The following is a 55,204-nucleotide window of genomic DNA, read 5'->3' on the forward strand; positions in this document are numbered from 1 at the left end:
CGCGCCTTCCTGGACCGCGCCCGCGATCTCCTTCATCGAGTCCGTGCCCTCACCGGCCGCGAGTACCTGGCGCACCAGGACTCCGGCGACGGCGAGCGCCGCGAGCGCGACGACGGCGATGACGACGACGATCAATCTGTTGTCGTCGGTCAGAACTGCGGCTGCGAACGTAGCAGGGGTAGAGGGCTCCGCCATTCGTCCTCCTTGACGCTTGGACTGAGCTCAAGATGTGGACGGATTGTAGGGAGCGGACCCTGATCAAAACAGGGCGCGGCAAACGGAATTGTTTCCTACCCAGCAAATGTTCGGTGAACCTCGCCCGGCAGGCCGAGGCGGAATTACTAACCCCCTGAAGGCATTAGCGAAGATCCTTTATTGGCCGATGGGTTGATCGACCTCAGGAAATACCGAAGAGGCCCGGTTCACCGACTGGTGAACCGGGCCTCTTCGAAAGATCTCCGGGCAGCGCGCGAAGCGCTCGGCGCGCTACGGAAGCGTCGCCGGCAGGGTCGGCCAACTCATCCGAATGAGTCCGCCGTCCGTCTCCGCGGTGACCTCGACATCGTCCACGAGGCCGCTGATGACGGCGAGACCCATCTCGTCCTCACCCTCGGCCTCCAGATCGTCCGCGGAGCCCGCCGTGTTCGACTGGTGGTGCGTGCGCGGCGCCTCGTCACCGACCTCGATGGAGAACTGCTTCTCCTCCTCGATCAGGGCCACCCGCACCGGCGCCGAGATGCCGCTGCTCTGGTGCAGCCCGACCGCTCGGCTGCAGGCCTCACCGACGGCGAGCCTGACCTCGTCGAGCACGGCCTCGTCCACGCCCGACCTGCGCGCCACGGCGGCCGCCACCAGACGGGCCGTCCTGACGTGCTCGGGCAGAGGGCTGAAGCGGAGTTCGACAGTGGCCATGCATCCCCCTCGGACAGACGGGCCCACGGTTGTACGAGCGTGCTCCCGGGGACCGGCCGGCCTGGGCCGCCCGATCCCCTTGTCTCCACCGGTGTCGCCACCGGCATCAACCGGATCAGTCGGTCGCCGCGACGGCTTCCTCGACCGAGGTGTGGATCGGGAACACCTTGGTCAGTCCGGTGATACGGAAGATCTTGAGAATGCGCTCCTGGTTGCACACCAGGCGCAGCGAGCCCTCGTGGGCACGCACGCGCTTCAGGCCGCCGACCAGCACGCCGAGCCCGGTGGAGTCGAGGAAGTCCACGCCCTCCATGTCGACGACAAGGTGGAAACTGCCGTCGTTCACCAGCTCAACCAGCTGTTCGCGCAGCTTGGGCGCGGTATATACATCGATTTCGCCACCGACCTCGACGACCGTACGATCGCCGACGGTACGGGTCGACAGGGACAGGTCCACGGATCCTCCAGCACCTTGCTATCGAGCGGTCGCCCCTCGGGGACACCTCGGCATGATCCCCCGGGACGGTTCGCCAGCCGCGATGGCATTCAATCACTTACCGGCAGGCGTGCACGACGCCTTGAGAGCATTGTCCGTCACGCCAGTGACACACTCGGTGCCGATGGCCAAGAATCTCCGATCCGATCGACCCTCGGCATCCGCCCCAGACCGCCCCTCTCCCGGTGCGGTCCTGGACCGGCTCGCCTCGGGTCCGAGCAGGGCTGCGCGTGTCACCCATACGGAGCACTTGCCCCCTCGCCCCGGCCGTCATGCCGTCTGGCCCGATCGGATCCGGGCCGAGGTCATCGCGGCCGTACAGACCGCCGGAATCGCGCACCCCTGGGCCCACCAGGCACTCGCGGCGGAGCACGCACTGGACGGCGATTCGGTGGTCGTCGCCACCGGCACGGCCTCCGGAAAATCGCTCGCCTATCTGGTCCCGGTCCTGTCGACCCTGCTCGACGGATCCGAGGCGCCGAACGGGCGCGGCGCGACCACGCTCTACCTCTCCCCGACGAAGGCGCTCGCGGCGGACCAGTGCCGATCGGTGAAGGAACTTTCACAACCGCTCGGTACGGCGATTCGTCCCGCGGTCTACGACGGCGACACCCCGTTCGAGGAGCGCGAGTGGGTACGCCAGTTCGGAAACTACGTCCTCACCAACCCGGACATGCTGCACCGGGGCATCCTGCCCTCGCACCCGCGCTGGTCCTCCTTCCTCAAGGCGCTCAAGTACGTCGTGATCGACGAGTGCCACACCTATCGCGGCGTCTTCGGCTCGCACGTGGCGCAGGTTCTGCGAAGACTGCGCCGCATATGTGCCCGCTACGGATCCGACCCGGTCTTCCTGCTGGCCTCGGCCACCTCGGCCGAACCGGCCGCCTCCGCCCAGCGGTTGACGGGTCTCCCGGTCCTCGAGGTCGCGGACGACGCGTCGCCGCGCGGCGAACTGGTCTTCGCGCTCTGGGAACCCCCGTTGACGGAGATGCAGGGCGAGAAGGGCGCGCCGGTGCGGCGCACGGCGACGGCCGAGACGGCGGACCTCCTGACCGACCTCGCGGTCCAGGGCGTGCGCTCGGTCGCCTTCGTACGCTCCCGGCGTGGCGCCGAGCTGATCTCGGTGATCGCGCAGGAGCGGCTCGCCGAGGTCGACCGCTCGCTCGCCCGGCGGGTCGCGGCCTACCGCGGCGGCTATCTCTCCGAGGAACGCCGCGCCCTCGAAGCGGCTCTGCACTCCGGCGAGCTGCTCGGCCTCGCCGCCACCACCGCCCTCGAACTCGGCATCGACGTCTCGGGGTTGGACGCGGTGCTGATCTCCGGCTACCCCGGTACGCGCGCGTCGCTGTGGCAGCAGGCAGGCCGGGCCGGGCGCTCGGGCCAGGGAGCGCTGGCGGTCCTGGTGGCCCGTGACGACCCCCTGGACACCTACCTGGTCCATCACCCCGAGGCCCTCTTCGACCAGCCGGTCGAGTCGACGGTCCTCGACCCGGACAACCCGTACGTCCTGGCTCCGCACCTGTGCGCGGCCGCGGCGGAAATCCCGCTGACGGAGCCCGACTTGGAGCTGTTCGGCCCGGCGACCGGGGAACTCCTCCCTCAACTGGAGGCGGCGAAGCTGCTGCGGCGCCGCTCCGCCACGAAGGCCTGGCACTGGACGCGCCGCGAGTCCGCCGCGGACCTGGCGGACATCCGCGGCGAGGGCGGCCCTCCCGTGCAGGTCGTCGAGGCCGGCACGGGCCGGCTGCTCGGCACGGTCGACGCGGGCTCCGCCCACACCTCGGTCCACGACGGAGCGGTCCACCTCCACCAGGGCCGCACCTACGTGGTGAAGAAGCTGGACCTCGACGACAACGTCGCTCTCGTCGAGACCGCGAACCCCACCTACTCGACCACCGCCCGCGACACCACGGCCATCTCCATCCTGGAGACCGACGTCGAAGTCCCTTGGGGCGACGGCAGGTTGTGCTACGGCTCGGTCGAGGTCACGAACCAGGTCGTCGGCTACCTCCGCCGCCGGCTGATCACCGGCGAGGTCCTCGGCGAGACCAAGCTCGACCTCCCTCCTCGTACGCTGCGCACCCGCGCGGTGTGGTGGACGGTCACGGAGGACCAGCTGGACGCGGCCCGCGTGAACCCCGAGATCCTCGGCGGCGCCCTGCACGCCGCCGAACACGCCTCCATCGGCCTGCTCCCCCTCTTCGCCACGTGCGACCGCTGGGACATCGGTGGCGTCTCGATGCCGCTCCACCCGGACACGCTCCTCCCCACGGTCTTCGTCTACGACGGTCATCCCGGCGGCGCGGGCTTCGCCGAACGTGCCTTCCACACCGCCCGCGAGTGGCTGACCGCCACCCGTGAGGCCATCGCCTCCTGCGACTGCGATGCCGGCTGCCCGTCCTGTATCCAGTCCCCCAAGTGCGGCAACGGCAACGAGCCGTTGCACAAGCGGGGGGCGGTGCGGCTCCTGTCGGTGCTGCTGAAGGGGGCGGCGGGGTAGGTGGGCCACCCCACCCGTTCCGTTGCGGTCGACCGCCCTTACGCCACGGGGCTCCGCCCCGGACCCCGCGGGCTCTCGTCCAAGAACGGGGCTTGAAAGATCGGGGCTCCGCCCCGGACCCCGCGAGTCTCGTCCCAAAGCGGGGCTTGAATTGCCCACCCGCCGCAGGGGCTTGATGCGCCCACCCGCCGCCTGGGGCATCGGGTGGCCGCCACCCGCCTTGGGCAATCTGCCGCCTTGGGCGGCAGGGTGGGCAAGGCGGCGCCCCGGTGCCGCGCGCGCCTCACGACGGCGCCAGCCCCGGTGGGCCCGGTGGGCCCGCCCGCGCCCGTACCTCCGACCGGAACGCCCCGTGACCCGCCGCCGCGGTCACGTTCGACACCTCCCCGCGTACCGCGCACCGCACCACATCCGCCCCCTGCGCCCGCGCCACCCGCACGGCCAGCGCGCACGCCTTCGCCCTCCCGTCCATCCAGCGGTCCGCCGCGGCAAGCGCCGCCAAGTCCGCCGCCGAGCCCGCACGGTGCCGCGCCTCCACCGCCTGCCCCATGGCCAGCACCGCCCCGAACACCACCCCCACCGCGGCCATCGCCATCGCGACCCACACGGTCGCCGACCCACGGTCACCCCGCCCCGTCACGTCGCTTCCTCCGCCGCCGCCACGGCCTGCGCGCTCAGTTCCACCCCGAGCGCTCCCGGCCCCACGGACCTCGCCCGCACCGTCACCCGCACCAGATCGCCCTCCCGGCCCACCGCGACCCGTGCCCCCGGCGGCGCGGCCTCCCGCGCCGCCGCCACCGCGGCGCCCCTGGGCTCCTGCCGGGCCACCGCCCTGGCCCCGGCCCGCGCGGCGTCCACGCACCTGATCTGCGCCGACGCCGCGAGCACCACCCAGACCAGGGCCATCGTGAACGCCACAAGCACCGGCAGCACCACGGCCGCCTCCGCCGTCACAAACCCCCGGTCGCGACGGGGCTCAGAACGAGCCATGGAGCGCCTTCGCCACCAAGGACTGCAGCGCCGACTGCACGACGTCGCTCGTCACCACCTGGTACAGCACCCCGGCGAAGCCCACCGCCGCGATCAGGCCCACCGCGTACTCGGCACTGACCATCCCGGCGTCCCGCCGCCCGGACCGCACCGTCCGCGCCCATCGACGAGCACCTCCGCGCAGCCACTCGCACCAGGCCCGCCCCACACGCATTCCACTCATGCCAACTCCCTTGAACCACAGCGTTATTCACTCGAACAGCCATCAGCAGGGACTCCCCGCCTCACCTCCCTCCAAAGACCCCACCTCCCAGCCCGATCACCACCGGCACCACCCCCACCACCAGGAACGCGGGCAGGAAGCACAGGCCCACGGGCGCCGTGATCGCCACCGCGGCCCGGCGTGCCACCGTCGTCGCCCGACGCCCCCTCTCGGCCCGGCACTCCGTGGCGAACCGCGCCACCGGCGCCGCCGCCGGAGCCCCAGACTCACCCGCCCGCTCCAACAGCCGGACCAGCCCATCGGCGCCCGGCACGGCCGCCAACTCACGCCACGCCACACCCAGTTCGCCCCCGAGTCGCACCTGCGCCGCGCCCCGCTCGAACCCCCGCCCGACGGGCCCACCCAGCGCCTCACCGACCGCCCGCGCCGCCTCCACGGGCCCGGCACCCGCCGCAAGGCACGACGCCAAGAGGTCGCACGCCAAGGGCAGTTGACGTACCGCAGCGCCCCTCGCGCCCGCCCCCACCCCTGCTCTCACGCCCTCCTCCCGGCCGCGCCACCAACGCCACACCCCCACCCCGCAGACCACCCCGACCACGACCCCGGCCACCCCGCCCACCAGCACGAACCCGGCACACACGGCCCCCGCGACCGGCACCCACCGCCGCACCCCGGCCGGCAGCCCCACGGCCCGCCGCGCCGACTCCGCCGCGGCCACCTCGAACACGAGCCGCACCCGCCGCCGCAACGCCCGCTCGGCCCGCCGCGCCGCGACCTCCCGCACCAGCCACATCACCATCACCGCGATGCACAGCACCGCCCCCAGCCTGTGGACAACGTCCATCGCCCCTCACCCCTCCGCCCCTCGCACGATCCGCATCGCCCACCACAACCCGGCGGCTTCCAACGCCCCGCCCACCACCAGACAGCCGACCCCGGGCCACGTGTGCAGCAGCACCCGCAGGGGCCGCGCCCCCATGCCCGCCCCGAGCAACAGCGCGAACACGGGCAGCCCGGCGAGCATCACCGTGGTCGACGAGGGGCCCGCCAACTGGGCTCTGAAGTCGGCCCGTTGATCCCGCTCCGCACGCAGCGCGTCCGCGAGCCGTTCGAGGCCGGACGCGAGCCCCGCGCCCCGGTCCACCGCCACCCGCCAGCACGCCGCCAGCCCGTTCAACCCCTCGGCCCCCGGCTCCCGCGCCGCCGCCCTCAGGGCCCCGGGCACATCCCCGCCGAACCGGGCCGCCGCCACCACGGCCGCGCTCCCCGCGCCGGTCAACGCCCCCGATCCCCGTACCGCCACCACCAGCGCGTCCCCCGGCTGCCGCCCGGCCCGCACCTCACCCGCCAACAGCCCGCACAGCCGGATCACCGCCTCCCCGCGCCGCTCCTTCCCCCGCCGCGCCGCCCTGGTCGCGCGCAGCCGCCCCACTCCGGGCACCGCACACACGCCGAGCACAACCGGCAGCACCGAGGCACCGGCGATCCCGACCACCAACCCACCGACCGCGCACCACCATTCGGGCCGCGCCCGCACCCACGCCCACCACCGCTCGCCCACACCCAGCCACCCGGACCACACCCCGAAGTCCGCCCCAGCCCCCAACACCCTCCGGGCCCGCCGCACCTCCAACTCCCGTACCTGCACCGCCCTCATCACGACCACCGCCCCCAACGCGGCCATCACCACACCGGAACCAGCACCCAAGACCCCACCACTCACACCCACGCACCCCTCTCCACTCTCCACCAACCCCGCCGACTCCACCGACCTACGCACCCCGTGACGGCCACCCCACGGCCACACGCCCGCCCCACAGGCGACCACCACCCACGCCCCTCATCCGACGCCCACACACCAAGCTCCACAGCCCATGCCCTCACCCCAGACCCACAGACAGCCACCACCCCAAGCCCTTCATCCGCCACCCCGCACACCAGAACCCCACGGCCACGCGCCCTCACTCCAGACACACAGACAGCCACCGCCCAAACCCCCCGTCCGACACCCACACCCCCGCACACCCGCCCCACAACCGCCCGCCTCACCCCAACCGCACCCCCAACAACCCGCCCAGCCGCGCCCACCCCGCCCGCTCCACGAACCCCCGCTCGCCCCACTCCAGCGCCGGCACGGCCCGCACCCAGCCCTCCGCGTCCCGCTCCAGCACCTGGACCTGGGCGATGCGCCGCCGTCCGCCACGGTCCCGTACGAGGTGCAGCACTACGGAGACCGCCGCGGCCAATTGGCTGTGCAGCGCCGCCCGGTCGAGTCCGGCCGCCGTCCCCAGCGCCTCGAGACGCACCGGGACATCGCTCGCAGCGTTGGCGTGAACGGTGCAGGAACCGCCTTCGTGGCCCGTGTTGAGAGCTGCCAGGAGCGAGACCACCTCGGCTCCGCGCACCTCGCCCACGACGAGCCGGTCGGGCCGCATCCGCAGCGCCTGCCGGACCAGGTCGTCGAGGCCAACGGCCCCCGCGCCCTCCTGGTTGGCGGGGCGCGATTCGAGGCGGACGACATGAGGGTGGTCCGGCCTCAGCTCGGCGGAGTCCTCGGCCAGGACGATCCGCTCCCCCGGCCCCACCAGACCGAGCAGCGCGCTCAGCAGCGTCGTCTTGCCCGTGCCCGTACCGCCGCTGATCAGGAAGGACAGGCGCGCGTCGAGCAGCGCCCGCAGCACCCGGTCGCCGCCCGGCGGCACCGTCCCCGCCGCCGTCAGCTCCTCCAGGGTGAAGGCCCGGGGCCGCACGACCCGCAGGGACAGGCAGGTGCAGCCCGCCGCGATCGGTGGCAGCACCGCGTGCAGCCGGGTCCCGTCGGGCAGCCGGGCGTCCACCCACGGCCGCGCGTCGTCCAGGCGGCGCCCCACGACGGCCGCGAGCCGCTGCGCCAACCGCCGTACGTCGGCGGCGCTTTCGAAGGACACGTCGGCCGGCTCCAGGCCGCCTCCCCGGTCGACCCACACCTTGTCCGGCGCCGACACCAGGACGTCCGTCACCGAAGGGTCGGCGAGCAGCGGCTCCAACGGCCCCGCGCCCACCAGCTCGGACCTCAATCTGCCCGCCGCGCCCAGCACTTCGGCGTCGCCCAGGATCCGGCCCTGCGCCCGCAGCGCCTCGGCCACGCGCGCGGGCGTCGCCTCCGACCCGTTCTCGGCGAGCCACTGCCGTACGCCGTCCAGCATGCGCGCCCCGACCACCGCACTCATGACACCCCTCCTCGCACCCACTGCTCGACCGTCCGCACGCCGACCGCTCCGGCCGCCACCGCGCTCTCCACTGGCCGCCCGTCCACGGCCGGCTCCCCGCCCTCCCGATTCACGCCGCGTCCCCCTCCACCGCCGCCACCGGCATCCGCTCCCAGAAGGCCCCGCAGAACCGCCCGAGCGGCCCGCCCTTCAACACCTCGACGTCCGCGGGCAGTTCGCCGGCCAGCGGCAGGCCGACGAGCCGCGCCACCTCGTCCGCCGCGAGCCCTCCCGCGCCGCCCGCGGGCGCCGTCACCACCCGCAGGTCCCGCAGCACCATCCCCGCCGCCCCCGCCATCCGGCGCGCCGCCGCCACGGCCCGCAGCTCCGGTGGCACCACGAGCAGCCCCAGGTCGAGCTGGGCCAGGGCCTCGACGGATCCGGCGTCGACCCGGCGCGGCAGGTCCACCACGACGACGCCGCCCCTGCGCCGACCGGCCGCGAGCACCGCCCGCACCGCCTCCGAGGGCACCGCCGCGAGATCGCCGCGGTCCCAGCTGAGCACCCGCAGATCGTGCAGCCGGGGCAGCGACTCCTCCAGGGCCGTGCTGCCGACCCGGCCCCGCGACTCGGCGAAGGCGGGCCAGCGCAGCCCGTCCACCGCCTCGCCGCCGAGCAGCACATCGAGCCCGCCGCCGAGCGGGTCCGCGTCGACCAGGAGGGTGCGCCGCCCCGACCGCGCGGACGCCACGGCCAGCGCGCAGGCCAGCGTGGAGGCCCCGGCCCCGCCGCGTCCGCCGAGCACCCCGACGGTCAGGGCGGGCCGCCCCACCCCCTCGGCGACATCGGCGATCCGGTCCATCAGCCACTGCTCGCCGTCGGGCAGGACGAGCACATGGTCGGCGCCGATCTCCACGGCCCGCCGCCACACCCCGGAATCGTCCTGATCACGCCCAACCAAGATCACGCCACGCCGTCGGGACACCCCGCGCAGCCGCCCCGCGGCATCGTCCCCGACCAGCACGAGCGGCGCCGATTCCCAGCCGCCCCAGCCCTCTCTGCCCGCCGGCGCCCCGTGCCCGACCTCCGGCCGCACACCCGCCGCCGCGCACAGCCGCAGCAGGTCGTCCAGCAGTTCCACGTCCTCCGTCACGATCAACGGGGCGCGTCGCACGTCCCGCGCGTCGCACTCGATGACTTCCGCCATGGTCCGGTCCCCCTCTCGCCGCGCTCGCCCGCCCATGCGGACGATCCGTTCCGCACGTGAAGTCGGCGGTGTCCAAGGCGCGGAATACCGCCCATCCGCCACGGCTCGGCCATAACAAACCGGCCATGAACACGGATCCGAACTTCGCGTGCGGAATCACCGTGCAGCGATCCCGGAAAACGTGGGGATCTTGGTCAATAACTGTGGACACGAGAAGGCTTGTGAATATCCCAGTCACTCATACCGGTGACACCTTGAACGGGGCATGGAACTCTCCGCAGAGCAGCCTGACGGTCACGCAGCGTGACGGGAACCGGGCGTGCCCTCCGAGGCGCGCGAGCCTTCGAAAACCCCTGTGCGGGCATAAAAAAAGGACCCGAAAACGGGTCCGGACATGCGACGACCCCCGCCGGGGGGGAGAGCGGGGGTCGTCCCCACGGTCCGACTCGGGGGGGGAGGAGCCAGACCGGGTTAGCACGGTCGCGAACGATCCGTGACTTCCATGGTGTACCCGAGAGCCTTCTCAAGCAAACCCACGCGCCACAGCTTACGCCGAATGGTTGGCGCCTATGCTCGACCTCGTGGAAAACCACTCCTTGCCTCACTCCACGCCCCGTACAGCGGCGTTCTTTGACCTGGACAAGACGGTCATCGCTAAGTCGAGCACACTCACGTTCAGCAAGTCGTTCTACCAAGGCGGGCTGATCAACCGGAGGGCCGTACTGCGCACCGCGTACGCCCAGTTCGTGTTCCTCTCCGGCGGCGCCGACCACGACCAGATGGAGCGGATGCGCGAGTATCTCTCGGCGCTCTGCCGCGGCTGGAACGTGCAGCAGGTGAAGGAGATCGTCGCCGAGACCCTGCACGATCTGATCGACCCGATCATCTACGACGAGGCGGCGTCCCTCATCGAGGAGCACCACACCGCCGGACGCGATGTGGTCATCGTCTCCACATCCGGCGCTGAAGTGGTCGAGCCGGTCGGTGAGCTGCTCGGTGCGGACCGGGTGATCGCCACCCGCATGGTCGTGGGCGACGACGGCTGCTTCACGGGCGAGGTGGAGTACTACGCGTACGGGCCCACGAAGGCGGAGGCCATCAAGGAACTGGCGCGCTCCGAGGGGTACGACCTCGCGCGCTGCCACGCGTACAGCGACTCGGCGACGGATCTGCCGATGCTCAGCTCGGTCGGGCATCCCCATGCCGTCAATCCGGACCGGGCGCTGCGCCGCGAGGCACTCGCGCGCGGGTGGCCGATCCTCGACTTCCACAAGCCGGTCCGGCTCAAGCAGCGCCTGCCGCATCTGTCCGCGCCCTCACGGCCCGCGCTGCTCGCGGCGGCCGGGGTCGGCGCGGCCGCGGTCACGGCCGGCCTGGTCTGGTACGCGAGCCGGCGTCGCGCGACGCCAGGCGCCCATTGAGGCCACCGGTTCGCCCTATTTGAACCTAAAAGTAAAGAAGTGCGGCCAGGGCTTCCGCTTCCCCCAGGGGAGGAGTACAAAGGATTCAACGGCCCGCGAGACCAAGGACATCCGAGAGGACACCTTCAACCGCAAAAGGCCCCACGGACCGATGCATGAACACCGAGCACCCACGCGACGTCGACCCGTCGATTACGGGCCAGCCGCACCAGGCAACGGGCAAAGAACCCGACCTGATGGGCAACACTTCGAGGACGCTTGGTAACCCGGTGAACATGCCAGCGGCGGTACGAGTATTCGTACCGCCGCAACCCTTTTGTCGGGCCTCTTTGTCGGGCCTCTTCCGCTACGCGGCACCCCGCTGCAGCGCCTCACAGACGGCCGTCGACTCCCTGACACCCAGCTCGATCGCCTTGCCGCAGTGGGTGATCCAGGCCGCCATCCCCTCCGGCGTACCGGAGACATAGCCGTCGAGTGCGGCCGCGTAGGACGCCCGGCCGAGTTCGGCATGGCCCAGCTCCGCCGGACAGACGGACTTCGGGTCGAGACCGCTGCCCACCAGAACGATGCGCTCGGCGGCGCGCGCGACCAGACCGTTGTGCGAGCCGAAGGGGCGCAGGGCGAGCAGCTCGCCGTGCACGATGGCGGCGTTCACCAGGGCCGGCGCCGCGCTCTCGGCGATGATCAGCTGCGAGAGCCCCTCCAGGCGGCCCGCCACCTCCTCGGCGTCCGGCACCGGGAGTTCGACGAGCGGCTCGTCGACCGACTCGTCCCCGAGCCGCGGCCGACCCACCGCGTCGCTCTTGTCGGCCGCCGCGACCAGGTGGAGGCGCGCGAGCACCCGCAGGGGCGACTGCCGCCAGATGGAGAGAAGTTGACCGGCCTCGGCGGTCAGCCGCAGGGCCGCGCCGACCGTGGGGGCCTCCTTGTCGCCGTCGCCGCCACTGAAGTCGGTGCGCCTGCGCACCTCTTCGAGCGGCCAGTCGGCACCGGAGAGCGCCGCGCTGCCGCGCGCCCCGCGCAGTGCCGCCTCGGACGTGATCTCGTTGCTACGGCGCCGCATGACCCGGTGTCCGTAGACCCGGTCCACAGCCTTGCGCACGGCGTCCACGGAATCGGCCACACCCGGCAGGTCGGCCAGGGCGGCGAGGGGGTCGGCTGTCGTACTCATGAGTACGACCCTACGGGCCACGCGGCGCCGCCCCACGAAGGAGTGGTCTTCTTCACGCCACATCGACACGGACAGCGACCGTACGGATACCCTTCGTGAACATGAAGATCGCTTTCGTTGGGAAGGGCGGCAGTGGCAAGACCACGCTGTCCTCACTGTTCATCCGCCACCTCGCCGGCACCGGCTCCCCGGTCATCGCCGTCGACGCCGACATCAATCAGCACCTCGGGGCCGCGCTCGGGCTCGACGAGGGCGTCGCGGGCGAGCTGCCCGCGCTGGGGGCCCGGCTGCCCCTGATCAAGGACTATCTGCGCGGCTCGAACCCGCGGATCGCCTCGGCCGACACGATGATCAAGACCACGCCGCCCGGCGAGGGCTCGCGACTGCTCCGGGTGCGCGAGAACAATCCGGTGTACGACGCCTGCGCCCGCGACGTGGAACTCGACGGCCAGGCCGTGCGTTTGATGGTCACCGGGCCTTTCACCGAGGCCGACCTCGGTGTCGCCTGCTACCACTCCAAGACCGGAGCGGTGGAGCTGTGCCTGAACCACCTCGTCGACGGCCGGGGCGAGTACGTGGTGGTCGACATGACCGCGGGCTCCGACTCCTTCGCTTCGGGCATGTTCACCCGCTTCGACATGACCTTCCTGGTGGCCGAGCCGACCCGCAAGGGTGTCTCGGTCTACCGCCAGTACAAGGAGTACGCCCGGGACTTCGGGATCGACCTGAAGGTGGTGGGCAACAAGGTGCGGGACGCGGACGACCTGGAGTTCCTGCGCTCCGAGGTCGGCGAGGACCTGCTCGTCACCGTCGGACACTCGGACTGGGTGCGCGCCATGGAGAAGGGCCGCCCGCCGCGCTTCGAGCTCCTGGAGGAGCCCAACAAGGCTTCCCTGCGAGCACTTCAGGACGCGGCCGACGCCACGTACGAGGTGCGTGACTGGGAGCACTACACGCGCCAGATGGTCCACTTCCACCTGAAGAACGCCCAGAGCTGGGGCAACGAGAAAACGGGGGCCGACCTGGCGTCCCAGGTCGACCCCGACTTCGTCCTGCGGGAGAGCGTCGCGGCGACCGCGTGACGCCGACACCACTGTCTGCGGGAGAGCGTCGCGGCTACTGCCTGAGCAAGTGCCGGACGGTACCTACGACTTGGCGGCCGGGGCTCCCGGTACCCCCTTCGGGGCCGGGGCCCGCTTGCCGCCGAGGTAGGACTCCCAGCCCTTCTTCGGGCCCTCGCCCACGCCGAGACCGCCGAGCTTCTTCAGGGTCTTCGGGTCCTGGGCGTCGAGCCAGTCGGTGAGCTGCCGGAAGGAGACGCAGCGGACGTCGGGCTTCTTGCAGACCTTCTCGACCGTCTCCTCGACGGCGCGCATATAGGTGCCGCCGTTCCAGGACTCGAAGTGGTTGCCGATGACGAGCGGCGCGCGGTTGCCCTTGTAGGCGCGGTCGAAGCCCGCGAGCAGGCTGTCGCGCATCTGGTCACCCCAGTACTCGTGCTTCGCGGGATCGCCCTGGGTCGCCGTGCCGGACTGGTTGACCATGAAGTTGTAGTCCATGGTCAGCTGCTCGTAGGAGTGGCCCTTGAACGGGACGAGCTGCATCGACAGGTCCCACAGGCCGTTCTTCTTCTTGGGCCAGACCTGGTTGTTGACGCCGCTGGTGTCGTAGCGGAAGCCGAGCTCGCTCGCGGCGCGCGTGAAGTTGTCCTTGCCCTCGAGGCAGGGGGTGCGGGCGCCGATGAGCTCCTTGTCGTAGTCGAAGGGCAGCGGCGCGGACCGGTTCAGGCCCGAATTGGACTTCCAGCCCTTCACGAACGACTTGGCCTGCTTGATCTCGCTCTTCCACTCGGCCACCGACCACTGGCCCACTCCGCCGTTCTTGCCGCAGAAGTGGCCGTTGAAGTGGGTGCCGATCTCGTTGCCCTCGAGCCAGGCGCCGCGCAGTTGCTCGACGGTGTCCTTGATTCCCTCGGCGTCGTTGAAGCCGATGTCCGAGCGGCCGGCCGAGTGCTGCGGCGCGTGGTACTTGCCCGCCTTGCCCTCCGGGAGCAGGTACACGCCGCTCAGGAAGTACGTCATGGTCGCGTTGTTCTCCTTCGCGACCTTACGGAAGTGCGAGAAGAGCCTCTGGCTGTCCTCGCCCGCGCCGTCCCAGGAGAAGACCACGAACTGCGGCGGCTTCTGCCCCGGTCTGAGGCGCTCGGCCCGTGGCAGGTTCGGCTGCCGCCCCGTGTACGCGGTCGAGCCGTCGCCGATCAGCTTGATCGCGCTGCCCGGCTTGGCCTTCTTCGGGCCGGGGGCACCCTGCTGGGGCTTGGTCTTCACGGTGCGGTGCTCACTGGATCCGCCGGTTTTCCCGGTGGCGCATCCGGCGAGTGCCGCGGCGCACGCCGCGGCGGCGGTGATGCCCGCGGCGAGCCGCTTGGCGGCAATCCTGTGGGTGGCGGCCATCTTCCGCCCACCTTCTTCCTGGAGTCGGCTTGTGTGGCGGTGAAAAGAGATGAATGCCCGTTATGTACGGACAACGCCGTCACGGTGACACGAGGGCCGGACCGAATTAGTCCGACAAGCCGACAAGCCTTCTTATTCACTACTGAGCGTGAACTAGTAACCCATTTGCACCTTTTATCCGGCCACAATCTTTACTCTGCATTACGATTCATTTACCGACCGCTACTGAGCGTTGATTTCATCCCGCCGCTGCACGCCGTGAACCACGGCCGCGATCGACCCCGCCCACCGCAAGGGGTCACCCCACATTCCGCGACCGCGCTGCACCCCGGAGGAGACGGGAAACCATGTCAGCCTGCGTATCCACCCACACCAGTGACTCCGGCCGGACGGGCGAGCCCTCGGATGCCGCCCGCACCGCACACAGTCCACCGCCCACGCCCCGCCGCTTCCGCATCGCGGGAGCCGACTTCTCCGCGTCCATCGCGGTCTTCCTCATCGCCCTGCCGCTGTCCCTGGGCATCGCCCTCGCGACCGGCGCGCCCCTGGAGTCGGGGCTCGTCGCCGCCGCCGTCGGCGGCATCGTCGCCGGCTGCGTCGGCGGAGCGCCGCTCCAGGTCAGCGGGCCCGCCGCGGGCCTCACCGTCGTCACCGCCGAGCTGATCCAGCGCTACGGATGGCGGACCACCTGCGCCGTCACCGTCCTCGCCGGCCTCGCCCAACTCGGCCTCGGCTGCCTACGGGTGGCCCGCACCGCCCTCGCCGTCAGCCCCGCCGTCGTCCACGGCATGCTCGCCGGCATCGGTGTCACCATCGCCGTCGCCCAGCTGCACATCATGCTCGGCGGCAACCCCGAGAGCTCCGTGCTCGCCAACGTGGCTTCCCTGCCGCAGCAGTTGGCGGATGCCCAGCCCGCCGCCCTGGGCGTCAGCGCGCTCACGCTCACGGTGCTGCTCGCCTGGCCACGCATCCCGGGGCGGATCGGCCGCTTCGCGCGCAAGGTGCCGGCCGCGCTCATCGCCGTGACGGCCGCGAGCGTGACCGCCGCGCTGCTCGGGCTCAGCCTGCCCGAGGTCGATCTGCCCTCCTGGAGCAGCCATGCGCTCGCCGGGCTTCCGGACGGGCCCGTGCTCGGCCTTGTCGCCGCCGTCCTGACGACCACGCTCGTGTGCAGCGTGCAGTCGCTGCTCGGGGCGGTCGCCGTGGACAAGATGACCGCCAAGCGCTCGGACCTGCCGCCCGCGATGCGCCGCTCGAACCTGGACCGGGAGCTGCTCGCGCAGGGCGCGTCGAACATCGTCTCCGGATCGCTCGGCGGGCTGCCCGTCGCCGGGGTCGCGGTGCGCAGTTCGGCGAACGTGAACGCGGGCGCCGTGAGCGGGAACTCCTCGATGCTGCACGGCGTTTGGGTAGTAGCCGCCACGCTGCTCCTGGTCCCCGTCCTGGAGTTGATCCCGCTCGCCGCGCTCGCCGCCCTGGTGATGGCGGTCGGCATCCAGATGGTGTCCCTGAACCACATCCGCACGGTCACCCGCCACCGTGAGGTCCTGGTGTACGTGGTCACCACCCTCGGCGTCGTCGTCTTCGGCGTGCTCGAAGGCGTCGGGCTCGGCGTCGCGGTCGCCGTCGGCGTCGCCCTGCACCGCCTCGCGCGCACCCGCATCACGCACGAGGTGGATTCCCGCGGCGTCCACCACGTGCGCGTACGGGGGCAGTTGACGTTCCTCGCGGTGCCCCGGCTCAGCCGGACCCTGCACCAGGTGCCGCACACGGCGGACTGCGTCGTGGAGCTGGACGGGTCCTTCATGGACCACGCCGCGTTCGAGGCGCTGCAGGACTGGCAGAAGTCGCACACCACGCAGGGCGGCAAGGTCGAGGTGGCCGGGCGGGGAGGGGCCAGGATCGCCGAACCCGCGCGCGCGAGTCACACCTGCTGCCGCCCCTGGACGCCGTGGCGCAACCACCACTGCGACCGGCCCTCGCACGACCCGGCGGCGGCGCTCCAGGCCATCGAGCCGCGGCGGGCCGGCGGGCATCAACTGGCCACCGGGATCAGCGCGTTCCAGCGCAATACGGCGCCGCTGGTGCGCGAGGAGCTGGCGCGGCTCGCGCGCGAGGGGCAGAAGCCCACGCAGCTGTTCCTGACGTGCGCCGACTCCCGGCTCGTCACGTCGATGATCACGTCGAGCGGTCCTGGTGATCTGTTCGTCGTGAGGAATGTGGGCAACCTCGTGCCCCTGCCCGGCGCCGAGAGCGCGGACGACTCGGTGGCCGCCGCCATCGAGTACGCCGTGGACGTGCTCGAGGTCCAGTCGATCACCGTGTGCGGGCACTCCGGATGCGGGGCGATGCAGGCGCTGTTGAGCAGTCCCCCGAGCGGCCACGGGGCGCTCACGCCGCTCAAGCGCTGGCTGCGGCACGGGATGCCGAGCCTGGAGCGGATGTCCGACGCAGGGCTGCCGTGGGCGCGGCTCGCGGGGCGGGCGCCCGCCGACACGGTCGAGCAGCTCTGCCTGACCAATGTCGTCCAGCAGTTGGAGCACTTGCGCGAGCACGAGTGCGTGGCGCGCGCCCTGGAGCGGGGCGCGCTCGAACTGCACGGCATGTACTTCCATGTCGGGGAGGCGCAGGCGTACTTGCTCGACGAGGCCGACCCGGTCTTCGGACAGGTCGGGGCCACCGCCCTCGACGGCAGCCTCGACGGAGGCAGCGCCACGCGGGCCTGAACCGACCCGTCCCCGCCTCCGTGCAATCAGATGAGACCGTAGGGCTCCCGACCAGGTCGGGAGCCCTACGCGTACAGGTCTAAACCAATTCGCGGACCCCCCTTGTCACCAGGGGTCGCGGTCTGATGAGCTGTGGCCTGGGACACAACGGTCGCCTCCGACACAAACACTGCATGGGAGAAGCGTCGTGAGCAACGAAAGCCTGGCCAACCTCTTGAAGGAGGAGCGACGCTTCGCGCCGCCCGCTGACCTGGCCGCGAACGCCAACGTCACGGCCGAGGCGTACGAGCAGGCCAAGGCTGACCGGCTCGGTTTCTGGGCCGAGCAGGCCCGCCGCCTCACCTGGGACACCGAGCCGACCGAGACGCTCGACTGGTCGAACCCGCCGTTCGCCAAGTGGTTCAAGGACGGCAAGCTCAACGTCGCGTACAACTGCGTCGACCGCCACGTAGAGGCAGGAAACGGCGACCGCGTCGCGATCCACTTCGAGGGCGAGCCCGGCGACAGCCGCGCGATCACCTACGCCGAGCTCAAGGACGAGGTCAGCCGGGCCGCAAATGCCCTGACCGAGCTGGGCGTTCAGACCGGCGACCGGGTCGCCGTCTACCTGCCGATGATCCCGGAAGCGGTCATCTCGATGCTCGCCTGCGCGCGCATCGGCGCCGCGCACTCGGTGGTCTTCGGCGGCTTCTCGGCCGACGCGATCGCCAAGCGCATCGAGGACGCCGACGCCAAGGTCGTCATCACCTCCGACGGCGGCTACCGACGCGGCAAGCCGTCCGCGCTCAAGCCCGCGGTCGACGAGGCGCTGACCCGCGTATCGGTCGAGCACGTCCTGGTCGTGCGGCGCACCGAGCAGGACGTGGCCTGGACCGAGGGCCGCGACCTGTGGTGGCACGAGACCGTCGGCCGCCAGTCCACCGAGCACACGCCGCAGGCCTTCGACGCCGAGCAGCCGCTGTTCATCCTGTACACGTCGGGCACGACGGGTAAGCCGAAGGGCATCCTGCACACGTCGGGCGGCTACCTGACGCAGGCGTCGTACACGCACCACGCGGTCTTCGACCTGAAGCCGGAGACGGACGTCTACTGGTGCACCGCCGACATCGGCTGGGTCACCGGACACTCGTACATCACGTACGGCCCGCTCTCGAACGGCGCGACGCAGGTCATCTACGAGGGCACCCCGGACACCCCGCACCAGGGCCGCATCTCCGAGATCGTGCAGAAGTACGGCGTCACGATCCTCTACACGGCGCCCACCCTGATCCGTACGTTCATGAAGTGGGGCGACGAGATCCCCGCGAAGTTCGACCTGAGCAGCCTGCGCGTGCTCGGGTCCGTGGGCGAGCCGATCAACCCCGAGGCCTGGGTCTGGTACCGGAAGAACTTCGGCGCCGACAAGTGCCCCGTCGTGGACACCTGGTGGCAGACCGAGACCGGCGCGATCATGATCTCGCCGCTGCCGGGCGTCACCGAGACCAAGCCGGGCTCCGCCCAGCGCGCGCTGCCGGGTATCTCCGCGACCGTCCTCGACGACGAGGCCAACGAGGTGCCGAACGGCGGGGGTGGCTATCTCGCCCTCACCGAGCCGTGGCCGTCGATGCTGCGCACCATCTGGGGCGACGACCAGCGGTTCATCGACACGTACTGGTCGCGCTTCGAGGGCAAGTACTTCGCCGGTGACGGTGCCAAGAAGGACGAGGACGGCGACATCTGGCTGCTCGGCCGGGTCGACGACGTCATGCTCGTCTCCGGGCACAACATCTCGACGACCGAGGTCGAATCCGCGCTCGTCTCGCACCCGTCCGTCGCCGAGGCCGCCGTGGTCGGCGCCGCCGACGAGACGACCGGACAGTCCATCGTCGCCTTCGTGATCCTGCGCGGCAGCGCGAACGCGGACGACGAGTCGCTGGTGGCGGACCTCCGCAACCACGTGGGCACGTCCCTCGGCCCGATCGCCAAGCCCAAGCGGATCCTGCCGGTCGCCGAGCTGCCCAAGACGCGCTCCGGCAAGATCATGCGCCGCCTCCTGCGCGACGTCGCGGAGAACCGGGCGGTGGGCGACGTCACGACGCTCGCCGACTCCTCCGTGATGGACCTGATCCAGGCGGAGCTGCCGTCGGCGTCCAGCGAGGACTGATCCGCGTACGAACCCACGGGAACGGGCATCCGGCGAGCGCGCCGGGTGCCCGTTTCGTGCGTATGGTGATGATCACCAAGCAGGCCCGCGCACCCGGTAGGGTGAGGATCGCGTCAAGAACGCGACAGGGATCCAAAAGGTGCGCCGGGAAGTCTGGTCGGCAACGTAGTCAGCCGTACCCGACCGGAGGTCTCACCCGTGAGCGCGCCCAAGAACAAGCAGGACCGTAAGGCACTCGGCCGGCTCTCGCTGCCCGAGCGGACCTTCGTGGCCGACGCGCTGCGCACCGAGACCGTCGGCGGCGTCCTGCTCCTGGTGGCGGCGATCGCCGCGCTCGTCTGGTCCAACATCCCGGCCCTGCACCACAGCTACGAGGCCGTCAGCGATTTCCATCTGGGGCCCGGCGCGCTCGGCCTCGACCTCTCCATCGAGCACTGGGCCGCCGACGGGCTGCTCGCGATCTTCTTCTTCGTCGCCGGCATCGAACTCAAGCGCGAGCTCGTCGCCGGTGATCTGCGCGACCCCAAGGCCGCCGCGCTGCCCGTCGTCGCCGCCCTCTGCGGCATGGCGACACCCGCGATCGTGTACGTGATCGTCAACGCGGTCGGCGGCGGCTCGATGAGCGGCTGGGCCGTGCCGACCGCCACCGACATCGCCTTCGCGCTCGCCGTCCTCGCCGTCATCGGTACCTCGCTGCCGAGCGCCATGCGCGCGTTCCTGCTCACTCTCGCCGTCGTCGACGACCTCTTCGCGATCCTGATCATCGCGGTCTTCTTCACGGACGACCTGAACTTCGCCGCGCTCGGCGGCGCGTTCCTCGGCCTCGCCGTCTTCTGGCTGCTGCTCAAGAAGCGGGTGCGCGGCTGGTACATCTACGTACCGCTGGCCCTGGTCATCTGGGGGCTGATGTACAACAGCGGCGTCCACGCCACCATCGCCGGTGTCGCCATGGGCCTGATGCTGCGCTGCCACCGCGAGGAGGGCGAGGAGCAGTCGCCCGGCGAGCACATCGAGCACCTGGTGCGGCCGCTCTCGGCGGGGCTCGCGGTGCCGCTGTTCGCGCTGTTCAGCGCCGGTGTCGCGGTGTCGGGCGGGGCCCTGGGCGACGTGTTCACCAAGCCGGAGACGCTGGGCGTGGTGCTGGGTCTCGTCGTCGGCAAGGCCGTCGGGATCTTCGGCGGTACGTGGCTGACCGCCCGGTTCACCAAGGCCTCGCTCTCCGACGAGCTGGCCTGGCCCGACGTGTTCGCGGTGGCCTCGCTCGCCGGCATCGGCTTCACGGTCTCGCTGCTCATCGGGGAACTCGCCTTCACCGACGATCCGTTGCTGACGGACGAGATCAAGGCGTCCGTGCTGATGGGCTCGCTGATCGCGGCGGTGATCGCGAGCGTGCTGCTGAAGATCCGGAACGCCAAGTACCGGGCCCTGTGGGAGGACGAGGAGCGCGACGAGGACCTCTCCGGGGTCCCGGACATCTACGAGGTGGGCAAACCGGAGTACCACCTTCGGATGGCCGAGATCTACGAGCGGAAAGCCGCGGAACACCGAAGGCTTGCGCAAGTGGCGGCCGGGGCAGGCGGCGAGGACGAGCGTCCGGCATGATCTGACGGAGAATCCGCGCAGTACGCGCATACGAAGCAGCCACAGAAGAACAGGGGAGTACGCGATGAGCGCACCCGACGACAACCCGGTCGGCGCCGAACGCAGCGTCGGCCAGCTGTTCGCATCGGCGACGGCCGAGATGTCCGCGCTGGTGCACGACGAGATCGCCCTCGCGAAGGCGCAGCTCAAAAAGGACGTGAAGCGCGGCGCGACCAGTGGTGGCGCGTTCATGGCGGGAGTGGTCGTCCTGACCTTCTCGCTGCCGATGCTGAGCTTCGCGCTCGCGTACGGGATCAACGCGTGGACCGGCGGGTTCAACGGCGACGGCGGCTGGAACATGGCCTGGTGCTTCCTGCTGTCCTTCGCCGCGAGCGTGGTCATCTTCCTGCTGCTCGCGCTCATCGGCGTCGTCTTCGCCAAGAAGGCCAAGCAGGGCAAGGGGCCGCAGAAGACCGCAGCCTCGTTCAAGGAGTCGGCAGGCGTACTGCAGAACGCCAAGCCGCACCCCCGCGAGGTGACCGCGGACGGGCATGACACAAAGGCCATCGAGGCTGTGGCACGCTCGTCTGCATGACGGACCCTGCCACTCCTTCGGCCCAGCCGCCCGCGTCCTTCGTGCTCCTCGACGTTCCCGGCGGGCACAAGGTGACCCACCGGGACGTCGCGGCCAACGGCGCGCGCTTCCACATCGCCGAGATGGGGGACGGGCCGCTGGTCCTGCTCCTGCACGGCTTCCCGCAGTTCTGGTGGACGTGGCGGCACCAGCTCGTCGCGCTCGCCGACGCGGGCTTCAGGGCCGTGGCGATGGACCTGCGAGGGGTGGGCGGCAGCGACCGTACGCCGCGGGGCTACGACCCGGCGAACCTCGCGCTCGACATCACCGGAGTGGTGCGCTCGCTCGGCGAGCCCGACGCGGCGCTCGTCGGCCATGACCTCGGCGGATATCTCGCCTGGACCGCGGCCGTGATGCGGCCCAAGCTGGTGCGCCGGCTCGTGGTCTCCTCGATGCCGCATCCGCGCCGGTGGCGCTCCGCGATGCTGGCGGACTACCGGCAGTCGCGCTCGGGATCGTACGTCTGGGGTTTCCAGCGCCCCTGGCTGCCCGAGCGTCAGCTGCTCGCGAACGACAGCGAGTTGGTGGGCAAGCTGGTCCGGGACTGGTCGGGGCCGCACCAGCCCGACGACGCGACGGTGAAGACGTACCGGCAGGCCATGTCCATCCCGTCGACCGCGCACTGCTCGATCGAGCCGTACCGGTGGATGGTGCGCTCCCTCGCGCGCCCCGACGGGATCCAGTTCAACCGGCGGATGAAGCGCCCCGTGCGCGTGCCGACGCTGCATGTGCACGGCTCCCTCGACCCGGTGATGCGCACGCGCAGCGCGGCGGGCTCCGGCGAGTACGTGGAGGCCCCCTACCGCTGGCGCCTCTTCGACGGCCTCGGACACTTCCCGCACGAGGAGGATCCGGCCGCGTTCTCCAAGGAACTGGTCAACTGGCTGAAGGATCCCGAACCGGACCGGTGAGCCCTGTTTGGTGAAGGATTGCCGAGGGGAACGCCTGTGCTTCGAACGGCCAATTGCCCGGCGCGTACGCCATTTTGGGGAGTGTGAGGGCGGTTACCGACCATGGGGCAGGGGCACACGTCGGGGTATGGGCTGGACGCACGACTACAGTGACGCAGCACGCAATCGCCGCCCAGCGATGACGCTGGGCTCTCCCCGGAGAGGAGCGCCTGACGGCTGGTCGGCGCACGATCCCCGGCTGGGCATTCCTCGCATTCTGCGGCGCCGCGCCCGGTGGGTGTCGGCGCGGATCCGGCACGGTGGGCGGGGCTGAACAGCCCTTCCGTACCTGGCGATCCGGCCGGGTTCCACGGCTGGTCGGCTACAGCGCGCAGGCGTCCGTGTCGACCTGCTGGTTCGCCGTACGGCCGCGCACGATGTCGGTGCTGATCTCGTCGCCGGACAGCGCGTAGCCCGTCTCCGAGTCGTCGAGCGACTTGGCGAACACCACGCCGTAGACGTGGCCGTCCGGAGTGAGCAGCGGTCCGCCGGAGTTGCCCTGACGGACCGTCGCGAACAGCGAGTACACATCGCGGCGCACGGTGCCCCGGTGGTAGATGTCCGGGCCGTTCGCCGTGATGCGCCCACGCACGCGCGCGGGGCGGACGTCGTACGCGCCGTTCTCCGGGAAGCCCGCGACGATCGCGCCGCCGCCGCGCTGCGCGTCGGCCTCCGAGAACTGGAGCGGGGGCGCCTGCAGGGCAGGCACGTCCAGGACCGCGATGTCGCGCTTCCAGTCGTAGAGCACGACCTTCGCGTCGTACTTCACGCCCTCGCCGCCTATCTGGACGGTGGGTTCGTCGACGCCGCCGACCACATGCGCGTTCGTCATCACGCGGCGGTCGGAGAAGACGAAGCCGGTGCCCTCGAGGACCTTTCCGCAACTGGGCGCCTGGCCAACGACCTTGACGATGGATCGCTTCGCGTTGCGCGCCACCTGGCTGCCCGCGAGCGCCGGGTCCGGCGGCTTCACGTCGGCGATCGGCTCGTTCGCGAACGGGCTGAAGACCTGCGGGAACCCGTTCTGCGCGAGGGTCGAGGAGAAGTCCGCGAACCAGGTGTCCGCCTGCGTGGGCAGCGCCTGCGAGACGCCCAACAGCACCTTCGAGCTGCGTACTTCCTTGCCGAGCGTGGGCAGGGTGGTGCCGGCCAGCGCGGAACCTATCAGCCAGGCCACCAGGAGCATCGCCGCCACGTTGACCACCGCGCCGCCCGTCGCGTCGAGCGCGCGGGCCGGGGACCAAGTGATGTACCTGCGCAGCTTGTTGCCCAAGTGCGTGGTGAACGCCTGCCCGACGGAGGCGCAGACGATCACGACGACCACGGCGACGACCGCGGCGGTCGTGGTGACCTCCGCGTCACTGGTGATCGCGTCCCACAGGAGAGGCAGCGCATAGATCGCGACGAGGCCGCCGCCGAGGAACCCGATCACCGACAGGATGCCGACGACAAAACCCTGGCGGTAGCCGACGATCGCGAACCACACGGCCGCCGCGAGCAGCAGGAAGTCCAGCACGTTCACCGATTCACGCCCCGCCTTGCATCTCGCCTCGCCCCTGTCGGCCCCTGCTCGTGATTCACGGCGCCCACCCTGTCACGACCGCCAATCGAGTGGGACCGTCTTTGATCGGTCCCAGGGGCGCTCCCACCCCGCGTAGTGCAGCAGCCGGTCGATCACGCCCGCGGTGAACCCCCAGACCAGAGCCGACTCCACCAGGAAGGCAGGGCCCTTGTGGCCGCTCGGGTGGACCGTCGTCGCCCGGTTCTCCGGGTCCGTGAGATCCGCCACGGGGACCGTGAAGACGCGCGCCGTCTCCGCCGGGTCGACCGCCGCGACGGGTGAGGGCACCCGCCACCAACCAAGTACGGGCGTGACGACGAAGCTGCTCACCGGGATGTACAGCTTCGGCAGCACGCCGAAGAGCTGGACGCCGCCCGGGTCGAGTCCGGTCTCCTCCCACGCCTCCCGCAGCGCGGCGTGCAGCGGCCCGTCACCGAGCGGGTCGCCGTCCTCCGGGTCGAGGGCGCCACCGGGGAAGGAGGGCTGGCCCGCGTGGGATCTGAGCGAGCCGGAGCGCTCCATGAGCAGCAACTCGGGTCCGCGCTCCCCCTCGCCGAACAGGATCAGCACGGCGGACTGCCGCCCGGCCCCGCTCTCCGGCGGCAGGAAGCGGCTGAGCTGCTCTCCGCGGACCGTGGCGGCGGCGTGGGCCACGGGGTCCAGCCAGGCGGGCAGGCCCTCGGTGCGGAGCGTCACGTCGAAGGGAGGCGGGCCACCCGGCCCGTACGCCCCCGCCGTGCCGTGCGCCCCGGCCGCCCCCTTCGCCCCGCCGCTCATCCCGCCGACCTCGCTCACGTGCTTCATCGCCGCCCCCTCGCGGTGTGCTGGGCCAAGCCCCGACTGCCCTCCGATGCGGTCCGTCACGCCTCCCGGCCGGCCAGGGGCGGCGCCGGGAGCCCGCCCGCGTCCAGGTAGGACTGCGGGGGCTTGAGGCGCTGGCCGGGGAAGCCGCCCTTCTCGTACTTGAGCAGCTTCTCCGCCTTGTCCGGGTCCGTCTCGCCCTCCCCGTACGCCGGGCAGAGCGGGGCGATCGGGCAGGCGCCGCAGGCCGGCTTGCGGGAGTGGCAGATACGGCGGCCGTGGAAGATCACGTTGTGACTGAGCTGGGTCCACTCGCTCTTCGGGAAGAGCTCGCCGATCGCCCGCTCGACCTTGTCGGGGTCCGTCTCGTCGGTCCACTTCCAGCGGCGCACCAGGCGGCCGAAGTGCGTGTCGACGGTGATGCCGGGCCTCCCGAACGCGTTCCCCAACACCACGAAGGCCGTCTTGCGGCCCACGCCGGGCAGCTTGACCAGGTCTTCGAGGCGGCCGGGCACCTCGCCGCCGAAGTCCTCGCTGAGTGCCTTGGCCAGGCCCATGATCGAGCGCGTCTTGGCGCGGAAGAAGCCGGTCGGCCGGATCAGCTCCTCGACCTCCTCCGGGTTGGCCGCGGCCAGGTCCTCGGGGGTCGGGTACTTCGCGAACAGGGCCGGCGTCGTCTGATTGACCCGCAGGTCCGTCGTCTGGGCCGACATCACCGTGGCCACCAGGAGCTGGAAGGGGTTCTCGAAGTCCAGCTCCGGGTGGGCGTACGGGTACACCTCCGCGAGCTCGCGGTTGATCTTCCGGGCGCGGCGGACGAGCGCGGTGTGCGACTCGGGGCGCGCGGCCGTCTTTTTCGCGGCGGTGGGCTGCTTCGGGGCGGCGGCCTTCGTGGCGGACTTCTTCGGAGCGGCGGACGCCTTCTTCGCGGCGGCCGTCTGCTTCAGGGCAGCCGTCTTCTTCGAGGTGGCCGCCTTCGCGGCGGTCTTTTTCGCGGGCGCGGACATCGCTAGGCGGCCTTCCCCTGTGCGGACACGGACTTGAGTACGGGCGCGGCCCCGATCATGCTCACCGACACGGTCTCCGACCCTCGGGTCACGGCCTCGGGGGCACCTTTCTGCGCCTGTTCGCCGACAGCGGAATCAAGGTCACCCATCACCGCCACAACCCCCTTCGCCTGCGCTCTCACCGGCTTTTTGAACACTCGGCCAGCCTAAAGCCCGGCACTGACATCCGCCCCGAAGCCGCCGGATCGCTCCACGATTGGCCCCCTCCCCCTCGGGTTGTGGCGCGGGTGCGGCAGACTTGTGTACGAGTGACTGATCACACTGTTTGGACCGTCCGGCAAAATGGGCAGTGGAAATGATCGACAACCGGGGCGATCCGGTCGATTCGATCGGGTCCACTCCCGATGCAGGCGACATAGGAGAGAAACTCGTGGACGACGTTCTGCGGCGCGCCCCGCTCTTCGCGGCGCTCGATGACGAGCAGGCCGCGGAGCTCCGCGCCTCCATGAGTGAGGTGACCCTCGCACGCGGCGACGCCCTGTTCCACGAGGGCGACCCCGGAGACCGCCTGTACGTGGTCACCGAGGGCAAGGTGAAGCTCCACCGCACTTCCCCCGACGGGCGCGAGAACATGCTCGCCGTCCTCGGCCCCGGCGAGCTGATCGGCGAGCTGTCGCTGTTCGACCCGGGCCCCCGCACCGCCACCGCCAGCGCCCTCACCGAGGTCAAGCTGCTCGGCCTCGGCCACGGCGACCTCCAGCCCTGGCTGAACGCACGGCCCGAGGTGGCCACGGCGCTGCTGCGCGCCGTCGCCCGGCGCCTGCGCAAGACCAACGACCAGATGTCCGACCTGGTCTTCTCCGACGTGCCCGGCCGTGTGGCCCGTGCGCTCCTCGACCTGTCGCGCCGCTTCGGCGTGCAGTCCGAGGAGGGCATCCACGTCGTGCACGACCTGACGCAGGAAGAGCTGGCCCAGCTGGTCGGCGCCTCCCGCGAGACGGTCAACAAGGCGCTCGCGGACTTCGCGGGCCGCGGGTGGCTCCGCCTGGAGGCCCGCGCCGTGATCCTCCTGGACGTGGAGCGCCTCGCGAAGCGCTCGCGCTGACTCCACACGCTTACGTAGACGGGTCCCGCCACACCTCGTGGCGGGGCCCGTCTCCGTAGAGCCCCACAGCGACACACATAGCGGGACCCGTCTACGTAGAGGCACACAGGGGAGCTCTTCATGACACAGCCGCCCGATCTCGTCACCCGTTTCGAGGAGGAGCGAGGGCGGCTGCGTGCCGTGGCGTACCGGATGCTCGGTTCGCTGAGCGAGGCCGAGGACGCCGTTCAGGAGGGGTGGCTGCGGCTGCAGCGGGCGGACACCGACGAGGTACGGAACCTGAGCGGCTGGCTGACGACCGTCGTCGGGCGGATCTGCCTGGACATGCTGCGCACCCGCACGGCGCGCCGCGAGGAGCCCTTCGAGCACGAGGCGCTCGGGCCCTCCGAGACCCGCGTCCCCGACCCGGTGGTCCGCCCCGCCGACCCCGTTCACGAGGCCGAACTCGCGGACTCCGTAGGGCTCGCGCTGCTCGTCGTGCTCGACACGCTCGCGCCCGCCGAACGCCTGGCCTTCGTGCTGCACGACATGTTCGCCGTGCCGTTCGAGGAGCTCGCCCCCATCGTGGAGCGCACCCCCGCGGCGACCCGGCAGATGGCGAGCAGGGCGCGGCGCCGGGTGCAGGGGGCGACCGCGCCCCGGGACACGCCGCTGGCCCGGCAGCGCGAGGTCGTCCGTGCCTGGCTGGCCGCCACGCGCGCGGGTGACTTCGAGGCGCTGCTGGAACTCCTCGATCCGGACGTCCTGTTGCGGGTCGACGCGGGCAGCGGCACCGCCTCCGGGCTGCTGCGCGGGAGCCTGGCGGTGGCCAAGCAGGCCGCGTTCTACGGGAAGCTGGCGCAGGCGGCGTACCCGGCGTTCGTCGGCGACGGCCTCGGCATCGTGCAGGCGCCCCGCGGCCGGGTCGTCTCGGTGCTCGCCTTCACGTTCCGGGGCGGCATGGTCGTCGGGGTCGACATCATCGCGGATCCGCCGCGGCTCGCTGCGCTTGGCATCGGGTGGGTGGGGCCCGGCGGCGAGTGAGGTGCGGGCCCCTGCGGTTGGCCCCGGCGGCGAGTGAGTTGCGGAGCCCCGCGGCCTTGGCCCCGGCGTGGGTTGCGGTCGCGGGGCGCTGCCCCGGGCCCCGCGCCTCAAGCGCCGGCGGGGCTGAAAAGATCGGGGCTCTGCCCCGGACCCCGCCGCTCAATCGCCGCGGGGGCTTGATTTGCTCAGGCCACCGGGGAGGCCAGAATGCTCAGCCACTGCGGGGGCCTGAATGCTCAAGCAGCGCGCAGGCCTGATCACTCAAGCAGCGCGCAAGCCTGATCGCTCAAGCACCGCAGGGGCCCGAATGGGCGCTCTAGATCAAGCCATGCTCCCGCAAGTAGTCCAGTTGCGCCCGCACGCTCAGTTCGGCTGCCGGCCACAGGGAGCGGTCCACGTCCGCGTACACGTGTGTCACGACGTCGGGGGCGGACACGTAGCCGTTCTCGACGGCCGTTTCCACCTGGGCGAGGCGGCCCGCGCGGTGTGCCAGGTAGAACTCGACGGCGCCCTGGGCGTCCTCGAGGACCGGGCCGTGGCCCGGAAGGACCGTGTGCACGCCGTCGTCGACCGTCAGGGAACGCAGCCGGCGCAGCGAGTCCAGGTAGTCGCCGAGGCGGCCGTCCGGGTGGGCGACCACCGTCGTGCCGCGCCCGAGGATCGTGTCGCCCGTCAACACGGCCTGGTCGGCCGGGAGATGGAAGCACAGCGAGTCGGCGGTGTGCCCCGGGGTCGGCACGACGCGCAGCTCCAGGCCACCCGTGGTGATCACGTCACCGGCGGCCAGGCCCTCGTCGCCGAGCCGCAGCGCCGGGTCGAGCGCCCGCACCTTCGTCCCGGTCAACTCGGCGAACCGGCCCGCCCCTTCGGCGTGGTCCGGGTGCCCGTGCGTGAGGAGGGTGAGCGCGACCCGCTTGCCGGCCTTCTCGGCGATGTCGAGGACGGCGTGCAGATGCGCGTCGTCCAGCGGTCCCGGGTCGATGACGACGGCGAGGTCGCTGTCCGGTTCGGCGACGATCCAGGTGTTGGTGCCGTCGAGGGTCATCGCGGAGGCGTTGGGCGCCAGGACGTTGACCGCGCGGGCGGTGGCGGGGCCGGTGAGGACGACGCCGCGCGGCTGGCCGGGCAGGGCCGCGGCTTCGGTCATGAGGAGGCTCCCCCGTTGCTGTCGCTGTTCCCGGTCGGGATGTGCTTGGTGAACTCGTCGTGTCCCGGCCAGGACAGCACCAGCTCGTCCTCCTCCATGCGCGCCTGCGCGAGTACGGGAGTGAGATCGCGCCCCGCCGCCCCCGCGAGGGCGCCGCGCACGTCGTCGTACGCCTCCAGGGTGCGCAGCGTCGCGATCGTCGGCGGCATCATCGTCAGCTCGCCCCGGTCGTACTCAGCCGCGGCCCGCCCCGGCATGATCCACACCGTGCGGTCGGCCTCGGAGGAGTCGTCGCTGGTGCGCTGGCCCGCCGGGAGCGCGGCCACGAAGAACCACGTGTCGTAGCGGCGCGGCTCGAACTCCGGGGTGATCCAGCGGGCCCACGCGCCGAGCAGATCGGAGCGCAGCACCAGGCCGCGGTTCTCCAGGAACCCGGCGAAGGACAGGTCCCGGTCGATCAGCGCCTGCCGGTCGGCCTGCCACTGCTCGCCCGTCGTGTCGTCGACGACGGTGTCCGGGGTCGGTCCGGCGAGCAGCACGCCCGCCTCCTCGAACGTCTCCCGCACGGCGGCGCAGACGATCGCCTGGGCCTCCCGCTCCGGCACCCCGAGCCGCTCGGCCCACACCTGGAGCGAAGGACCGGCCCAGCGGACCAGCCGGTCGTCGTCGCGCGGGTCGACGCCGCCGCCCGGATACGCGTAGGCGCCCGCCGCGAACTTCATCGACGTACGTCTGCGGAGCATGTGCACCTCGGGGCCACCGGGCGAGGCGTCTCTGAGCAGCATCACGGTGGCCGCGCGGCGCGGAGTCGCGGGTGTGAGCGTGCCGGCGGCGAGGGCACGGATGCGTTCCGGCCACTCCGGGGGATACCACTGCCCATTTGCCATGGCCGGAGGCTAACCGCTGACGGCCGGATGTTCGAGAGGCCGTCCACGACGAAGATCGTGGACGGCCTCTCGTACGAGAACGGCAGCTCAGGCCTCGGAGGTGAGCTCCACCTGGATCTCGACCTCGACCGGCGCGTCCAGCGGCAGCACGGCCACGCCGACGGCGCTGCGCGCGTGCACGCCCTTGTCGCCGAGGACCTCGCCGAGCAGCTCGCTCGCGCCGTTGATGACGCCGGGCTGGCCGGTGAAGTCGGTGGCGGAGGCCACGAAGCCGACGACCTTCACGACACGCGCGATGCGGTCCAGGTCACCGGCGACGGATTTGACCGCCGCGAGCGCGTTCAGCGCGCAGGTGCGGGCCAGGTCCTTGGCCTGCTCGTCGGTGACCTCGTCGCCGACCTTGCCGGTCAGCGGCAGCTTGCCGTCGACCATGGGCAGCTGCCCCGCCGTGTACACGTACACGCCGGACTGCACGGCCGGCTGGTACGCGGCGACCGGGGGGACGACGGGCGGCAGGGTCAGGCCCAGCTCGGTGAGCCGCGCCTCCACCTGCCCGCTCATGCGGCCTTCTCCCGCTTCAGGTACGCCACCAGCTGCTCGGGGTTGTTCGGCCCCGGCACGACCTGGACCAGCTCCCAGCCGTCCTCGCCCCAGGTGTCCAGGATCTGCTTCGTCGCGTGCACGAGGAGCGGCACGGTCGCGTATTCCCACTTCTTTGCCATGGGGCCGACTGTATCCGTCCGGACATGGCCGAAGCGTTCCGGAGGCTGCTGCGTGGATGTCCGACGTACTGGTTAGGCTCGAATACGTGAGCAGGCTCCAGGTCGTCAGCGGCAAGGGCGGGACCGGAAAGACCACGGTCGCCGCTGCACTCGCGCTCGCCCTCGCGACCGAGGGAAAGCGCACTCTCCTCGTGGAGGTGGAGGGCAGACAAGGCATCGCACAGCTCTTCGAGACGGAGGCGCTCCCCTACGAGGAGCGGAAGATCGCCGTCGCGCCCGGTGGCGGGGAGGTGTTCGCGCTCGCCATCGATCCTGAACTGGCGCTTCTGGACTACCTCCAGATGTTCTACAAGCTGGGCGGTGCGGGCCGTGCCCTGAAGAAGCTGGGCGCGATCGACTTCGCGACCACCATCGCGCCGGGCCTGCGGGACGTACTCCTGACGGGCAAGGCGTGCGAGGCGGTGCGCAGAAAAGACAAGCAGGGGCGCTACATCTACGACTACGTGGTGATGGACGCGCCGCCCACCGGCCGCATCACCCGGTTCCTCAACGTGAACGACGAGGTGGCGGGGCTCGCCAAGATGGGCCCGATACACAATCAGGCGCAGGCGGTGATGCGGGTCCTCAAGTCCCGTGAGACCGCGGTGCACTTGGTGACCCTCCTCGAGGAGATGCCGGTGCAGGAGACCCTCGACGGGGTCGCCGAGCTGCGCGCCGCGAAGCTGCCCGTCGGACGGATCATGGTGAACATGGTGCGACCCGCGCTTCTCGGGGAACCCGCCCTGGCGCTGGCCTCCGACGGCGAGGTCCGCCCCGCGGTCACCGAGGCCCTGACGGCCGCCGGGCTCGGCAGCGCCAAGCGGCTCGTCGGTCCGCTGCTCGCGCAGGCCGGGGAGTACGCCGAGCGTTACGCCCTGGAGCGCGCCCAGCGCGACCAGCTCGCCGAGGCGGGCCTGCCGCTGCACGAACTGCCGTTGCTCACCGAGGGCCTCGACCTCTCCGGGCTCTACACGCTCGCCGAGGAACTGCGACAGCAAGGGATCCAAGGGATTCAGGGAACCGCATCCAGGACAGGACGCCACTCATGACGGGACGCCATTCATGACGCTGACCCCTGAGGGCACGCTCGACGTGGACCCGCTGCTCGACGACCCGCAGACCCGCATCGTGGTGTGCTGCGGCAGCGGTGGCGTCGGCAAGACCACGACGGCCGCCGCCCTCGGGCTGCGCGCCGCCGAGCGCGGCCGCAAGGTCGTCGTCCTCACCATCGACCCGGCCCGCAGGCTCGCCCAGTCCATGGGCATCGACTCGCTGGACAACACCCCGCGCCGGGTGAAGGACTTCGACGACTCCGCGGGCGGCGAGCTGCACGCGATGATGCTCGACATGAAGCGCACGTTCGACGAGATCGTCGAGGCGCACGCGGACGAGGAGCGCGCGAAGGCGATCCTGAACAACCCCTTCTACCAGTCGCTTTCGGCCGGCTTCGCGGGCACGCAGGAGTACATGGCGATGGAGAAGCTGGGGCAGCTCAGGTCCCGCGACGAGTGGGACCTGATCGTCGTCGACACCCCGCCGTCCCGCTCCGCGCTCGACTTCCTGGACGCGCCGCAGCGACTCGGCTCGTTCCTGGACGGCAAGCTGATCCGGCTGCTCATGGCCCCGGCGAAGATCGGCGGGCGCGCGGGCATGAAGTTCCTGAACGTCGGGATGTCGATGATGACCGGCACTCTCGGCAAGCTGCTCGGCGGTCAACTCCTGCGCGACGTGCAGACGTTCGTGGCCGCGATGGACACGACGTTCGGCGGTTTCCGCACGCGCGCGGACGCCACGTACAAGCTGCTGCAGGCGCCCGGCACCGCGTTCCTCGTGGTCGCCGCGCCCGAGCGGGACGCGCTGCGCGAGGCCGCGTACTTCGTGGAGCGGCTGGCCGCGGAGAAGATGCCGCTGGCCGGGCTCGTACTGAACCGGGTGCACGGCAGCGCCGCGAGCCGGCTCTCGGCCGAGCGGGCGCTTGCCGCCGCGGAAAATCTTGACGAGCGCCGCATTGTGGATCAGACGGGCGGGAAGGAAGAGGGTCGTGCCACTCCCGAGGCACCCCCCGAATCATCTTCCGAAGCGCCCTTCGAGGCATCCCCCGAAACATCCGAGGCCGACCCCACGGCCGAGCCCGGCATTGAGCAACTGACCGCGGGACTACTGCGGTTGCACGCGGAGCGCATGCAGATGGTCGCGCGCGAACAGCGCACGCGTGACCGCTTCACCGCGCTGCATCCCGAGGTCGCCGTGACCGAGGTCGCGGCCCTGCCCGGTGACGTACACGACCTGGCAGGCCTCAGGGACATCGGAGAACGGCTCGCGGCCGGTGGCACTCCGGCCGGAGCTTGAGCCGTACGTCCGTGGCCCGACGGACAGTTCCGACGGTTCCCACAGTTCCTACGGACAGTGGTGCGCGCGCCGGCTAACCGACGGCCGCGTACCTCTCGTACGTCTCGTCGTTCTCCAGTTCCACGGGCAGCAGGCCCGCGCCGCGCTCGTACTCCGTACGCGCCGTCTCAAGCAGCGTGCGCCATGACGTGACGGTCGGACGCCTGCGCAGCAACGCGCGACGCTCCCGCTCCGTCATGCCACCCCACACGCCGAACTCGACGCGATTGTCGAGCGCGTCCGCCAGGCACTCGGTCCGCACGGGGCATCCCGTGCACACCGCCTTCGCCCGGTTCTGCGCTGCTCCTTGAACGAACAGTTCGTCCGGATCGGTAGTGCGGCAGGCCGCCTGCGCACTCCAGTCGACTACCCAGCCCATACCGGCGCCGTCCTCTCCCGAATCGAGGCTCCCCCACGGCGGCAGCGGCATATTCACCGCCGCCAGTTGAGGACGTTACGGAAGGTGGGCACAGCGCAACACCCCCTTCGGGCCCAATCTTGAATGGTCCGAACGGACTATGCGTGAGCGGCAGATCACCCGACGGAGTGACCGAAGGACATGCGTAATAACCCCGGCAAACCGGGACAGTTCACTTGAGTCACAACGGGCGTGGAGTGACACACAAGGCGAAGTCGGACACCCCCTGAGCCCTACGCGAAGACGCGCGAAAGAGTCCGAGAATGACTACAAGAGGCACTTCATACGTACCGGGAACGATTCGGGGTCGTCCCGCATCTTGATACGAGACCGCACTGCTGTGACAGTTGAGTGCAGCTTAGGCCAAGGCATATACGGCTGTCCGGAGAATCGACACGTAGGCTGCCCCGTATGGGAAAGAAGCGCTCGGGCGGTGGCGGCGGTACGTCGCCGGCCCAACAGGCCGCCAAGTTCCTCGGAGTCAGCGTGCTCGCAGGAGCCGTGCTGGCGGGGATCGCCCTGCCCGCGGCAGGCGCGCTGGGTCTCGCGGCCAAGGGCTCGGTCGAGGGATTCGACGAGATTCCGGCGACGTTGAAGACCCCGCCGCTGAGCCAGCGCACCACGATCCTGGACAACGAGGGCGGGAAGATCGCGACCGTCTACTCGCGCGACCGCACGGTCGTGAAGCTCGACGACATCTCGCCGTACATGCAGAAGGCGATCGTCGCGATCGAGGACTCGCGGTTCTACGAGCACGGCGCCGTCGACGCCAAGGGCATCCTGCGCGCGATCAACGCCAACGCGCAGAACGGCGGCGTCTCGCAGGGCGCCTCCACCCTCACCCAGCAGTACGTGAAGAACGTCTTCATGGAAGAGGCGGGCGACGACCCGACCAAGCTGGCGCAGGCGACTCAGCAGACCATCGGCCGCAAGGTCAAGGAGCTGAAGTACGCGATCCAGGTGGAGAACGAGGTCGGCAAGAAGAAGATCCTCAACAACTACCTGAACATCACGTACTTCGGGCAGCAGGCGTACGGCGTCGAGGCCGCGGCCCAGCGCTACTTCTCCAAGCCGGCCAAGGACCTGAACATCCAGGAGTCGGCGATGCTCGCCGGCATCGTGCAGTCCCCCAGCCGCTACGACCCCGTCAACGACGAGGCCGAGGCGAAGAAGCGGCGCAACATCGTGCTCCAGCGGATGGCGGAGACGCACGACATCACGCAGGCCGAGGCCGCCAAGGCCAAGGAGACGCCGATCGGCCTGAAGGTCAGCAGGCCGCAGAACGGCTGCATCACCGCGCAGCACGGCGCGGCGTTCTTCTGCGACTACGTCAGGAACTCCTTCCTCAACAACCCGGCCTATGGCAAGACGTCCGAGGAGCGGGCCAAGATCTGGAACCGCGGCGGCCTGACGGTGAAGACGACGCTCGACCCGCAGACGCAGGAGTCCGTGGAGGACTCGGTCAAGCGCCACGTCTACCAGTCGGACAAGGTCGACGCGGCGGGCGCGTTCGTCGAGCCCGGCACCGGCAAGGTCCTCGGCATGGGGCAGTCCAAGCCGTACGGCTCCGACGCGAGCAAGAACGAGTCGGAGATGAACTACTCGGTCAACTACCGGGACGGCGGCTCCAACCTCGGCTTCCCGACAGGTTCGACGTTCAAGCCGTTCGTGGCGGCAGCGGCCCTGGAGAAGGGCACGTCGGTGACGAAGCAGTACCCGGCGCCGTACCAGATGCCGTACCCGAGCCGGGTCCAGACGTGCAGCGGCAAGCCGTGGGTCAACGACGGCGGCTACAAGCTGGAGAACGAGAACGAGTCGGAGGTCGGCCCGTACCGCCTCAAGGAGGCGATGGCCAAGTCCATCAACACGTACTTCGTGCAGATGATCGGCGACATCGGCATGTGCCCGGTCGTGAAGATGACCGACAAGCTGGGCGTGGTGCAGGGCAACGGCAAGAAGGTCGACGAGGTGCCCTCGTCCATGACCCTCGGTTCGACGGGTCTCTCGCCGCTCACGATGGCCTCCGCGTACGCGGCGTTCGCCAACCGCGGCACGTACTGCACGCCCGTCGCCATCGACGCGATCACCGACCCCAACGGCAAGGCGCTCGACGTGCCGAAGTCGAAGTGCTCGCGCGCGATGTCGCAGTCGACCGCCGACAAGATCAATACGCTGCTCAGCGGCGTGATCGACTCCGGTACGGGCAAGACGGCCGGCCTCAGCGGGCGGGACAACGCGGGCAAGACCGGTACCACCGACGCCCGTAAGAACGCCTGGTTCGCCGGCTACACGCCGAACCTGTCCGGCGCCGTCTGGGTCGGCAGCGCCTCGCAGGCCGTCGAGATGACCGACATCACCATCGGTGGCCAGTACCACGACAAGGTGTTCGGCGCCGATACGCCGGGTCCGATCTGGCGGGACGCCATGACCGGCGCGCTGTCCGGCAAGGACGCGCCCACCTTCAACAAGGTGAACATCCCGGACCCGGACAAGAAGAAGGACAAGAGCAAGAACAAGGGCGACAAGCCCGACGCCGGGGACGACGGGGGCAACGGCGACACCGACCCGCTGCCCGACATCTCGATCCCGCCGGACCTGATCGGCGGCAATGGGAACGGGAACGGACACGGGGGCGGTTGGGGCCGGTAGGGCCCCCGCAGACCGGTAAGGAAGAGGGCGCACCCCACACGGGATGCGCCCTCTTCTTCGTCTCTTCGTCGTTCGTGGCGGAGCTCAGCCCGCCAGGAGGCGCTTGACCGTGGAGGCCACCCGGCCGCCCTCGGCGCGGTCCGCGACCTTCGGCTTCACGATCTTCATGACCTGGCCCATGGCCCTCGGCCCCTCGGCGCCGGCCGCCTTCGCCTCCTCGACCGCCTGCGCGACGATCTGCTCGAGCTCGGCGTCGGACAGCTGCTGCGGCAGGTACTCGGCGAGCACCACGCCCTCCGCCTCCTCGCGGCTCGCGGACTCGGCGCGGCCCGCCTTCTCGAAGGCATCGGCAGCCTCGCGGCGCTTCTTCGCCTCCTTGGCGATCACCTTCTGCACCTCGTCGTCCGTCAGCTCACGCTTCTCCGTGCCCGCGACTTCCTGGTTGGTGATCGCGGAGAGGGTCAGCCGGAGCGTCGAGGAGCGGAGCTCGTTGCGCTCCCTGATCGCGGCGTTGAGGTCGTCCTGCAACTTCGACTTGAGCGTGGTCATGACTTGATTGTCGCAGGTGCGCGAGGCCCCACGCCCGCGGATTTCCGGGGCGGGGCCGGTCTGACACGATGGGCCCATGCGCGCTCGATACGGGAATCCTCTGAAGACCTCCCTGAAGGTGACGGCCGGCATCGCGGCGGCGGGCGCCGCCGGGCTGATCTACTCGGCGGGCTTCGAGGCCCGCTCCTTCCGCCTGCGACGGGTCACGGTCCCGGTCCTGCCTGCGGGAATGCGCCCGATGCGGGTGCTCCAGGTCTCCGACATCCACATGGTGAGCGGGCAGAACAAGAAGCGCCGCTGGCTGCAGTCGCTGGCCGGGCTCCGCCCCGACTTCGTCATCAACACGGGCGACAACCTGTCCGACACGGAGGGCGTCCCCGAGGTCCTCGACGCGCTCGGCCCGCTGATGGAGTTCCCCGGCGCGTACGTCTTCGGGTCCAACGACTACTACGGCCCCAAGCTCCTCAACCCGGCCCGCTACCTGAAGCAGCAGATGTCGGGCAAGCACGGTCTGAACGGCAACCCGCCCGTCGTCGGCGCCATCCACAACCCGTGGGAGGACCTGCGCGACGCCTTCGACGGGGCCGGCTGGCTGAACCTCACGAACACGCGGGGCTCGCTGAAGGTCGCGGGCGTGGAGATCGGCCTCACCGGCCTGGACGACCCGCACATCAAGCGCGACCGGTACGCGGAGGTGGCCGGCGGCCCGCTGGCGGGCCCGGACTTCTCGATGGGCGTGGTGCACGCCCCGTACCTGCGCACCCTGGACGCCTTCACCGCGGACGGCTACCCGCTGGTCCTCGCGGGCCACACCCACGGCGGCCAGCTCTGCATCCCCTTCTACGGGGCTCTCGTCACCAACTGTGACCTGGACGCGGACCGCGTGAAGGGCCTGTCCACGCACGAGGCGGAGGGGAACACGTCCTACCTCCACGTCTCGGCGGGCTGCGGCACCAACCGCTACACCCCGGTCCGCTTCGCCTGCCCGCCCGAGGCGACCCTGCTGACGCTGGCGCCGATGGCCGCCTGAGGCCCTGCGCAGAGGGCCGCCGTAAACCGGATTTCGTCTCAGGCCGACAGTCCGCTAAAGTAAACGACGTCGCCGCGACCTGCAGAGCAGAACAGCAGAGACCGGAACAACGACATCGGGGTGTGGCGCAGCTTGGCAGCGCGCTTCGTTCGGGACGAAGAGGTCGTGGGTTCAAATCCCGCCACCCCGACAGTTGAAACACCAGGTCAGGCCCGGTACTGAGAAATCAGTACCGGGCCTGTTCTGCGTTTGGCCTCACGGGTTGATCAGCAGGTCAGGCGGGGTGCCGGAGGGCGTCGATGCCCGATGCCCCCGCCATGATCGGTTCCGCCTCCTCCTCGGTCGTGTCCGGTGGTACGACGAGCAGGTCCCAGCGTCCGTGGCCGGGGGCGACGAGGACGACGGTGTGCAAGGGAGTGGCCGCCAGGCTCCTGCGCAGGCGGACGACCTGGTCGGCGACGAGCATGCGGCCCGGTGTGGCCGGCCACGCTGCCCCGTTGAACAGGACGCTGCTGATGTGGCCCCAGGTCCGGGGCAACCCCGCGAGCAGCGTGGGGAGTTCGGCGAGCAGGTCGTAGGAGTGCGGCCACCAGGCCCCGTCGATGGCTCGGGGACCACCGGCGTGCGGGGCCAGACGCAGGCGCAGCAGGGGCTGGGAGGGGGGCGGAAGGTGCGGTGCGAGGGTCATCAGGGGTGACTCCTGCCGGCTGCGTGCGCGGGTGAGTGGTCGACGATGTGCGTCAGATGCGGCGGGCGGCGACGCGGTCCGGCGTCGGCCAGCGCACGTCGTGTGCGAGGCCGAGGCGTTCGAGGAGCCGGATGACCGCGGCCGACGGGTCGAGCTGACCGCGCTCCACCCCGTGCCGGGCGCTGGTCGGGTCGGCGTGGTGGAGGTTGTGCCAGCTCTCGCCGAAGGAGAGCAGGGCGAGCGGCCACAGGTTGGTGGCCCGGTCGTGGCGGCGGGTACGGAACGGGCGCTCGCCGATCATGTGGCACAGCGAGTTCACGCTCCACGTGACGTGGTGGAGCAGCGCGATGCGGACGAGCCCCGCCCACAGCAGGCCGGTCACGGCGTGCAGCCAGGTGCCGCCGATCGCCCAGCCGAGGCCGAACGGCAGGGCGAGCGTGACCAGACACAGGAACGGGAAGGCGCGGGAGACCCCGCGGATGTCGCGGTCGGCCAGCAGGTCGGGGGCGTAACGCTCCGGCTCCGTACGGTCGTTGTGGAACAGCCAGCCGATGTGAGCGTGCAGCAGACCGCGCAACTGGCCGCGCAGGTGGGTGCCGTACCGGTACGGGGAGTGCGGATCGCCGGGGCGGTCGGTGAAGGCGTGGTGGCGGCGGTGCGTGGCGACCCAGCCGACGACATCGCCCTGGAAGCTCATCGAACCGGCCACCGCGAGGGCGATGCGCACGGGGCGGACGGCCCGGTAGCTGCCGTGGGTGAGCCCGCGGTGGAAGCCGACCGTGACTCCGAGGCCCGTGAGCACGTACAGGGCGAGCCCGAGAACGATGTCCGTGGGATGGATCAGCCGCCCCCACAGCAGCCATCCGGCGAGGCCGAGCCCCACGAACGGCAGCACCACGATCGCCGCTGTCACCGTCACGTACAGACGCTCTCCGCCGCCCCGATCATGTGGCGAACCATCGCGTGGGAACGGCGAGTTGCCGTCGTAGGGTGCGGGCGGCGCGGCGGCGTCCGGCAAGCGGGCGAGTGTGTGCGCGGCGGGCTCCGGGGACATGTGCGGGCTCCTCGACTGGTGAGCGGCGGCGCGGCCGGGGTCGAGGGCAGCCCCTGAGTGGGCGGTGGGGAAGGGGAGCATGGCGTTGCGCGGTGACCGGGCACCGCCATCCGAACGCCCCCCGCCTTCTTGCACCGTACTCCTGCGCGGCCGAAAACGGCCCCGGCGCCGCGCACGCGGCAGATGCCATGAGGAGGAGCGATCGGCCCCCGCCGGGCGTAGGCTGAACACCGGGAATGCCTTCAAGTAGGCGTTGAATACGAGGACTTGGGACGGCCGCCGCCGATCAAGCGACCGGGGGCGGCCGTCGGGCGCGAGGAGCAGTGGCTCCCCCATCCGCTCCTCGCGCGGGGCCCAACTGCGGCAGCGGGGCGCGGGAGTTCCCCGCTACGGACACGCAGGAGGGCAGGGGCTGGAGTCGCGCCTCGTCGGCGACGCGCGACTCCAGCGGGCCCGGGACAAGTGCGCGCCGAAGTCGGGGCCGGCAGTCGGCCAGACGGAGCGTACTGCGGCCGTCACGCTGATCGGTAGGGCGCGCGGATCGGTGGGCCCGGGCCCCCGACCGGTTCGGGCCACCCCTGGTCGCGTCGTGCCCACCACAGGAAGCCGGAGTGCTCCGCACGTCCGGATGCCCTACTGGATTCGGCGCAGCCAGACTCATCCTGGTGACCGGTGTCGCCGCCCCACCGGCGGGACTAGCGTGAATACGGCACTTAGCGCAGCCGCCGACAACAGCGCCGGCTTCCAGGTCCCCGGTCCCGGACCCCCAGCACTCCGGCCTCCGCCTTCGAGGAGGTCGGGTCGCGGTCCGTGATTCCGCGTCGCGACCTGACGTTCTCCTTGTGCTCCTTCCTGATCCGTTTCCTTCTTGATCCACCTCCTTCCTGATCCGTTTCCCCCCTGATCCGTCGTCTTTGCGGGGCGGTCCTTCGCCCGCAAGGACGCGCCGGGTGTGTGTTGCCGACGCACAGGCCCGGCCTGCCCGCGCGCGTCGCACTTGTGCAGGGGGACACAGCGACGCCGCCGCGAGGGCCACCGCCGGTCCGGTCACTCGGCCCGGCGATGGCCCTCGCTCCCACCTTCCGCGCCGCGGTGTGCCGTCGGCAGGGCGTGCCGCAGCACCCGGCCCCACATCGACGCGTACTGCCGCCACAACGGCCCAGTGGCGTACGGGAGTCCGTACCGGGCGCAGATCTTCCGGACGCGCGGAGCGAGCTCGGCGTAGCGGTTGCTGGGCAGGTCGGGGAAGAGGTGGTGCTCGATCTGGTGGCTGAGGTTGCCGGTGAGGAGGTGGAGCAGCGGCCCGCCTTCGATGTTCGCCGAGCCCTGGATCTGGCGCAGATACCACTCGCCCCGGCTCTCGCCCTCGATCTGCTCCTCCGTGTACGCGAAGGTGTGCACGTCACTGGGGAAGTGTCCGCAGAAGATGACCGTGTGCGCCCAGACGTTGCGGGTGGTGGTCGCGGTGAGATTGCCGAGGAGGCAGGGCAGCGCGGAGGGCCCCGCGAGGAGCGGGAAGAGGACGTAGTCCTTGGCCGCCTGGTGAACCGCCTTGCCCACCATCTCAGTTGTGTCCCCGAGGAAGGCGCGCACGCTCTTGCGGCCCGCCAACGCCTCGTCCACCTCCAGGTCGTACAGGGCGATGCCCCACTCGAAGACGGGCGCGAGCAGGGCCGTGAACAGCGGCTGGAGGAGATGGCCCGGGTGCCAGGGCTGGTCCGGGGCCATGCGCAGGACCGTGTAGCCGAGGTCGCGGTCGCGGCCGACGACATTGGTGTACGTGTGGTGGAGGTGGTTGTGGGTGCGTTTCCAGGCATCGGCGGGGGTGGCGAAGTCCCACTCCCAGGTCGTCGAGTGGATCGCCGGGTCACCGAGCCAGTCCCACTGTCCGTGCAGGATGTTGTGGCCCAGCTCCATGTTCTCCAGGATTTTGGCGAAGGTGAGCAGGGCGGTGCCCGTGAACCAGGCGGGTGGGAAGAGGGAGACGGTGAGCGCGAGGCGTCCGCCGGTCTCGCAGCCGCGTTGCACGGCGATGACGGTACGTATGTAGTGGGCGTCGTCGGCGCCGCGCGCCGCCATGAACTCGGCGCGGAGCGCGTCCAGTTCACGGCCCAGTTGGTCCGTAAGGTCGGCGTCCGGTTCCCCGGGCGCCGGATCGCTGAATACAGCGGCGGTCATGAGGGTCTCCTCTGGACTCACAGGTCGAGGACGAGCGTGCCCGCGGCGCCGTTGACGCAGGTCTGGATCAACTCATTTGGTTCGCCGTGCAGTTCACCGGTGCGCAGGTCGCGCACCCGGCCCTCGACGATCGGGACGAGGCAGCCGAAGCAGAGGCCGCGGCGACAGCCGTGGGGCATCGGCACACCCACCGATTCGCCGGCCGCGAGAAGGGGCACACCGGGCTCCGCGTCCGCCCACCTGCCGCTGCGCGTGAAGCACACCCGGCCGCCGACCGCGTCGGCGCCCACCGGTTGCACGGGGGTCAGGTGGAAGCGCTCCACCCGCAGCCGTTGCCGCACTCCCCCTGCGTCCCACTGCCGCTCCGCCGCGTCCAGGAGCCCGGAAGGACCGCACACCCAGGTGTCCCGCCCGCGCCAGTCCGGACACGACGCGGCGATCCGGTCGGCGGTGAGGCGTCCGTCCGTGCGCGTATGGGTCAGACGAACCGTCAGCCAGGGCAACCTGGCTTCCAGGGCGGCCAGTTCGGCACGGAAGAGACACTCGTCCGGCGACGGCGCGCTGTGCAGGAGCAGCGTGTCCGGGGCGGCGCTCCCGCTACGGGCGAGCGTGCGCAGCATCCCCATCACGGGCGTGAGACCACTGCCCGCCGTCACGAACAGCAGCCGCTCCGGCAGCGGCCTCGGCAGCACGAACTCCCCTTGTGCCGGGCCGAGTCGGAGCACCGCGCCCGGGGCGGTCCTGTGCACCAGGTGCGGCGAGACCCGGCCGTCGGGGTGGGCCTTCACGGTGACGGTGATCTCGGCGGCCCCGTCGTCGGGCGCCGAGGTGATCGAGTACGTCCGCCAGTGCCGTACGCCGTCGATCTCGACCCCGAGCGGAAGGTACTGCCCGGCCCGGTGGCCGCTCCAGCCCCGGCCCGGCCGGATCACCAGGGTGGCCGCCCCGGCGCCCTCGTCCCGTACGTCGGTGACCCGGCCCGCGGGATGCCGCGCCGACCACAAGGGATCGAGCAGGCCGAGATAGTCGTCCGGCGAGAGCGGGCTGGTCAGCCAGGACACGGCCGACAGAGCGGCGCGGCGCCCCGGCCGGCCGGTGAAGGACCGCAGCAGCGCTCCCGGTGAGCGTCGCGGCTGCTCGGACATGCGGGCGCCCCTCCCCATACCGAATTCCCGAATGCCGGATACCGAATGGCTGATGTGCCGGCTCCGAACGCGCCGGGTCCCTCTCGGTCCCGTACGCGTGCGTCCCGCCGCCGTCGCCGGATCGCTTGCGCCGAGGGAAACACACGGGACGGCGGACCACACCGCCCCACGGCATGCTTCGCGCCATCGGCCGCACGGCTCCTGTCAGGCGGGATGCGCCGGTGCCCAGCGTGTGGCTCCGCCGATGCTCCCGAGGATGGCCCGATGGCGACGCCGCCGCCCGGCACGGACCGCCTCTCACGGGCCGAGCCGTACGCTGGGAACACCGGGTGCTCCTCGTACGCCGACTCCGCTCGACGTCGCCTCCGGCGCACCACGACACGGGCCCCACAGGGCGGCCCGAAAAGGGGCGTGCGTCATGAACGCACTGATCGCCCACCACAGTTCGACCGGTTCCGGGCCCATCGTCGTGCACCCGCCCGCCCGACTCTCCCTGCGCCCGCCGACCTTCCCGCCGGGACCGGTGTGCGGAGCCTGGTGGCCGCGCACCGATGAGCTGGCCACCGAACTGGCCGCCCTCATCGAGGTGTTCGAGGCGACCCGCGGGCGCGTGACCCGTATCGCCTCTCCGCGGGGCAGCTGGCCGACGGAGCCGCGCACCCTGTCCGTGACGGGCCACGTGATCCTGGCCGCGTGGTACACGTCCGGTCTCGACCCCTACACGATCCGGCTCTTCTCCTACGGGGCCGGGCGCTGGGACCTGCTCGTCGTCCCGTCGAGCAGCCGGGACGACACGGCCGCCCGGCTGATGCACGCGGCGGCCGACCCCGCGCTCTGTCTCACCGGGACGGCGCTGATGGCAACCGAGGGGCCCGCCGGTTCCACGAACGGATGACGGTTCATGACCGCCCGTCACCACACGTGTCATAGGCGTACGTTGGAGCCACCGAGGGCACGTCGTACACCGGCATCCACGCGGGTCTCGTCCCCGGTGAGCAACGGCATCGGGGACGACCGTTCACGTCGCTCCGAAGACGGGTCCGCGTCATGGCAGCGACCACCCCGCCCCCGGAGGCACCCGCGGCCCGCGTCGCGCTGAATTCGCCGACGGGCCACGGGCCGCTGGTCGTGGGGTGGTGACCGGTCGAAAGGACGGCACCGGTCCGGATCAGCACGGGAGTGGACTGCGGCTGACGCTGGAGCGGACCCCCGTCACACCCGGCCACTTCATGACCCTGTCCGTGGCCGGGGAGCTCGACACCGGCAGCATTCCCGCGCTCTGTGAACTCACCTCTCAGGTCCTGGGCGAGGGCAGCCGGCACCTGATCATGGACCTGTCCGAGGTGACCCACTGCGACAACGCCAGCTTCTTCACCCTCCTCGGCATCCGCGAGGCCGCCCATCACGCCGGCGGCAGCCTCACCCTGGCCAACCCCAGCCCCTGCGTCCGACTCGCCCTCACCCACAGCGTCCTGCGTGATCTGCTCCCCTTCCACGACCTCTGTGCGCAGGAGCCACCGGACACCTGAAGCCGATGGGGTGGGGGCCGCGAGTACCGCGGTCAGCTCGACGTGTCCCCGTTGTCGTCGAGGCGCAGACGACGGGCGAGTACGTCACGGGCGACGTCGAGGAGGGGTCTGTCCTGGCTGAAGGCATGGCCGCGCAACCGGATCAGCGCGTGGTCGCAGGTGATGTCGAGCTGGGCGGAGAGCATTCCGGTGGCCTGGTGGACCTCGGCGAAGTAGAGACCGGGCTCGTCCAGCAGCGCGGCGTACGTGAAGTCTGCGTGCGCGGCGGTGGCGATCGTGAGCTGGGCCAGGGTGTCGGCCAGGCCGAAGGCATCCGTCAGCTGGTCCGTGGACATGGGCCCGGGGCGGGTGCGGTAGCCGGTGAGCGCGCCGAGTCCGATGACCCCGATGCGCAGGGGGAAGGAGAACACGGCGCCTACGTCGAGCGCTTCGACGGCCGCGGGCAGACCCGGCCACCGGCTGTCGGTGAGCTCGGTGACATGGGGCACCAGCAACAGGGCGCCATGACGGGCCGCGTCGAGGCTGGGCCCGTGTCCCTGGATCTGCTGCAGATCCTCCAGCGCGGCGGTGTGCTCGCCGTGGGACTGTACGAGTTGGGCCGGGCCGCCGGTGGGCGACAGGAGCAGGGCGAGACCGTCCAGGCCCAGCACGTCGGCGAACTCCCCCAGCGGCAGCGGCGCCATACCCGGGCCGCTGTGCGAGCTGAGGGCACGCAGGTAGGCAGTCATGACCGGATGAGTCACCGCTGCCGCCCCCTTCCGGGTGAGGTGCGGGCCCGCCGGAGGGCAGTCCGCTGATCCCTGTCGGTGCAGGGGCCTCTCATCGACCGTGCCGACGCAGTAGCGACGAATCCGCCGTACCCCGCAGCACGTGTCGGGCGACCTCGGTGAGCCGCATGTGATTGCTGCGCGCGTGGCGGCGCATCCGGGCGAAGGCGTCCTCGACGCTGGTGTCGAGCCGGTGCGCGAGGTACCCCTTGGCCTGCTCGATGACGATTCGGCTGTCCAGGGCCGACTGCAACTGCGCGGTCACTGTCATCTGTTCACTCACCGCCCGTTGTTGCAGGACGCCGATGGTGGCTGTGTCGGCCAGCGCCTGCGCCAGCCGCAACTGGGAGGCGCCCAGGGGTCCGGGCCTGTCCCTGAAGAGGTTCAGGGACCCGATCACCTGGTCGTGCAACCGCAGCGGGCAGGCCACGACGGAGGTGTGGCCGAGCTCCACGGCCCGCGGCGCGAACCGGGGCCACTGGGTCCGCGCGGCCGCCGTGTCCAGCGCGACGTCGGCGACCTGTCGCTTGGTCCGGTAGCAGTCGTGGCACGGGCCTTCGTTCCACTCGACGCCGGCCAGCTCCAGCGTGCGGGTGCGCTCGTCGGAGGCGGCCGCGTCCACAAGGCGGCCGCTGGGTGTGGCCAGCAGGACACCGGCGGCGGCCACGTCCAACAGGTGCACGCAGTGCTCGGTCAGCATGTGCAGGAAGTTGATGACGTCGAAGTCCTGCACCAACGTGTCGGCGAGGTCGACGAATGCCGCCGCCAACTGCTCCTCGTGCGGCAGTTCGGCCATACCTGCCCACCTCCCAGGGTGATTCGGCCATCACCCTCCCACAGGCCGTCCCCCGTGATTGCCCTCCACTCTCCTCCTCGCCGCACCGTGTGGCCAGGACGTTTGCCGAGTACAGGCGGACGGCGCGGCGGTGCCGGAGCTACTCCGTCGCGCGGTTGCCCTTCTTGTCGCACGGGAGGTCCGAGAGCTTGCTGTGGGCGAGGAAGTCGCGGGTCGCCTGCTTCTCCACGTCGGAGATGGCCGTGGGCTGTACGTCGATGATCCCGCCGAAGGGGCGGTCGACGTCGCGGATGATGCACAGGGTCGCCGTCAGCATCACGGTCACCAGGGTCAGCGCGGCCAGCTGCCCACGGTTGTGCCTGCGCGGCAGGCAGAGGCCGAGGGCCGCCACCGTGACCGCGAGCACCGCCAGCAGGAACCAGAGGATGGCGCCGGGGATGCTGGCGGTCGCCTGGGTGAGGCGCTCCTCGCGCTCCTCGGAACGCTTGTGGTCGGCACTGACGAGCATGCCGAAGGCCGGTTCGCCCTCCATGGCACGGAAGTTCCGGCGCAGGTCGGTGGACCACACGCTGGGCGCCGACGAGCCCTTGCCGTCGGCCATTTCGGGCCACTCCTGGACGCGGACGGCGCGGGCGTAGCAGACGGCGTCGGCCTGGACGGCCGACCGCTGCTTCACGGTGGCGTACTCGGCGGTCTCGACGAGCTGGTCCAGGGCGCGCGCCTCGCCGCGCGCGGCCACCTCCGCCTTTCCGTACGAGCCGTTGGCGGTCACGAGGACGAAGGCCAGCAGCAGCACGGTCAGGGTGAGCAGGGGGCCGACGAGGTCCTTGACGGCCATGCCGGTGTCGTCGTCCTCGGTCAGCAGCCTCGGCCGCAGATATCGGTTGGCCGCGATCCCCGCGATCAGGGCGAGCGCGGCGACGACGATGACGATGACCACGAGCGAGTACCTCCGGGAGACAGGAAAACGGTGCTCCCTGCCATGGGGCACTGTGATCTTGTCCTGACCGTCCCCGCCCTCCGGATACGGCGGACGGGCCCACTCACCCTCTATCGAGCGACAGGCGCTCCGCCGGAAAGCGGTGGTGGAGGGCCGGTGAGCAGCCCCAGGCGGGATGCCGTCGCGACCGCCGCCGCCCTGCTGTCCGCGCCGAGCTTGGTGTAGACGGCGCTGAGGGCGCTCTTGACCGTGCTCGGGCTGATGCCCCGGCGGGCCGCGATCTCCCGGTTGGACAGGCCGGCCGCCACGAGCCGGACGATGTCGGCCTCGCGGGGTGTGAGCACCGGGGTGCTGCCCTGGGGCCCGGCCAGGGCATGGCGGGCGACGCCGGGGCCGAGGACCGTCTCGCCGCGGGCGACCGCGCGGACCGCGGCGAGCAGCGATTCGGCGGACGCCTCCTTGCCGAGGAATCCGGTGGCGCCGGCCCGCAGCGCGGAGGTCACCGTCTGCGCGGTGACGTAGGCGCTGAGGATGAGGACGGCGGGCGCCGGGTCCAGCGCGCGCAGTTCGCGGACGAGTCGGATGCCGTCGTCGATGCCCGCGCCCAGGTCGAGGTCGACGACGGCGACGTCCGGGGCCTCGGGGCGGCGGGCCGCGCGCAGGGCGTCGTCGGCGTTCGCCGCCTCGGCCACGGGCGACAGGTCGTCGACCGTCGTGAGCAGGGTGCGCAGGCCGATCCTGAGCGCGGGGTGGTCGTCGACGACGAGGACCCGGGTGGGGCGGGCGCGGCCGGTCCGGGCGGGGACCGGCTCGGGTATGCCGGCGGGGACCGGCTCGGTTATGCCGCTCAGGACGTCACTCATTTACGTCACTCATCCACGTCATCCGTCCGCGTCCGCCCCGGCCGGCCTGCGCCGCAGCACGGCGCTCAGCTCCGTGCCCGTACCGGCGCGCGACACCACCGCGAACGTGCCGCCGAGGCCCTCGACGCGGTGCCGCAGGGAGCGCAGACCGTGCCGGTCGTCGGGCACCCTGGCGGGGTCGAAGCCCCGGCCGTCGTCCCTGACGGTCATGGTCACCTCCTGCGGCTCGTACGTCAGCGTGGCGGTGACCCGGTGCGGCCGCGCGTGCCACAGGGCGTTGGACACCGCTTCCTGCGCGAGCCTCAGCAGGGTGTGTTCCACGTCGGGCGGAAGCGGGCCGGGCTCGCCCGAAGTGTAGAACGCGATCTCCGGGGGGCCTTCGGCGCCGGAGGCGGAGGGTGGGCCGCCGGCCACCTGCCAGCCCGCGGCGAGTGCCTGGCGCATCGCCGAGAGATGGTTCTCGATCGTTTCGGGGAGCGTGCCGTTGGGGGTGCCCGCCGGGCGGTCGGTGTGCGCCGAGTCGATGAGGAGGCGCGCCTCGCGCAGGCCGAGGTTGGTCAGGTCGAGGGCGGCGTGCGTCGCCTCCGCGGCCCTTGCGGGGGCGGCGGTCAGGGTCCGCTCCGCGCCCTCGAGGAGCAGCTTGACGCCCGCCAGGTACTGGGCGATCGAGTCGTGGACCTCGGCCGCCATCCGGCGCCGCTCGTCCGCCTGCCCCGCGAGCCGCTGCGACGTCGCCAACTGCCCGCGGTCGTCGCGCAGTTGACGGATGACCGCATCGGCGGAGCCGCGCAGGCGCTCCTCCTTGCGGAAGGCGAGGACGACCAGGAGCAGGGCGAGGAAGGCGCCCACGACGACCATCTCCTGGTCCCCGACGGTCGCGGACCCCCGCCGCGAGGTGACCGCCGCCGCGGCGACGGCGACGACCGCGACGCCGAGCGTGCGCAGCCGGGGCAGGAACATCAGCACGACGAAGTACAGCGCGGCAACGAGGGCCCGGAACTGGGTCCCCGTCAGATCGAGCCAGAGCCACAGGCCGAACAGGGCCGCCAGCCAGCCGAGGGTGAAGGGGTCGGCCCGGCTCGCGAGCCGCAGGGCGCCCGGATCGGCCCCCGAACGGCGCTCCGCGACCGGCGCGAAGCAGTACACGAGGCCGAGCGCGAGACCCGCCCCGACGCGCCACCCCTCCCCCGACACCCCCGCCACGACGGTCCGCACCAGGCCGACGACCAGCAGGACCAGGAAGGTGGCGTGCAGCGGCGACGTCACCAGGCGCGCGAACCCCCGCCGTCCGGCCGGACTCCCCGCGGGCGGCTCCTGCGCGGAGACGAGCGTCGCGTCGCTCATGCGTGCCCCTATCAACTGCCGCGGCCACCCGTCCAGGGCCGGGTGGCCGCCCTTGCGCACCCGGATGGTCCGCAGCACGCGGCCCGGTGGCCGGTGATCGGACGTACCGGATCTTCAAAGATCAGTGATGACATGCCGGACACCCACGCGAGGCGCCCGACGCCCGCGCGGCACCGAAGGAGGACACACATGGCGCAGCCACGGACCGCGGGCGGCACCCGGCTGCAGTCGGTGGAGCGCGCCCTGCGCATCCTCACGGAGATCGCCCGCCACCCGCAGGGGCTGACCGCCAAGCGGCTCGCGCGGTTCCTCGACGTACCGCTGGCGACGACGTACCACCTGCTGCGCACGCTCGCGCACGAAGGCTGGCTGGAGCACACCGAGGGCCACTACCGGGTCGGCCCGGGCGCCCTCGCCTTCGGCCGCGTCCTCGCGGGACCCGATGACGACGGCTCCGAGCAGGGCGTTTGCACAGTCTGAGATCTCGGCGGATCTTCCGCGGGCCATCTGGTTGAAGGGGGCAATGAGCGCCGCAAGAATCGCGACGTTGCCCAGAGAGCGGCGGGGGCGCTGAATGAATGCGGACGACGACGTCACACCGGACGAACTCGTGGGTGTCGTCGCGGCGATGGCCCGGTGGGGCGAGGACCTCTTCCACCCTGTGGAGGTGGAGCTGCGGTTCCGGCTGACGGATCCGCTGGCCGTCACGGTGACGGCCTGGGGCGGCGCGGAGGCGGGCGTCCCGGGGTCCGTGCTGTGGCCGCTGTCGCGGGACCTGCTCCTCGACGGGCTCGAACGGGCGGCGGGCGACGGCGACGTACGCATCGCTCCCTATCGCGTCCCCGGCCGCGACCGGCTGGTCATCGTGGACCTGCGCAGCGCACCCGGCGAGCCCCAACTCGTCCTCGCGCACGACGCGTTGAGCCTGTTCCTCGACCGTACGGAGCGCATGCTGCCGGAGCGCGAGGGCCGCCTCGAAGGGCTCATCGACCGCGCCCTACGAGAGCTGGCGCCGGGGGACGACACCTGAGCGGCCACCCGGGGACGGTGACAAAAACAGCGCCCGGAACGGCCGAAGCCGTCCCGGGCGCTGCCCGTCCGAGCGCGAGCCAGGTGACTAGCTGTTGGCGCAGACGTTGCCCGCCGCCGGGTTGAGCGCGGCGATCAGGTTGAGCGAGTTGCCACAGGCGTTGATCGGAACATCGACCGGAACCTGGATGATGTTTCCGGACAGCACGCCCGGGCTGTTCTGGGCCACACCGGTGGCGCTGGCGCCGTCGGGGCCGTCCACCGCGGAGGCCATGGCAGCGGATCCCATAACAGCGGTCCCGGCCAGCACGGCCGCGGCCGCGAAGGTGCGAAGACGCATCGTTGCTCCCTAGAGAGGTGAGGGAATATGACGCGCCAATCACACCGCCACCCCGCCCCGAATCGGGACAATTGAGCCATCGGGGGGCGTGTCCGTCAGCTCGTCCAGAAATCCCACCAGCGGGTCAGGATCATCACGCCGACGACTCCGATGTGGGCGGCGGTCGGCACCCACGGGAAGTCCGTGAAGAAGGCCCGTACGCCCCGGGACGCCGGGAGGAAGCCGCTGCCGACGTTGAACGCGACCAGATGCCAGAACAGGGCGATGGTGGCCGCCCAGGCCAGGCAGCACCACAGGCACAGCGAGTTGATCCGGTACAGCGACTGGAACTGCAGCCAGGTCACGAACCCGACGCCGAACAGCGCGCCCGCGTTGAAGGTCAGCCAGTACCAGCGGGGAAAGCGGACCCCGGTCAGCAGACTCACGCCGACGCCGGCCACGAGCCCGTAGGCGACGAGGCCGAGCAGCGGATTCGGGAAACCGAACGCGGCGGCCTGCTCGCTCTTCATGATGTTGCCGCAGGACACCACCGGGTTCAGGCTGCACCCGGGCGTGAAGTTCGGGTCCTCAAGGAGCTTGAACTTGTCGATGGTGATGACCCACGACGCGAGCACCCCGGCGGCGCCCGTGACGACGAGGAGCCAGGCGAGCGTCGTTGCGCCCCCGACGCGGGAGTCCGCTGTCGAACTTCCGGTGCCGCGGTGCCGGTTGACCGGTCGGTGCGCGGCAGGGGCGGTCGTCACGCGCGCACGCGCCGGATGGGCAGCAGGCAGTGCGCGGCGGCCATGAGGGTCTCCTCGTCGCCCGCGAACTCCTCCAACTCCTGCTCGGTGACCGGGGATCCCGGCGTCGCGGTGGGCCAGACGCGCGTGGTGAACAGGAAGTACGCGCTCTTGCGGGCCTCCGCCGCCGCCAGCCACTCGGGCGGCACGGAGCACTGGGCGTTCAGGAGCGGCATGGTGACGACGGCCTGGCCCGCCTCGACCAGCAGGGACACCGGGAAGCTGGGGCGGCCCGACGCGTCGTGGACGGTGGTGCCCACCGTGAGGCCGTTGGTCTCCAGGAGGCCGCGCACGGCCGCCTCCGACGCCTCGGGTCCTGCCGGGGAATCACCCATGGAGTAGGCGAGGAGAAAGGGAATGTCGCCCTTTCCATCGGGGTGTTCACCACTCCAGGCGATGACCGCCAGAGTTCCCAGATCGGCTGCTCGAAATGCGGGGCCACTGCTCACAGTTGAAGTCATCGAAGAAGCCTAGCCAGACCCGGTCGGCGCACCGGCCACGGTTCACACGTTTGGCGGAACGCATTCCGCGGACGAAATACCGAAGGCTGACCCGGGAACCCTGGGTCCCGAACCAGCCTTCGACGAATGGCTCGACGTACGAACCTGACGTACGAACCTACTGACCGACGGGGAGACCGCCGAGCATGCTGCCGGCGCCGGAGCCGGAGCCGCTCTCGTTCAGCCCGTCGACGGCGCCCTTGACGGTGCTGACGGCGCCCCCGTCGTTCTTCGGGTCGAGCAGGTTGCTGTCCACCGGCGAGACGTCCAGCGTCGGCTGGCTGGTGATCGTGTTCACCGCGCCGTTCAGGCTCATCGGAGTGAGGTCCGAGGCAAATGCCGGAGCGGCGGCACCGACAATCGCCATCGATCCGGCGACAACGGCAGCGGTCTTCAGAACCTTCATTGTTTATGCCTTCCCTCGACAACTCGCGTCGTCGGTTTGGAAAATACGCTTCTGCTTGCTCAACGAGCGTCCCGACCTCGGGGTGTGCGTCATCGCGCCGAAACCCGAAGGATCCGCACACCCGAAACGGCCGCACAACGGAGCAGCCGCCCCTCGGGGAGGGGCGGCTGCGGAAGAGTCGGGCTGGGCCCGTCAGTCGTTGGCGCAGGTGTTGCCGAACGCCGGGTTCAGCAGACCGATGACGTCAACGGTGTTGCCGCAGGCGTTGACCGGCACGTGCACGGGAACCTGCACGGTGTTGCCCGAGATCACGCCGGGGGAGTTGGTGGCAGCGCCCTGCGCGCCGGAGTCGGCGGCGGCGACGCCGGCCGAGCCGGCCATGGCAGCGGCGGCCATTGCGGAAAAGACGACTGCCTTCGCGGTACGCGACATGAAGCATGCTCCTTGGAGGTCGTTCTGTTCGGCCAGCGCGGGTGCCTGGCACGTGGTGCAACGGGGCGGCCGTACAAGGGGTTGCGGCTCCGAACGGGTGACTGGCCGTCGCGGCGGCCCCTTTGGGGTGACGTCATGAGCGAACGGGTGAACCGGTTCTCGCGGGGCCGGAGGCCGGTGGTCCACTGGGGGCCGTCATGAGATTGGCCGCGCCGCCTTCCTGTCAGCCGTCGGCTCCACGCCGTTGGGAGGGCGGCCCCCGACCCGGGCGCCCCGTGACTCCTCCGGCCCGGCGCCCCATGACAGAGCTCGGGCCGCCGGCGAATGCGGAAAGCCGGCGGCCCGAGCCTTGTGTGCGTTCGGCTGATCAGCCGTTGTGCACACCGTTTCCGGCGAGGACCGGGATGTCACTCAGGATGTGCGAGAGCGGCTCGTCACCCTTGGCCTGGGTGGAGTTCTCGGTGCACTGCTGGTTCTGCGGGGCCGACAGGACCGGCACGTCCTGGACCGCGACCGGCACGACGCCGACGAGCGAACCGACGTTGCCCTTGACGGGCAGGCCGACGCAGGGCTTGTTCAGGGAGCCCTGGACGAGACCGAGCTGCGGGCTCATGTCGCCCGCGGTGGTGGAGTTGCCGTACGTCTGCGACGAGCCGTTGCCGCTGGTCGAGGTCGTGCCGTGGTCGTCGCCGATGGCGAGCGCCTGCGGGGCGGCTGCGGCGGAGACGCCGACGACGGAGACGGCGACCGCTGCGGCGGCCATGGCCTTCTTGAGCATGGTTCTGATTCCTTTTCTGACGGGCACCGGTTACTGCACTGAGCGCAACTGCGGAGGGCGGAAATGGTTCCGCATATCCACCCGATCGGACAGACATCGAAACCCGGTCGAGCACCCGTGCCCCCGCCAAGCGGCCCGCACTGGCGCGATTTTCATTTCATCGACCCCGCGCCGTAATCGGAATCGATCGGAGCCACGTCCGAGTGAACGTGAGCAACCGATGGCGAGCTGCGGAGTTGATACAAGTGCTCCCAGACGGAAATAAGAAGGGGAATTTCCTCATGCTGAAGAAGGCCATGGCTGCCGCGGCGGCCACCGCTTCTCTCGTCGGTATCGCGGCCGCCGCCGCCCCGCAGGCCCTGGCCGTCGGCAACGACGGTGGGACCACGTCCGAGAGCGGCAACAACGCCTCGCAGACGTACGGCAACTCCGCCACGTACGGCAACATGAGCCCGCAGATGGCGCTGATCCAGGGCTCCCTGAACAAGCCCTGCATCGGCCTGCCGGCCAAGGCCAACGTCGGCTCGCTCGTCGGCGTCGTGCCGGTCTCCGTCCAGGACATCCCGGTCCTGTCGGCGCCGCAGAACCAGCAGTGCACCGAGAACTCCACCCAGGCCAAGGGCGACGAGCCGCTCTCGCACATCCTGGAGGACATCCCGGTCCTGTCCGGCAACGGCACCGGCAACAACTGAGGATCCGTTGCATGAATCGGGCCGCCGCTCCGGCGGCCCGGTCTGCTGTTCCGGCGCCGGCCGGAAATTCAGGTAGCTGTACGAGCCTTTTGATCCGCTGCGTCCGGATGTTCGGGAGGTCGCGCACAGTGCCGAATTTCCTGCGAATGGCTCGCGCGGGAATGGTCCGAACGGGTTTCGGTCCGCAACTGCCCGGAATGCAATCCAGTTGACCACACGTAGCTCCGCATCCGGAGCGCGCGTATCGAAAGGGAACCACCCCATGAAGAAGCTCTTCGCAGCCGCCACGATCGCTGCCTCCGTCGCCGGCCTCTCCGCCGTGGCCGCCCCGCAGGCGCTCGCCATCGGCGACGACACCGGCACGACGTCCACCAGCGGCAACGGCTCGTCGCAGACGTACGGCAACTCCGCCACCGCCGGTGACATGAGCCCGCAGCTCGGTCTCGTCCAGGGCTCCCTGAACAAGCCCTGCGTCGGCCTGCCGGCCAAGGCCAACGTCGGTTCGCTCGTCGGCCTCGTGCCGGTCGCGGTCCAGGACATCCCGGTCCTGTCGGCCCCGCAGAACCAGCAGTGCACCGAGAACTCCACCCAGGCCAAGGGTGACGAGCCGCTCTCGCACATCCTGAGCGACATCCCGGTCCTCGCCGGGAACGGCACCGCGAACCACTGAACGGACTGAGGGGCGGTCGCCGGTACGCGCGACCGCCCCTCTCCGTACGGTGTTCCGTACGCCAGGCATGACAAAGGCGGTGGACCGGGATCGGTCCACCGCCTTTGGCGTGTGTTCTTGCGTCGGCTACTGGATCGCGGGGAGGAGGCCGGTGACCGGCGCCACGAGGTCGGTGGCCTGGTGCAGTTCGTTCAGGTGGTTGAGCCCGTTGAGCCCGGAGAGCTGTTCCGCGGTGCTGGGGAGCTGTGCCTGCTGGTCCTCCGGGATCGCCATCGCTGTCAGCGAGTCGACGGTTCCAGTGGGGGAGATGGGTTCGACGGCGTGGGCCGCGGGGGTGGCGGCCGCCGCGG

Annotated in this window: 57 protein-coding genes and 1 tRNA gene (2 of these 58 only partly in view); 21 read left to right on the forward strand and 37 right to left on the reverse strand. The window is 70.9% G+C overall.

Annotation, left to right across the window (positions count from 1 at the left end; genetic code table 11):
• From OHA73_RS20770 to bldG, 3 genes are all read right to left on the reverse strand, one after another.
• Positions 1–195, reverse strand: partial view of a sodium-translocating pyrophosphatase gene (locus tag OHA73_RS20770; protein ID WP_327655798.1) — the start only. The gene continues 2,217 nt to the left of window position 1, outside the view; 195 of the gene's 2,412 nt are visible here — the first part of the coding sequence; its start codon is at positions 193–195; its stop codon lies beyond the left edge, outside the window.
• 291 nt (positions 196–486) lie between these two features.
• Positions 487–912, reverse strand: a complete 426-nt coding sequence (locus tag OHA73_RS20775) for an ATP-binding protein (RefSeq protein WP_266711408.1) — start codon at positions 910–912, stop codon at positions 487–489.
• 115 nt (positions 913–1,027) lie between these two features.
• Entirely contained in the window at positions 1,028–1,369 is a 342-nt protein-coding gene (bldG, locus tag OHA73_RS20780) for an anti-sigma factor antagonist BldG (protein WP_003975386.1), read from the reverse strand.
• Positions 1,370–1,451: 82 nt separating this feature from the next.
• Here bldG and OHA73_RS20785 point away from each other — a divergent pair, with 82 nt between their 5' ends.
• Entirely contained in the window at positions 1,452–3,908 is a 2,457-nt protein-coding gene (locus OHA73_RS20785) for a DEAD/DEAH box helicase (protein WP_266711410.1), read from the forward strand.
• Positions 3,909–4,191: 283 nt separating this feature from the next.
• Here OHA73_RS20785 and OHA73_RS20790 read toward each other — a convergent pair whose 3' ends face one another.
• From OHA73_RS20790 to ssd, 7 genes are all read right to left on the reverse strand, one after another.
• Complete coding sequence (locus OHA73_RS20790; RefSeq protein ID WP_327655799.1) at positions 4,192–4,548, reverse strand: Rv3654c family TadE-like protein; 357 nt, start codon at positions 4,546–4,548, stop codon at positions 4,192–4,194.
• Positions 4,545–4,898: a TadE family type IV pilus minor pilin gene (locus OHA73_RS20795; RefSeq protein ID WP_266711412.1), complete on the reverse strand. Its 354-nt coding sequence runs from the start codon at positions 4,896–4,898 to the stop codon at positions 4,545–4,547. Before OHA73_RS20795 ends, OHA73_RS20790 begins: the two co-directional genes overlap by 4 nt.
• A complete protein-coding gene (locus tag OHA73_RS20800; protein WP_266711414.1) occupies positions 4,885–5,121 on the reverse strand; it encodes a DUF4244 domain-containing protein in 237 nt (78 codons plus the stop codon). Before OHA73_RS20800 ends, OHA73_RS20795 begins: the two co-directional genes overlap by 14 nt.
• 61 nt (positions 5,122–5,182) lie before the next feature.
• Positions 5,183–5,965, reverse strand: a complete 783-nt coding sequence (locus OHA73_RS20805) for a type II secretion system F family protein (RefSeq protein ID WP_327655800.1) — start codon at positions 5,963–5,965, stop codon at positions 5,183–5,185.
• Between the two features lie 6 nt (positions 5,966–5,971).
• Positions 5,972–6,805, reverse strand: a complete 834-nt coding sequence (locus tag OHA73_RS20810; RefSeq protein WP_443063222.1) for a type II secretion system F family protein — start codon at positions 6,803–6,805, stop codon at positions 5,972–5,974.
• A 361-nt stretch (positions 6,806–7,166) separates the two neighbouring features.
• The gene (locus tag OHA73_RS20815; protein WP_327655802.1) at positions 7,167–8,330 is read right to left on the reverse strand and encodes a TadA family conjugal transfer-associated ATPase; all 1,164 of its coding nucleotides are present in this window, start codon (positions 8,328–8,330) and stop codon (positions 7,167–7,169) included.
• A gap of 109 nt (positions 8,331–8,439) precedes the next feature.
• Complete coding sequence (ssd, locus tag OHA73_RS20820) at positions 8,440–9,516, reverse strand: septum site-determining protein Ssd (protein WP_266711421.1); 1,077 nt, start codon at positions 9,514–9,516, stop codon at positions 8,440–8,442.
• Positions 9,517–10,085: 569 nt separating this feature from the next.
• Between ssd and OHA73_RS20825 the strand changes: the two genes are divergently transcribed.
• Positions 10,086–10,937, forward strand: coding sequence for an HAD family hydrolase (locus OHA73_RS20825; protein WP_327655803.1), 852 nt, complete (start codon positions 10,086–10,088; stop codon positions 10,935–10,937).
• Positions 10,938–11,283: 346 nt separating this feature from the next.
• On the opposite strand, the gene OHA73_RS20830 is transcribed toward OHA73_RS20825, so the two are convergent.
• Positions 11,284–12,108 carry a Fic family protein gene (locus OHA73_RS20830; protein WP_266711425.1) on the reverse strand — a complete coding sequence of 275 codons (825 nt, stop codon included), beginning with the start codon at positions 12,106–12,108 and terminating at the stop codon, positions 11,284–11,286.
• A 101-nt stretch (positions 12,109–12,209) separates the two neighbouring features.
• On the opposite strand from OHA73_RS20830, the gene OHA73_RS20835 reads away from it, so the two are divergent.
• Entirely contained in the window at positions 12,210–13,190 is a 981-nt protein-coding gene (locus OHA73_RS20835) for an ATP-binding protein (RefSeq protein ID WP_327655804.1), read from the forward strand.
• A 63-nt stretch (positions 13,191–13,253) separates the two neighbouring features.
• Here OHA73_RS20835 and OHA73_RS20840 read toward each other — a convergent pair whose 3' ends face one another.
• Positions 13,254–14,561, reverse strand: coding sequence for a hypothetical protein (locus tag OHA73_RS20840; protein WP_267070028.1), 1,308 nt, complete (start codon positions 14,559–14,561; stop codon positions 13,254–13,256).
• A gap of 347 nt (positions 14,562–14,908) precedes the next feature.
• Here OHA73_RS20840 and OHA73_RS20845 point away from each other — a divergent pair, with 347 nt between their 5' ends.
• From OHA73_RS20845 to OHA73_RS20865, 5 genes are all read left to right on the forward strand, one after another.
• Positions 14,909–17,287, forward strand: coding sequence for a SulP family inorganic anion transporter (locus OHA73_RS20845; RefSeq protein ID WP_267070027.1), 2,379 nt, complete (start codon positions 14,909–14,911; stop codon positions 17,285–17,287).
• Positions 17,288–17,474: 187 nt separating this feature from the next.
• Positions 17,475–19,430 (forward strand): acetate--CoA ligase, encoded by a 1,956-nt coding sequence (gene acs, locus OHA73_RS20850; protein WP_327655805.1) that lies wholly within the window; start codon positions 17,475–17,477, stop codon positions 19,428–19,430.
• A gap of 198 nt (positions 19,431–19,628) precedes the next feature.
• Positions 19,629–21,032 carry a Na+/H+ antiporter NhaA gene (nhaA, locus tag OHA73_RS20855; RefSeq protein WP_327655806.1) on the forward strand — a complete coding sequence of 468 codons (1,404 nt, stop codon included), beginning with the start codon at positions 19,629–19,631 and terminating at the stop codon, positions 21,030–21,032.
• 64 nt (positions 21,033–21,096) lie between these two features.
• Positions 21,097–21,606 carry a phage holin family protein gene (locus OHA73_RS20860; protein WP_327655807.1) on the forward strand — a complete coding sequence of 170 codons (510 nt, stop codon included), beginning with the start codon at positions 21,097–21,099 and terminating at the stop codon, positions 21,604–21,606.
• Complete coding sequence (locus OHA73_RS20865; protein WP_266711437.1) at positions 21,603–22,556, forward strand: alpha/beta fold hydrolase; 954 nt, start codon at positions 21,603–21,605, stop codon at positions 22,554–22,556. Before OHA73_RS20860 ends, OHA73_RS20865 begins: the two co-directional genes overlap by 4 nt.
• 361 nt (positions 22,557–22,917) lie before the next feature.
• Here OHA73_RS20865 and OHA73_RS20875 read toward each other — a convergent pair whose 3' ends face one another.
• The 3 genes from OHA73_RS20875 to nth all read right to left on the reverse strand — a co-directional run bounded on the left by OHA73_RS20875 (position 22,918) and on the right by nth (position 25,964).
• On the reverse strand, positions 22,918–24,117 hold the full coding sequence (locus OHA73_RS20875) for a MarP family serine protease (protein WP_267070025.1): 1,200 nt from the start codon (positions 24,115–24,117) through the stop codon (positions 22,918–22,920).
• 72 nt (positions 24,118–24,189) lie between these two features.
• Complete coding sequence (locus OHA73_RS20880) at positions 24,190–24,960, reverse strand: NUDIX hydrolase (protein WP_266711442.1); 771 nt, start codon at positions 24,958–24,960, stop codon at positions 24,190–24,192.
• A 56-nt stretch (positions 24,961–25,016) separates the two neighbouring features.
• A complete protein-coding gene (gene nth / locus OHA73_RS20885) occupies positions 25,017–25,964 on the reverse strand; it encodes an endonuclease III (RefSeq protein WP_267070024.1) in 948 nt (315 codons plus the stop codon).
• A gap of 430 nt (positions 25,965–26,394) precedes the next feature.
• On the opposite strand from nth, the gene OHA73_RS20890 reads away from it, so the two are divergent.
• Positions 26,395–27,069 (forward strand): Crp/Fnr family transcriptional regulator, encoded by a 675-nt coding sequence (locus OHA73_RS20890; protein WP_031090867.1) that lies wholly within the window; start codon positions 26,395–26,397, stop codon positions 27,067–27,069.
• Positions 27,070–27,189: 120 nt separating this feature from the next.
• Positions 27,190–28,092 carry a sigma-70 family RNA polymerase sigma factor gene (locus tag OHA73_RS20895; RefSeq protein ID WP_267070023.1) on the forward strand — a complete coding sequence of 301 codons (903 nt, stop codon included), beginning with the start codon at positions 27,190–27,192 and terminating at the stop codon, positions 28,090–28,092.
• Between the two features lie 316 nt (positions 28,093–28,408).
• On the opposite strand, the gene OHA73_RS20900 is transcribed toward OHA73_RS20895, so the two are convergent.
• The 4 genes from OHA73_RS20900 to OHA73_RS20915 all read right to left on the reverse strand — a co-directional run bounded on the left by OHA73_RS20900 (position 28,409) and on the right by OHA73_RS20915 (position 30,848).
• Positions 28,409–29,239 (reverse strand): MBL fold metallo-hydrolase, encoded by an 831-nt coding sequence (locus tag OHA73_RS20900; RefSeq protein ID WP_266711448.1) that lies wholly within the window; start codon positions 29,237–29,239, stop codon positions 28,409–28,411.
• Positions 29,236–30,126, reverse strand: coding sequence for an NUDIX hydrolase (locus OHA73_RS20905; protein ID WP_267070022.1), 891 nt, complete (start codon positions 30,124–30,126; stop codon positions 29,236–29,238). Before OHA73_RS20905 ends, OHA73_RS20900 begins: the two co-directional genes overlap by 4 nt.
• Positions 30,127–30,213: 87 nt before the next feature.
• Positions 30,214–30,687 (reverse strand): RidA family protein, encoded by a 474-nt coding sequence (locus OHA73_RS20910; RefSeq protein ID WP_266711452.1) that lies wholly within the window; start codon positions 30,685–30,687, stop codon positions 30,214–30,216.
• Complete coding sequence (locus OHA73_RS20915; RefSeq protein WP_107498797.1) at positions 30,684–30,848, reverse strand: DUF4177 domain-containing protein; 165 nt, start codon at positions 30,846–30,848, stop codon at positions 30,684–30,686. Before OHA73_RS20915 ends, OHA73_RS20910 begins: the two co-directional genes overlap by 4 nt.
• 86 nt (positions 30,849–30,934) lie before the next feature.
• On the opposite strand from OHA73_RS20915, the gene OHA73_RS20920 reads away from it, so the two are divergent.
• On the forward strand, positions 30,935–31,936 hold the full coding sequence (locus OHA73_RS20920) for an ArsA family ATPase (RefSeq protein WP_267070021.1): 1,002 nt from the start codon (positions 30,935–30,937) through the stop codon (positions 31,934–31,936).
• A gap of 13 nt (positions 31,937–31,949) precedes the next feature.
• Positions 31,950–33,236, forward strand: coding sequence for an ArsA family ATPase (locus tag OHA73_RS20925; protein ID WP_267070020.1), 1,287 nt, complete (start codon positions 31,950–31,952; stop codon positions 33,234–33,236).
• Between the two features lie 73 nt (positions 33,237–33,309).
• On the opposite strand, the gene OHA73_RS20930 is transcribed toward OHA73_RS20925, so the two are convergent.
• Positions 33,310–33,654 (reverse strand): WhiB family transcriptional regulator, encoded by a 345-nt coding sequence (locus OHA73_RS20930; protein ID WP_266711459.1) that lies wholly within the window; start codon positions 33,652–33,654, stop codon positions 33,310–33,312.
• A gap of 450 nt (positions 33,655–34,104) precedes the next feature.
• Between OHA73_RS20930 and OHA73_RS20935 the strand changes: the two genes are divergently transcribed.
• Entirely contained in the window at positions 34,105–36,342 is a 2,238-nt protein-coding gene (locus OHA73_RS20935) for a transglycosylase domain-containing protein (RefSeq protein ID WP_266711461.1), read from the forward strand.
• An 84-nt stretch (positions 36,343–36,426) separates the two neighbouring features.
• Here OHA73_RS20935 and OHA73_RS20940 read toward each other — a convergent pair whose 3' ends face one another.
• Positions 36,427–36,891 carry a GatB/YqeY domain-containing protein gene (locus OHA73_RS20940; protein WP_267070019.1) on the reverse strand — a complete coding sequence of 155 codons (465 nt, stop codon included), beginning with the start codon at positions 36,889–36,891 and terminating at the stop codon, positions 36,427–36,429.
• Positions 36,892–36,967: 76 nt separating this feature from the next.
• Between OHA73_RS20940 and OHA73_RS20945 the strand changes: the two genes are divergently transcribed.
• Positions 36,968–37,921, forward strand: coding sequence for a metallophosphoesterase (locus OHA73_RS20945; protein WP_266711465.1), 954 nt, complete (start codon positions 36,968–36,970; stop codon positions 37,919–37,921).
• Positions 37,922–38,037: 116 nt separating this feature from the next.
• Positions 38,038–38,111: transfer RNA gene (locus OHA73_RS20950), tRNA-Pro, on the forward strand.
• Between the two features lie 84 nt (positions 38,112–38,195).
• Here the strand turns inward: OHA73_RS20950 and OHA73_RS20955 are convergent.
• The 4 genes from OHA73_RS20955 to OHA73_RS20970 form a co-directional block, all read right to left on the reverse strand.
• Positions 38,196–38,609 (reverse strand): DUF5994 family protein, encoded by a 414-nt coding sequence (locus OHA73_RS20955; RefSeq protein ID WP_267070018.1) that lies wholly within the window; start codon positions 38,607–38,609, stop codon positions 38,196–38,198.
• Positions 38,610–38,661: 52 nt separating this feature from the next.
• Complete coding sequence (locus tag OHA73_RS20960) at positions 38,662–39,663, reverse strand: acyl-CoA desaturase (RefSeq protein WP_327655808.1); 1,002 nt, start codon at positions 39,661–39,663, stop codon at positions 38,662–38,664.
• A 1,047-nt stretch (positions 39,664–40,710) separates the two neighbouring features.
• Complete coding sequence (locus OHA73_RS20965) at positions 40,711–41,841, reverse strand: fatty acid desaturase family protein (RefSeq protein ID WP_267070016.1); 1,131 nt, start codon at positions 41,839–41,841, stop codon at positions 40,711–40,713.
• A gap of 17 nt (positions 41,842–41,858) precedes the next feature.
• Entirely contained in the window at positions 41,859–42,986 is a 1,128-nt protein-coding gene (locus OHA73_RS20970) for a ferredoxin reductase (RefSeq protein ID WP_267070015.1), read from the reverse strand.
• 418 nt (positions 42,987–43,404) lie between these two features.
• Between OHA73_RS20970 and OHA73_RS20975 the strand changes: the two genes are divergently transcribed.
• Positions 43,405–43,881, forward strand: a complete 477-nt coding sequence (locus tag OHA73_RS20975; RefSeq protein ID WP_267070014.1) for a DUF5994 family protein — start codon at positions 43,405–43,407, stop codon at positions 43,879–43,881.
• A 241-nt stretch (positions 43,882–44,122) separates the two neighbouring features.
• Positions 44,123–44,515 carry an STAS domain-containing protein gene (locus OHA73_RS20980; RefSeq protein ID WP_266711517.1) on the forward strand — a complete coding sequence of 131 codons (393 nt, stop codon included), beginning with the start codon at positions 44,123–44,125 and terminating at the stop codon, positions 44,513–44,515.
• Between the two features lie 32 nt (positions 44,516–44,547).
• Here the strand turns inward: OHA73_RS20980 and OHA73_RS20985 are convergent, their stop codons facing one another.
• The 5 genes from OHA73_RS20985 to OHA73_RS21005 all read right to left on the reverse strand — a co-directional run bounded on the left by OHA73_RS20985 (position 44,548) and on the right by OHA73_RS21005 (position 49,225).
• Positions 44,548–45,243: an ANTAR domain-containing protein gene (locus OHA73_RS20985; RefSeq protein WP_266711519.1), complete on the reverse strand. Its 696-nt coding sequence runs from the start codon at positions 45,241–45,243 to the stop codon at positions 44,548–44,550.
• A 91-nt stretch (positions 45,244–45,334) separates the two neighbouring features.
• Positions 45,335–46,078 (reverse strand): GAF and ANTAR domain-containing protein, encoded by a 744-nt coding sequence (locus OHA73_RS20990; RefSeq protein ID WP_266711521.1) that lies wholly within the window; start codon positions 46,076–46,078, stop codon positions 45,335–45,337.
• 139 nt (positions 46,079–46,217) lie between these two features.
• The gene (locus tag OHA73_RS20995; RefSeq protein ID WP_266711523.1) at positions 46,218–47,018 is read right to left on the reverse strand and encodes a bestrophin-like domain; all 801 of its coding nucleotides are present in this window, start codon (positions 47,016–47,018) and stop codon (positions 46,218–46,220) included.
• A 110-nt stretch (positions 47,019–47,128) separates the two neighbouring features.
• Positions 47,129–47,881: a response regulator transcription factor gene (locus OHA73_RS21000; RefSeq protein ID WP_327655809.1), complete on the reverse strand. Its 753-nt coding sequence runs from the start codon at positions 47,879–47,881 to the stop codon at positions 47,129–47,131.
• An 18-nt stretch (positions 47,882–47,899) separates the two neighbouring features.
• The gene (locus tag OHA73_RS21005) at positions 47,900–49,225 is read right to left on the reverse strand and encodes a sensor histidine kinase (protein WP_327655810.1); all 1,326 of its coding nucleotides are present in this window, start codon (positions 49,223–49,225) and stop codon (positions 47,900–47,902) included.
• Between the two features lie 189 nt (positions 49,226–49,414).
• Here OHA73_RS21005 and OHA73_RS21010 point away from each other — a divergent pair, with 189 nt between their 5' ends.
• Both OHA73_RS21010 and OHA73_RS21015 read left to right on the forward strand, forming a co-directional pair.
• Positions 49,415–49,705 carry a helix-turn-helix domain-containing protein gene (locus OHA73_RS21010; protein ID WP_327655811.1) on the forward strand — a complete coding sequence of 97 codons (291 nt, stop codon included), beginning with the start codon at positions 49,415–49,417 and terminating at the stop codon, positions 49,703–49,705.
• Between the two features lie 94 nt (positions 49,706–49,799).
• Positions 49,800–50,255, forward strand: a complete 456-nt coding sequence (locus OHA73_RS21015; protein ID WP_327655812.1) for an SsgA family sporulation/cell division regulator — start codon at positions 49,800–49,802, stop codon at positions 50,253–50,255.
• Positions 50,256–50,342: 87 nt separating this feature from the next.
• Here the strand turns inward: OHA73_RS21015 and OHA73_RS21020 are convergent, their stop codons facing one another.
• The 6 genes from OHA73_RS21020 to OHA73_RS21045 all read right to left on the reverse strand — a co-directional run bounded on the left by OHA73_RS21020 (position 50,343) and on the right by OHA73_RS21045 (position 53,492).
• A complete protein-coding gene (locus OHA73_RS21020) occupies positions 50,343–50,594 on the reverse strand; it encodes a chaplin (RefSeq protein WP_323179542.1) in 252 nt (83 codons plus the stop codon).
• A gap of 95 nt (positions 50,595–50,689) precedes the next feature.
• On the reverse strand, positions 50,690–51,337 hold the full coding sequence (locus OHA73_RS21025; protein ID WP_327655813.1) for a vitamin K epoxide reductase family protein: 648 nt from the start codon (positions 51,335–51,337) through the stop codon (positions 50,690–50,692).
• Positions 51,334–51,837 carry a DUF5949 family protein gene (locus OHA73_RS21030; RefSeq protein WP_266711535.1) on the reverse strand — a complete coding sequence of 168 codons (504 nt, stop codon included), beginning with the start codon at positions 51,835–51,837 and terminating at the stop codon, positions 51,334–51,336. The genes OHA73_RS21025 and OHA73_RS21030 overlap by 4 nt, the downstream gene beginning before the upstream one ends.
• Positions 51,838–51,994: 157 nt before the next feature.
• The gene (locus tag OHA73_RS21035; RefSeq protein WP_266711536.1) at positions 51,995–52,282 is read right to left on the reverse strand and encodes a hypothetical protein; all 288 of its coding nucleotides are present in this window, start codon (positions 52,280–52,282) and stop codon (positions 51,995–51,997) included.
• Between the two features lie 192 nt (positions 52,283–52,474).
• Entirely contained in the window at positions 52,475–52,714 is a 240-nt protein-coding gene (locus OHA73_RS21040) for a chaplin (RefSeq protein ID WP_323179543.1), read from the reverse strand.
• A gap of 367 nt (positions 52,715–53,081) precedes the next feature.
• Positions 53,082–53,492, reverse strand: coding sequence for a rodlin (locus tag OHA73_RS21045; protein WP_327655814.1), 411 nt, complete (start codon positions 53,490–53,492; stop codon positions 53,082–53,084).
• A gap of 281 nt (positions 53,493–53,773) precedes the next feature.
• On the opposite strand from OHA73_RS21045, the gene OHA73_RS21050 reads away from it, so the two are divergent.
• Together OHA73_RS21050 and OHA73_RS21055 are read left to right on the forward strand one after the other, a co-directional pair.
• Entirely contained in the window at positions 53,774–54,184 is a 411-nt protein-coding gene (locus OHA73_RS21050) for a rodlin (protein WP_266711540.1), read from the forward strand.
• A gap of 262 nt (positions 54,185–54,446) precedes the next feature.
• The gene (locus tag OHA73_RS21055; RefSeq protein ID WP_266711542.1) at positions 54,447–54,854 is read left to right on the forward strand and encodes a rodlin; all 408 of its coding nucleotides are present in this window, start codon (positions 54,447–54,449) and stop codon (positions 54,852–54,854) included.
• 126 nt (positions 54,855–54,980) lie between these two features.
• On the opposite strand, the gene OHA73_RS21060 is transcribed toward OHA73_RS21055, so the two are convergent.
• Positions 54,981–55,204: the 3' portion of a hypothetical protein gene (locus OHA73_RS21060; protein ID WP_267070006.1), read on the reverse strand. 49 nt of this gene lie beyond the right edge of the window; only the last 224 of its 273 coding nucleotides appear in the window; the start codon falls outside the window, past its right edge — the gene reads right to left on this strand; its stop codon occupies positions 54,981–54,983.

This window comes from Streptomyces sp. NBC_00483 (genome assembly GCF_036013745.1).
GTDB lineage: Bacteria > Actinomycetota > Actinomycetes > Streptomycetales > Streptomycetaceae > Streptomyces.

Coding starts and splice junctions, on each gene's coding strand:
- OHA73_RS20775 (WP_266711408.1), bottom strand. CDS start 912: ATGGCCACTGTCGAACTCCGCTTCAGCCCTCTGCCCGAGCACGTCAGG.
- OHA73_RS20785 (WP_266711410.1), top strand. CDS start 1,452: ATGGCATTCAATCACTTACCGGCAGGCGTGCACGACGCCTTGAGAGCA.
- OHA73_RS20795 (WP_266711412.1), bottom strand. CDS start 4,898: ATGGCTCGTTCTGAGCCCCGTCGCGACCGGGGGTTTGTGACGGCGGAG.
- OHA73_RS20800 (WP_266711414.1), bottom strand. CDS start 5,121: ATGAGTGGAATGCGTGTGGGGCGGGCCTGGTGCGAGTGGCTGCGCGGA.
- OHA73_RS20805 (WP_327655800.1), bottom strand. CDS start 5,965: ATGGACGTTGTCCACAGGCTGGGGGCGGTGCTGTGCATCGCGGTGATG.
- OHA73_RS20810 (WP_443063222.1), bottom strand. CDS start 6,805: ATGGCCGCGTTGGGGGCGGTGGTCGTGATGAGGGCGGTGCAGGTACGG.
- OHA73_RS20815 (WP_327655802.1), bottom strand. CDS start 8,330: ATGAGTGCGGTGGTCGGGGCGCGCATGCTGGACGGCGTACGGCAGTGG.
- ssd (WP_266711421.1), bottom strand. CDS start 9,516: ATGGCGGAAGTCATCGAGTGCGACGCGCGGGACGTGCGACGCGCCCCG.
- OHA73_RS20825 (WP_327655803.1), top strand. CDS start 10,086: ATGCTCGACCTCGTGGAAAACCACTCCTTGCCTCACTCCACGCCCCGT.
- OHA73_RS20830 (WP_266711425.1), bottom strand. CDS start 12,108: ATGAGTACGACAGCCGACCCCCTCGCCGCCCTGGCCGACCTGCCGGGT.
- OHA73_RS20835 (WP_327655804.1), top strand. CDS start 12,210: ATGAAGATCGCTTTCGTTGGGAAGGGCGGCAGTGGCAAGACCACGCTG.
- OHA73_RS20840 (WP_267070028.1), bottom strand. CDS start 14,561: ATGGCCGCCACCCACAGGATTGCCGCCAAGCGGCTCGCCGCGGGCATC.
- OHA73_RS20845 (WP_267070027.1), top strand. CDS start 14,909: ATGTCAGCCTGCGTATCCACCCACACCAGTGACTCCGGCCGGACGGGC.
- OHA73_RS20860 (WP_327655807.1), top strand. CDS start 21,097: ATGAGCGCACCCGACGACAACCCGGTCGGCGCCGAACGCAGCGTCGGC.
- OHA73_RS20865 (WP_266711437.1), top strand. CDS start 21,603: ATGACGGACCCTGCCACTCCTTCGGCCCAGCCGCCCGCGTCCTTCGTG.
- OHA73_RS20880 (WP_266711442.1), bottom strand. CDS start 24,960: ATGAAGCACGTGAGCGAGGTCGGCGGGATGAGCGGCGGGGCGAAGGGG.
- nth (WP_267070024.1), bottom strand. CDS start 25,964: ATGTCCGCGCCCGCGAAAAAGACCGCCGCGAAGGCGGCCACCTCGAAG.
- OHA73_RS20895 (WP_267070023.1), top strand. CDS start 27,190: ATGACACAGCCGCCCGATCTCGTCACCCGTTTCGAGGAGGAGCGAGGG.
- OHA73_RS20900 (WP_266711448.1), bottom strand. CDS start 29,239: ATGACCGAAGCCGCGGCCCTGCCCGGCCAGCCGCGCGGCGTCGTCCTC.
- OHA73_RS20905 (WP_267070022.1), bottom strand. CDS start 30,126: ATGGCAAATGGGCAGTGGTATCCCCCGGAGTGGCCGGAACGCATCCGT.
- OHA73_RS20910 (WP_266711452.1), bottom strand. CDS start 30,687: ATGAGCGGGCAGGTGGAGGCGCGGCTCACCGAGCTGGGCCTGACCCTG.
- OHA73_RS20915 (WP_107498797.1), bottom strand. CDS start 30,848: ATGGCAAAGAAGTGGGAATACGCGACCGTGCCGCTCCTCGTGCACGCG.
- OHA73_RS20925 (WP_267070020.1), top strand. CDS start 31,950: ATGACGCTGACCCCTGAGGGCACGCTCGACGTGGACCCGCTGCTCGAC.
- OHA73_RS20930 (WP_266711459.1), bottom strand. CDS start 33,654: ATGGGCTGGGTAGTCGACTGGAGTGCGCAGGCGGCCTGCCGCACTACC.
- OHA73_RS20935 (WP_266711461.1), top strand. CDS start 34,105: ATGGGAAAGAAGCGCTCGGGCGGTGGCGGCGGTACGTCGCCGGCCCAA.
- OHA73_RS20940 (WP_267070019.1), bottom strand. CDS start 36,891: ATGACCACGCTCAAGTCGAAGTTGCAGGACGACCTCAACGCCGCGATC.
- OHA73_RS20945 (WP_266711465.1), top strand. CDS start 36,968: ATGCGCGCTCGATACGGGAATCCTCTGAAGACCTCCCTGAAGGTGACG.
- OHA73_RS20955 (WP_267070018.1), bottom strand. CDS start 38,609: ATGACCCTCGCACCGCACCTTCCGCCCCCCTCCCAGCCCCTGCTGCGC.
- OHA73_RS20960 (WP_327655808.1), bottom strand. CDS start 39,663: ATGTCCCCGGAGCCCGCCGCGCACACACTCGCCCGCTTGCCGGACGCC.
- OHA73_RS20965 (WP_267070016.1), bottom strand. CDS start 41,841: ATGACCGCCGCTGTATTCAGCGATCCGGCGCCCGGGGAACCGGACGCC.
- OHA73_RS20970 (WP_267070015.1), bottom strand. CDS start 42,986: ATGTCCGAGCAGCCGCGACGCTCACCGGGAGCGCTGCTGCGGTCCTTC.
- OHA73_RS20975 (WP_267070014.1), top strand. CDS start 43,405: ATGAACGCACTGATCGCCCACCACAGTTCGACCGGTTCCGGGCCCATC.
- OHA73_RS20985 (WP_266711519.1), bottom strand. CDS start 45,243: ATGACTGCCTACCTGCGTGCCCTCAGCTCGCACAGCGGCCCGGGTATG.
- OHA73_RS20990 (WP_266711521.1), bottom strand. CDS start 46,078: ATGGCCGAACTGCCGCACGAGGAGCAGTTGGCGGCGGCATTCGTCGAC.
- OHA73_RS21000 (WP_327655809.1), bottom strand. CDS start 47,881: ATGAGTGACGTCCTGAGCGGCATAACCGAGCCGGTCCCCGCCGGCATA.
- OHA73_RS21005 (WP_327655810.1), bottom strand. CDS start 49,225: ATGAGCGACGCGACGCTCGTCTCCGCGCAGGAGCCGCCCGCGGGGAGT.
- OHA73_RS21010 (WP_327655811.1), top strand. CDS start 49,415: ATGGCGCAGCCACGGACCGCGGGCGGCACCCGGCTGCAGTCGGTGGAG.
- OHA73_RS21015 (WP_327655812.1), top strand. CDS start 49,800: ATGAATGCGGACGACGACGTCACACCGGACGAACTCGTGGGTGTCGTC.
- OHA73_RS21020 (WP_323179542.1), bottom strand. CDS start 50,594: ATGCGTCTTCGCACCTTCGCGGCCGCGGCCGTGCTGGCCGGGACCGCT.
- OHA73_RS21030 (WP_266711535.1), bottom strand. CDS start 51,837: ATGACTTCAACTGTGAGCAGTGGCCCCGCATTTCGAGCAGCCGATCTG.
- OHA73_RS21035 (WP_266711536.1), bottom strand. CDS start 52,282: ATGAAGGTTCTGAAGACCGCTGCCGTTGTCGCCGGATCGATGGCGATT.
- OHA73_RS21040 (WP_323179543.1), bottom strand. CDS start 52,714: ATGTCGCGTACCGCGAAGGCAGTCGTCTTTTCCGCAATGGCCGCCGCT.
- OHA73_RS21045 (WP_327655814.1), bottom strand. CDS start 53,492: ATGCTCAAGAAGGCCATGGCCGCCGCAGCGGTCGCCGTCTCCGTCGTC.
- OHA73_RS21050 (WP_266711540.1), top strand. CDS start 53,774: ATGCTGAAGAAGGCCATGGCTGCCGCGGCGGCCACCGCTTCTCTCGTC.
- OHA73_RS21055 (WP_266711542.1), top strand. CDS start 54,447: ATGAAGAAGCTCTTCGCAGCCGCCACGATCGCTGCCTCCGTCGCCGGC.